This is a genomic window from Streptomyces sp. NPDC104307 (genome assembly GCF_055584045.1).
In genome coordinates, this window is sequence record NZ_JBVJMU010000024.1 from 55,380 (window position 1) to 103,332 (window position 47,953).

Genomic DNA, 47,953 nt, shown 5'->3' on the forward strand with positions numbered 1-47,953 from the left:
CGTTGGAGAACGCGGAGAGCCAGTCGTGGCGGTTGGCGAGCATCACGATCTGCCGGTAGTCACGTGCCTCGAAGAGCTTCTCCGCGCCTCTGTGCATGTAGCCGATGACGGGTTCGGCCTGCTGGACGCGTTCGCCGTCCAGGACGATCCGCAGTCGGAGCACGCCGTGCGTGGAGGGGTGCTGCGGGCCGATGTTGAGCACCATGTCGGTGCTTTCCGCCGCGCCGCCGATGCCGACTGTCGTCTCCGTCATGCCGACAGTATTGCCTGCGGCCCGGCTTCCCCGGGCTCCGCCCCGGACCCCGCTCCTCAACCGCCGCAGGGGCCGGCCGGGGCCCGGACCCGTTGCGTCAGCCAGCCGAAGTCGCCCAGCCCGCCCCGCGCCGTCAGCTCCGCCGCCTCGCCCGCCAGGGCCAGCGCCCGTACGTAGCCGGCCGGGTCGCTCGACGCGAGCGTCAGCGGCGGGCGTTCACCGCTGACCCCCAGCTCCCGCAGCGCCTCGCGCTGGGTGCGGATCTCCGCGCCCCGGCCGCCCGCCGCCGCGCACGCGTCCAGCGCCACGTGCGAGGTGAGGTCGCAGCCGCCGTCCGGCACCGGCCGCACCTCGCGCCCCGCCCGGAAGCCGGTCAGCGTGCCCAGGCGCGGCCGGGCCTCCCGTACGTGGCCGTAGTCCACCGCCACCGCGAGCCCGGCGCTCACGGTGGCCACCGCACGCGCCCAGGCCTCGTCGCGCGGGCGGCCGATCTCGGCCCGGCTGCCCGGTCCGGCCGGCGGCCACCAGTCCGCCAGCCACCGGGCGTCGGCCCCGCTCACCGGATCGCCCAGCCGCTCCGTACCGTCCGAGGGGCGGACCAGGACGTAGCGGCGGACGCCGTCCTCATCCGTCTCGGCCACCGGCGTCACCACGTTGTCCAGCCACTCGTTGGCGAACAGCAGCCCGCGCACGCCCTGCGGGGGCTCGGCGCACCACTCCACCCGAGGGTCCAGACCGTCGGGGCGCGCGGCCAGCTCCACGGCGTACGCCCGTACCGCGAGTCCCCCGCCGCCCTGCGCCGGGAGCGCGGCGAGCACCCCCGTCAACAGCTCTCCGCGCCCCGCCCCCAGATCCACCAGGTCCACCGCACCGGTCCCGAGCTCGTCCGCCGTCCTGACCAGCAGCCGGGCGACGGCCGAGGCGAACAGCCCGGAAGCGTGCACCGAGGTACGGAAATGACCCGCCGGCCCTTCGGGGCTCCGGTAGAACCCCCCGTCCCCGTACAAAGCGGCCTCGGCCGCCTCCTGCCAACCGCGCCAGTCATCCGTCACATGTTCAAGTCTCCACCTTGGGGAGTACGGTCTCCGGACCCGGATCGGCCCTTTGGCTGACCCACCCACCTGTCGGCTGTCCCTACGCTGGGTTACGTGCAGCGCCTCTACGATTTCATCCGCAGACACCCGACGGGCGTCGACGGCTTCTGGGCTGTCTTCCTCCTCGGGATCTCCGGCATGACCATTGTGGCGGGCGGTGCCGGGCGCGGAGGCGGTGAACGCTTCGCCGTGGTGCCGGTCGTCGTCGGTCTCAGCGTCGTCGTCGCACTGCGCCGCCGCGCGCCGGAGAAGATGCTGCTGCTGGCGATCGCGATGGGCGTCGCCCAGCTGATCTTCGGGGTCAGACCGACCACGGCGAACTTCGCCATGCTGGTGATCACGTTCACGGTGGCCACGGTCGGCGAGCGCTGGGCCTCCCGGCTCGCGCTGACGTGCAGTCTCTGCGCGGCGGGCCTCTCCCAGCTCCGCTGGCCGAACCAGGACCCGGGCAGCTGGGCGCAGAAGCTGTTCATCGTCATCGTGATGACGGTGCCCTTCGTGCTGGCCTGGGTGCTGGGCGACTCGATGCGGACCCGGCGGGCCTACTTCGACCAGCTGGAGGAGCGCGCCGCCCGGCTGGAGCGGGAGCGCGAGGCCCAGTCGAAGGTCGCGGTGGCCGCGGAGCGGGCCCGTATCGCCCGCGAGCTTCACGATGTCGTCGCGCACAACGTCTCGGTGATGGTGGTGCAGGCCGACGGCGCCGCCTATGTCATGGAAGCGGCCCCCGACCAGGCCAGGCAGGCGCTGGAGACCATCTCCAGCACCGGCAGGCAGGCACTCGCGGAGATGCGGCGGCTGCTCGGCGTGCTGCGTACCGGTGACGCGCGGGAGAGCGGGGAGTACGTCCCGCAGCCCGACGTCCAGCAGATCGAGGAGCTGGTCGACCAGGTCGTCCAGTCCGGACTGGCCGTCGACTTCAAGATCGAGGGCACCCCGCGCCCGCTGCCCAGCGGCGTCGAGCTGACCGCGTACCGCATCGTGCAGGAGGCGCTGACCAACACCCGCAAGCACGGCGGCCCGAACGCCGGGGCCAGCGTGCGGCTGGTCTACTTCGACGACGGGCTCGGCCTGCTGGTGGAGGACGACGGCCGGGGAGCCGCGCACGAGCTGTACGAGGACGGCGGCGCCGACGGCGCGGGCCACGGGATGATCGGTATGCGCGAGCGGGTCGGCATGGTCGGCGGCACGCTGGACGCCGGGCCGCGCCCCGGCGGCGGATTCCGGATCAGCGCGCTGCTGCCGCTCAAGCCGGCCAACTGACCCGCGCCCACACACACGGAACCCACGGACGAAACCCCGCCGACGACCCACGACCCACGCCCGACGACCGACCGCAGGACGAAACAGGAGACAGTGACCCCCATGGCGATCCGCGTGATGCTCGTCGACGACCAGATGCTGCTGCGCACCGGCTTCCGGATGGTGCTGGCCGCGCAGCCGGACATGGAGGTCGTCGCGGAGGCCGGTGACGGCGCGGAGGCGATCGAGAACCTGCGGACCACCCCGGTCGACGTCGTGCTGATGGACGTGCGGATGCCGAGGCTGGACGGCGTCGAGGCCACCCGCCGGATCTGCGCGGAGCCGGGCGCGCCCAAGGTGCTCATCCTGACGACGTTCGACCTCGACGAGTACGCGTTCTCCGGGCTGAAGGCCGGGGCCAGCGGCTTCATGCTCAAGGACGTGCCGCCGGGCGAACTGCTCGCCGCGATCCGCTCCGTGCACAGCGGCGATGCGGTCGTCGCCCCGTCCACCACCCGGCGGCTGCTCGACCGCTTCTCCCCGATGCTGCCGAGCGGTACGGAGGAGCCGCGCCACAAGGACATCGCCAAGCTCACCGAACGGGAGCGCGAGGTGATGCTGCTGGTGGCGCAGGGCCTGTCGAACGGCGAGATCGCCGCGCGGCTGGTGCTCTCCGAGGCCACCGTGAAGACGCACGTCGGCCGCATCCTGACCAAGCTCGGACTGCGCGACCGGGTGCAGGTCGTCGTCCTCGCCTACGAGACCGGGCTGGTGCGCGCCGGCGGCCGCTGACCGCCGCCACGGGGCGCCGCGTGGCGCTCAGCGCAGGATGCCCTCCAGGAAGTCGCTGCCGAGCCGCGCCACCACCGTCAGGTCCAGCTGGTGCAGGACGTAGCGGCCGCGCCGCCGGGTCGTGATCAGACCGGCCTTCTTGAGCACCGTGAGATGGCGGGAGACCTCGGGGGACGTGATGCCGTTCGTGTCCGCGAGTTCCCCGGTCGTGTACGGGGAGCGGGCGATGTTGCGGCACAGCCGCATCCGCATCGGGTGGGCCAGCGCCTCCATCCTCAGCTGGAGCAGCTCGACGGAGGCGGGGGCCGGCAGCTCGGGCCGGTGCACGGGGTAGTGGAGCACCGGCCGCCAGCCGGGGGCGTGCAGCACCATCAGGTGAGGCCAGCCGAAGCTGGTCGGGACGAACGTGAGTCCGGGCCCGACGGCGGGGTCGGTGGCGTCGGTCGAGCCCTCGGTCAGCTTGTCGACGCCGATCCGCTTCCCGTCCTCGTCGACCGAGAGCGCGGGGGAGACGGCCGCCATCGCTTCGCGCAGCCCTCTGTGCCGCAGCAGATCCGTCTTGTGCCGGGCGTCGGCCACCAGCTGGACCCGCACCCGCTGCCAGGTGTCCGCGAAGAACGCCTGGTCGCAGTCCTCGAACAGGCGCCGGATCCATTGCCGTACGGAGGCGGGGTCGGCCAGCAGCCGCCGGGTGAACTCCACCTGCTGCGGACCGCGGGTCGCGGCCATGTCCAGCGCACGGGAACGCATCCCGGCGTCCACGAGGGGCGAGGGCGCACCGGTCCCGTACAGGCTGGCGCAGGTGAACTCCAGAGCTGCGGCGACGAAGCGCTCGTCGTCCAGCCGGTCGAGGATGTCCAGGTCCTCCGCGAGGTCGGCGCCGGTCCTGCCGTGGCCGTCGCGGACCCCCGCGAACGGCATGAAGACGTCGGAGAACGTGTTCCGCCACAGGAAGTCGGCCTCGTGCAGCCGGTCGGCCAGATCGGGTTCCAGGGCCGTGGCGGTGGCGGTCGCCCAGCCGTGCAGCCCCGGGTGGTGCCCCGGTTCGTACAGGGCGTGCAGAGCCATCCCCAGCTCGGCGAGGGGGGAGGTCTCGAAGACGATGCGGTCGGGGTCCAGCCCCGTGATGTCGATGGTCACGCTCACCCCACCATGGTGCGGGGTGAGCGGGGCGGGCCGGGTCCCGATTGACGGCCGGCGTCAATCGGGACCCGCGCGCCTCACCGCTGCCGGGCGAGCCGCTCCTGCTCGGTCACCCGCTTCAGGAACTCGCCCAGGGCGGTCTTCACGTCCGCAGCCGTCCAGTCGAGCCCCGACTCGGCCACCGTGACCTCGGTGTATGAGATCCCGGGCGGCCCGGCGGCGGCCGGCACCCACATGCGGAAGAGCGCCGTGCCCGTCTCCTCTGCCAGCCGCACCGACGCCTCGGTCAGGACCTCGGGCGGGTACGGCAGCCACACCTGGAACTGGTGGGTGTGCGGCGGCTCCGGATGCACCCGGAACCATCCGGCGCCCGCCTCCGCGAACCCCTCGGCCAGCGCCCCGGCCACCATCCGCGCCTGCGCCACGTACGACGGCAGCCTCGGCAGCTCCCGTGCCAGGCCGCTCAGGGCGGAGAGGGCCGCCGGGAACTGCTGGAAGAGCTGGCCGCCGTACCGGTGCCGCCAGGTGCGGGCCTCCTCGATCAGCGAGGCGGATCCGGCGAGCGCGGCCCCCGAGATCCCGCCGAGGGTCTTGTAGAACGACACGTACACGCTGTCCGCGAGCGCCGCGATCTCCGGCAGCTCGCGGCCGAAGTGCGTCGCGCACTCCCACAGCCGCGCCCCGTCGAAGTGGACCACCGCATCGCGTTCGCGGGCGGCCGCCACCACCGCCTCCAGCTCCTCCCAGGTGGGCAGGACGAAGCCCGCGTCCCGCAGCGGGAGCTCCAGCATCAGGGTGCCGAACGGCTCCTCGAAGTCGCGGATCTCGTCCGCCGTGGGCAGCCGGGGCCCGGTCGTCGGGTGGACGGTACGCAGCCCGCTCACCACGCAGAGCGCGCCGCGCTCGTACATCTCGGGGTGGGCGAGCGGGTGGAGCGCCACCGTCGGGTTGCCGGTGCGGCCCGCCCAGGAACGCAGCGCGGCCTGCTGCGCCATCGTCCCGGTCGGGAAGAACGCGACCGCCTCCTTGCCGAGCACCTCGGCGATCCGCTGTTCCAGCTCGGCGACGACGCCGCCCCCGTAGATGTCCACGGGCTGCCCGAGGTCGGTGAGCGTGCCGGCGTCCGAGGTCAGCGCGGCCAGCTGTTCACCGAGCGAGCGGTCCATCGGGGCCCGCCACAGGGTCCGCTCCGCCCGCTGCCACGCGGCGATCCGGCGGCCGCGCGGGTAGTCGCCCGCGTCCGGGGCTCCGTCCGCGTCCGGTGTCTCGTCCGCCGCGTCGTCGCGCGCCTGCTCGTTCGTGTCTGCCATGGGACGATCATCACGCAGAACCGGGCTCCCCTCCACGGGGTATCCGAGCTCCGGTTCGAGACGCGGTTGGCGTCGCGGTCCGCGCGGGCACGAGTGGGGTGCGAGGTTTCCCACAGCCTGTGGACAGCCGGGAGCCGGACGAAACGCTGGCGTAGCATGCAGAGAAATCGTCCGGTACCCCCCGCGGACTGGAACGGAAGGCAACTGCCGCGTGAATGCAACAGCCCCCAAGGAGCCCCTCGACGCGAGGGACCGCCCCGCCCGTCTCACCGTCGGTGTCGTCGGCGCCGGCCGGGTCGGCCCCGCCCTGGCCGCGGCCCTGCGGCTCGCCGGACACCGCCCGGTCGCCGTCTCCGGCGTCTCCGACGCCTCGGTGGCCCGCGCCGCCGCCCTGCTCCCCGACGTCCCCCTGGTGACGCCCGCCGAAGTCCTGGCCCGCGCCGAGCTCGTCCTGCTGACCGTCCCCGACGACGCCCTGCCCGGCCTCGTCGAGGGCCTGGCCGAGACCGGCGCGGTCCGGCCGGGCCAGCTGATCGTGCACACCTCGGGGCGGTACGGCACCAAGGTGCTGGATCCCGCGCTGCGGGCCGGCGCCCTGCCGCTCGCCCTGCACCCGGCGATGACGTTCACCGGCACCTCCGTGGACGTCCAGCGGCTGGCCGGCTGCTCCTTCGGCGTCACCGCCCCCGAACAGCTGAGGCTCGCGGCCGAGGCGCTCGTCATCGAGATGGGCGGCGAACCCGAGTGGATCGCGGAGGAGTCCCGCCCGCTCTACCACGCCGCCCTCGCCCTCGGCGCGAACCACCTGGTGACGCTCGTCGCCCAGTCCATGGAGCTGCTGCGCACCGCCGGGGTCGCCGCTCCCGACCGGATGCTCGGCCCGCTGCTCGGCGCCGCGCTCGACAACGCCCTGCGCTCCGGTGACGCCGCCCTGACCGGGCCGGTCGCCAGAGGCGACGCCGGTACGGTCGCCGCGCACATCGGAGAGCTGCGCGCCCACGCCCCGCAGGCGGTGGCCGGATACGTCGCGATGGCCCGCGCCACCGCCGACCGCGCCCTCGCCCACGGCATGCTCAAGCCGGAACTGGCTGAGGACCTGCTCGGCGTCCTGGCCGGGGACGGCCGCACCGACGGCGGCCGCGCCGACGGCACCGGACCGGAGGAGCCCCGATGAACGAGCCCGCCGCCACCCTGCTCCGCACCGCTGCGGAACTCGCGGAGTACGCCCCCGGAGCGCCCGGCGCCCCCCGGCCCGAGCGCGCCGTCGTGATGACGATGGGCGCCCTGCACGAGGGCCACGCCTCGCTGATCCGGCACGCGCGCGCGGTCGTCGGACCGGCCGGGCAGGTCGTCGTCACCGTCTTCGTCAACCCGCTCCAGTTCGGGGAGGCGGCCGACCTCGACCGCTACCCCCGCACCCTCGACGCCGATCTCGCGCTCGCGGGCGCGGCCGGCGCCGACGTGGTCTTCGCGCCCTCCGGCGACGAGGTCTACCCGGGCGGGGAACCGCAGGTCCGGATCGCGGCCGGCCCGATGGGCGAGCGGCTCGAAGGGGCCTCGCGCCCCGGGCACTTCGACGGGATGCTCACCGTCGTCGCCAAGCTGCTCCACCTCACCCGCCCGGACCTCGCGCTCTACGGGCAGAAGGACGCCCAGCAGCTGGCGCTGATCCGCCGCATGGTGCGCGATCTGAACTTCCCCGTGGAGATCGTCGGGGTCGAGACGGCCCGGGACCCCGACGGCCTCGCGCTCTCCAGCCGCAACCGTTTCCTGGACGCCCACGAGCGGCACACCGCCCTCGCCCTGTCCCGGGCCCTGTTCGCCGCCCGCGACCGGCTCGCCGCCCAGCAGGCACTGCACGCCCGCGCGCTGGCCGGCGGGGCGAAAGAGGACCGGGCCGCCGGGCTCAACCGGCTCGGCGAGGCCCGGCTGGCCGCCGACGCGCAGGCGGTCGCCCGAGCCGTTCCGGACGGCGGACCCGCGGCGGTGCGCGCCGCCGCCCGCGCCGTACTGGACGACGCGGCGGCCGCACAGCCCCCGCTCGCGCTGGACTACGTGGCGCTCGTGGACCCGGCGGACTTCACCGAGATCCCCGACGAGCGCACATCGGGCGACGCGGTACTCGCCGTCGCCGCCCGGGTGGGCGCCACCCGACTCATCGACAACATCCCGCTGACCTTCGGAGCCACCCCGTGACCGGAATACGGCTGACCGCACCCGCCCCCGGCTGGTCCATCGACGCCGATGTCGTGGTCGTCGGCTCCGGCGTGGCCGGCCTTACCGCCGCACTGCGCTGCGCCGCCGCGGGCCTCGCCACCGTCGTCGTCACCAAGGCCCGCCTCGACGACGGCTCCACCCGCTGGGCCCAGGGCGGTGTCGCGGCCGCCCTGGGTGAGGGCGACACCCCGGAACAGCACCTGGACGACACCCTGGTCGCGGGCGCCGGACTGTGCGACGCGGCGGCCGTGCGCACCCTCGTGACCGAGGGCCCCGACGCCGTACGCAGGCTGATCGGCACCGGCGCCCACTTCGACACCGCGGCCGACGGCACCATCGCGCTGGGCCGCGAGGGCGGCCACCACCGCCGCCGCATCGCCCACGCGGGCGGCGACGCGACGGGCGCGGAGATCTCCCGCGCCCTGGTCGAAGCGGTCCGCGAAGCCGCACTGCACACCGTCGAGAACGCCCTCGTGCTCGACCTCCTCACCGACGCGGAGGGCCGGACGGCAGGCGTCACCCTGCACGTCATGGGCGAGGGCCAGCACGACGGGGTCGGCGCGGTCAACGCCCCCTCGGTCATCCTCGCCACCGGCGGCATGGGCCAGGTCTTCTCCGCCACCACCAACCCGCCGGTCGCGACCGGCGACGGCGTGGCACTCGCGCTGCGGGCCGGCGCGGAGGTCTCGGACCTCGAATTCGTCCAGTTCCACCCGACCGTGCTCTTCCTCGGCTCCGGCGCGGAGGGCCAGCAGCCGCTGGTCTCGGAGGCGGTACGCGGCGAGGGCGCCCACCTCGTCGACGCGCACGGCACGCGTTTCATGCTCGGGCAGCACGAGTTGGCGGAGCTCGCCCCGCGCGACATCGTCGCCAAGGCCATCACCCGCCAGACGCAGCTGCACGGCACCGAGCACATGTATCTCGACGCCCGCCACTTCGGCGCCGAGATGTGGGAGCAGCACTTCCCGACCATCCTGGCGGCCTGCCGCGCCCACGGCATCGACCCGGTCACCGAGCCGATCCCGGTCGCCCCCGCCGCGCACCACGCCTCCGGCGGCGTCCGCACCGACCTGCGGGGACGGACGACCGTGCCCGGCCTGTACGCCTGCGGCGAGGTCGCCTGCACCGGGGTGCACGGCGCGAACCGGCTGGCGTCCAACTCGCTGCTGGAAGGCCTCGTCTTCGCCGAGCGCATCGCGGCGGACATCGTCGCGGACCGCCCCAGCGCGGCGGCGGAGGCCGTCGGCGCCCGTTCCGCGCCCTCTCCGCTGCTGCCCCCCGAGGCCCGGAGCACGATCCAGCGCATCATGACCCGCGGCGCCGGCGTCGTGCGCTCCGCCGACAGCCTCGCCAGGGCCGCGGAGGAGCTGGAGGACCTGCACCGCAGCGCTTTCCTGAAGGCCGGGGGCGCGGAGACCAAGGACGCCGAGCCCGGCGTCGAGGCCTGGGAGGCCACCAACCTGCTCCTGGTCTCCCGGGTGCTGGTCGCCGCCGCCCGGCAGCGCGAGGAGACCCGCGGCTGCCACTGGCGCGAGGACCGGCCCGAGCGCGACGACGAGAACTGGCGCCGCCACCTCGTCGTCCGGCTCACCCCGGAACGGCAGCTGACCCTCCGCACGACGGATACCGAGGCGTTCGGCCCCGTAGGCCCGGCCGGGGCAGCAGACTGCGCAGCAGCAAGCACCACCCACCCCACTCCCGAGGAGCCGTAACCGTGAGCACGCCCGAAGAGAATCCGCGCCCCACACCCGTGGACGTACCGCTGATCCAGATCGGCGCGCCCGCACCTGCCGCGGGCGGCTGCGGCGACGGCTGCGGCTGCGGCGGGGACGAAGGCTACGGGGACGAGTGCGGGCTGGACCCCGCGCTCGCCCAGCTGCTCGCGGACGCCGGTCTCGACCCGGTCCAGGTCGAGGACGTCGCGCACGTCGCCATCGCGGAGGACCTGGACGGCGGGGTGGACGTCACGACCGTGGCCACCGTCCCCGAGGACGCCGTGGCGACCGGTGACTTCACCGCACGGGAGGCGGGTGTGGTGTCCGGCCTCCATGTGGCCGAGGCCGTCCTGTCCATCGTCTGCACGTCCGCGTTCGAGGTCGAGCGGCACGTCCTGGACGGCGACCGCGTCGTCCCCGGCCAGAAGCTGCTGACCGTCACCACCCGCACCCGTGACCTGCTCACCGGCGAACGCGGCGCGCTCAACCTGCTCTGCCGGCTCTCCGGCATCGCCACCGCCACCCGCGCCTGGGCCGACGTCCTGGAGGGCACCAAGGCCAAGGTCCGGGACACCCGCAAGACGACTCCGGGACTGCGCGCCCTGGAGAAGTACGCGGTGCGCTGCGGCGGCGGGGTCAACCACCGCATGTCGCTGTCCGACGCCGCGCTCGTCAAGGACAACCACGTGATCGCGGCGGGCGGGGTGGCCGAGGCCTTCAAGCGGGTCAGGGACGAGTTCCCGGACCTCGCGATCGAGGTCGAGGTCGACACGATGCAGCAGGTCATCGAGGTGCTGGAGGCGGGCGCCGATCTGATCCTGCTGGACAACTTCACCCCCACGCAGACGGCCGAGGCCGTCGCGCTCGTGGGCGGCCGCGCGGTCCTGGAGTCCTCCGGCAGGCTGGCGCTCGACTCCGCCCGCGCCTACGCAGAGGCCGGGGTGGACTACCTGGCCGTCGGCGCGCTCACCCACTCCTCGCCGATCCTCGACATCGGCCTGGACTTCCGCGAGACCGACGGGGCCGGCGCCTGATGCTGCTCACCATCGACGTCGGAAACACCCACACCGTGCTCGGCCTGTTCGACGGCGAGGAGATCGTCGAGCACTGGCGGATCTCCACCGACGCCCGCCGCACGGCGGACGAACTGGCGGTCCTGCTCCAGGGCCTGATGGGCATGCACCCGCTGCTGGGCATGGAGCTGGGCGACGGGATCGAGGGCATCGCCATCTGCTCCACCGTCCCGGCCGTCCTGCACGAGCTGCGCGAGGTGACCCGCCGCTACTACGGCGACGTCCCCGCCGTCCTCGTCGAGCCGGGCATCAAGACCGGCGTGCCGATCCTGATGGACAACCCGAAGGAGGTCGGCGCGGACCGCATCATCAACGCGGTCGCCGCAGTCGATCTGTACGGCGGTCCGGCGATCGTCGTCGACTTCGGCACGGCCACCACGTTCGACGCGGTCTCCGCCCGGGGCGAGTACACCGGCGGCGTCATCGCGCCCGGCATCGAGATCTCGGTCGAGGCGCTCGGCGTCAAGGGCGCGCAGCTGCGCAAGATCGAGCTGGCCCGGCCGCGCAGCGTGATCGGCAAGAACACCGTCGAGGCCATGCAGGCGGGCATCATCTACGGCTTCGCGGGCCAGGTCGACGGGGTCGTCGGGCGGATGAAGAAGGAACTGGCGGCCGACCCCGACGACGTCACCGTCATCGCGACGGGCGGCCTCGCGCCGATGGTGCTGGGCGAGTCCTCGGTCATCGACGAGCACGAGCCCTGGCTCACGCTCATCGGCCTGCGCCTGGTGTACGAGCGCAACGTGTCGCGCCAGTAGGTCCGTGACCGGCGGTGTTCCGGCGCGGCGGCCCGCCCGGCCGCCGCGCCGCCGCACGGCCAGTTAAACGGATTTTGTCCATTTAGCACGTATTGTCGCGTCATGCCCACGCCCTACGGATCACGCGGCGGTATGGCGTTCAGCGCGGACGAGCTGCGAGTGCTCCGACGTGCCCTCGCCATCGCCCTCCACCCCGCGCCCCTGCCCGAAGAGGATGTCCAGGACTGCCTGCGGCTAGCGGGCTCCGTGGACGAGACGGTGAGCGAGGCGGGACGGCTGCGCGCCTTCCTCCTCGCCGACCTCGCCCGCTACCGGAACGCCCTCCCCGGCTCCCTCAGCGGCTATCTGGAGCTCCTCCAGGACGCCCTGGCGGCCGGGTACGACCCCCGCCCCGAGGATCTGGCCGCGCTGCGCGCCCTGCGCGGCGGACCGGTCGCCGCGGCGCTCCTGGCGCGCTGCCAGGTGCTCGCGGAACGCTCTGTACGCGCCCGGCTGTCCGGGCGCGCCGTGTCCGCGACCGCCCCCGCGCCCCGCAGCCGGCTGCTCGCGCTGCCCGGCGGCCGCGCCGCGGAGCCGGACAAGCCGAAGGTCCCGGCCCGCCCGGCGGCGCCGTCCGGCCGCCCGGCCCCGAAGCCCTCGGAGGTCTTCCCGCCGCGCCGCCGCCCGGCGCCCCCGCCGCAGCAGCGCGCCGCGGGGTAGGGCCTTTCGTCCGGATCGCGAAAGACCCCGGGGGTCGCGCGGAAGCCGTCACCCCGCTCGCTACTCTGGACGTCATGGACTACGTATCCGCGCTCGTGCCCCCCGTGGTGATGGCAGCCTTCTTCATCGGCCTGGTCGTGACGATCGTCAAGAGCCAGGGCGGCCCCAACAAGGGCAAGGAGGACGCGGCCGTGGACGCGGCGATCAGCCGGGCGGAGGCGGCCCACCAGGCCCCGCGGACCGAAGCGGTCTGAATCCCGCGAGGTCCCGCGCATCGCGCACAGCACCGTACGAAGGGCGTACGGCTCCCAGAGAGCCGTACGCCCTTTTTGTTGTGTGAATAACCGCTGATTCCAGACATTTGGCACTAGGGTGACGCTGTGCCCCGTCAATTGGGAGAGCTGGAAGACGCCGTGATGACCCGGGTCTGGCAATGGAACCGTCCGGTTACCGTGCGGGAAGTCCTTGAGGACCTCTCGCAGGAACGGTCCATCGCCTACACCACCGTCATGACGGTAATGGACAATCTCCATCAGAAGGGCTGGGTGCGCCGGGAAGTGGACGGCCGCGCATATCGATATACGGCGGTCTCCACCCGCGCCGCGTACTCGGCCGCACTGATGAACGAAGCCTGGTCGACGAGTGACAACCCGGCCGCCGCGCTCGTCGCGTTCTTCGGCATGATGTCGGCCGAGCAGCGCGAGGCTCTCCGGGACGCCATGCGGATGGTTGTGCCCACTCTTCCCGAGGAAGAGGACACGGCACCGCGGCCCGATGAAGCCGCCGAAGCGGCCGATGGGGCGGAGCCGGAGCCCGAACGATAGCGTCTGGGTATGTCCTCAGAGCTTCCGCAAACCGATTTCCGGACCGAACCGTCGGTTATAAACGTACCCATCACCGTCCGGCGCGCGAGGACGAGCGATGTGGCCTCCGTCCGGCGTCTCCTCGACGGCTACGTGCGTGAAGGCATCCTGCTCGACAAAGCGACGGTCACCCTTTACGAGGACATCCAGGAGTTCTGGATCGCGGAACGCGACGAGGACGCCCGGGTCATCGGCTGCGGCGCACTGCATGTGATGTGGGAAGACCTTGCCGAAGTCCGTACTCTCGCGGTCGACCACAGCATCAAGGGAGCCGGAGTCGGGCACCAAGTGCTGGACAAGTTGTTGCAGACCGCCCGCTGGCTGGGTGTGCGACGGGTTTTCTGTCTCACCTTCGAAGTCGACTTCTTCGCGAAGCACGGCTTCGTGGAGATCGGAGAGACGCCGGTCGACGGAGATGTCTACAGCGAGCTGCTGCGTTCCTATGACGAGGGAGTCGCGGAGTTCCTGGGTCTCGAACGAGTGAAGCCGAACACCTTGGGTAACAGTCGGATGCTTCTGCACCTGTGACGGTCGGAAGAACCCCGAGCTCTATGTCCGAATCGCGCACGTTTCCCGTCTTCTTGCGCTCCTGAACCTCTCCCGAGGGTTTGTGTTTTCCGGGGAAAAGCGGTTTCCTTTCCGCGTACTCCATTTTCGATGAAAGGAAATCCGGTGGCACAGAAGGTTCAGGTCCTTCTTGTTGACGACCTCGATGGCGGCGAGGCGGACGAGACCGTCACGTTCGCGCTGGATGGCAAGACCTACGAGATCGACCTCACCACGAGCAACGCCGACAAGCTGCGCACGCTGCTTGAGCCTTACGCCAAGGGCGGCCGTCGTACCGGTGGCCGTGCCGCTTCCGGTCGTGGCAAGGGCCGCGCGGTTCCCGGTGGCAACAAGGACACCGCCGAGATCCGTAAGTGGGCGCGCGAGAACGGCCACAACGTGAATGACCGGGGCCGTGTTCCCGCGGACATCCGTGAGGCTTACGAGAAGGCCAACGGCTGAGCAGCCGGCTCATCACAGACCGGCCTCTTCCGGGCACGCGTCAGGCGGGCCCGGTGGCATTCCGTCGCCACGGCGTCCACGAGCCGGACGAGATCGGGAGCATCCCCACCCCTGCTCCCGAAGCCGGAGAGGGCCGGGAGCACCGGTTCCCCGTTCTGCCCGTGCGGTGACCAGGGGGGTCGCAGCCAGACGGCGGCCCCCGGCGGGCCGGTCCGGCCAGGCGGCGGGGGTGCGGTGATCCGGCCGCCGGTACCGAGGGCGGTCAGCGTGAGGGCGACCGGCCCCCACTCCAGCCAGTCCAGCAGTCCGGGCAGCTCATCCGCGCTTCCGGCTGCCACCAGCAGGCTCATCCGCTCACCCATGAGCGCCACGGGTCCCGCAGGGTCCACCCGACGCAGTGCCGCGTGACCGGCGGCAGCGGGGACGACGAGCGCGTCGAACCGCAGCCCGGTCAGCAGCCGCACCGGAGCGACGCCGGCAGTAGCCCAGCCGAGCCGCTGCTCGTACCACTGGGACCAGTCGCCCCTCGGTTCGGCTCCGGCACGGCCGTTCCGGCCGGCGGGCAGCGGAGTGCCGGCGGGCAGCGGAGTTCGGGGCGGCGGGACGCTGAGGGCCATGCCGGAAGAACTCCCGATCCCGGTCCCGGGTTACGCAGAGTCCTTGATCGAACGCGTAGTGTGTCCGGGTTGGGGGCGTACGGGCGCATTCAGGAGTACGAAGTTGTTCGCCCGTAGCGGAGGGAACCCGCGTACGCCGCATGGACTGTCTGTAATTGCGGGTAAGACATCCCTAGTGGGGAGGGGCGACACGCGGCCACCGGACGTCTCACGTTCGCCATCGGCGTACTGGCGATAGGGGTATCTGCCTGGCCTGCGGGAACATCGTCTCGCACCATCGGGTTGGAGGAGTTGTCGGCGTTCGGGGCATGAGATCCCCCGGGAAGCAGGGCCGGGTGTCGGCAGTCGAAATGAGCGGTCCCCGCTTGCGGGACTAAGCTGCGGAAGGACAGGGAGGGGACCGACCCCTTACTGCCTGACCGCTCTGAGGAGCGATTAACGATGTTCGAGAGGTTCACCGACCGCGCGCGGCGGGTTGTCGTCCTGGCTCAGGAAGAAGCCCGGATGCTCAACCACAACTACATCGGCACCGAGCACATCCTCCTGGGCCTGATCCACGAGGGTGAGGGTGTCGCCGCTAAGGCCCTGGAGAGCCTCGGGATTTCGCTCGAGGCGGTCCGCCAGCAGGTGGAGGAGATCATCGGTCAGGGCCAGCAGGCCCCGTCCGGCCACATCCCCTTCACGCCCCGAGCCAAGAAGGTCCTGGAGCTGTCGCTCCGCGAGGCCCTCCAGCTCGGCCACAACTACATCGGCACCGAGCACATCCTGCTCGGCCTGATCCGCGAGGGCGAGGGCGTCGCAGCCCAGGTCCTCGTGAAGCTGGGCGCCGACCTGAACCGGGTCCGCCAGCAGGTCATCCAGCTGCTCTCCGGCTACTCGGGCGGCAAGGAGGCTGCCACAGCGGGCGGCCCCGCGGAGGGCACGCCCTCCACCTCCCTGGTGCTGGACCAGTTCGGCCGGAACCTCACCCAGGCCGCTCGTGAATCCAAGCTCGACCCGGTCATCGGGCGCGAGAAGGAGATCGAGCGGGTCATGCAGGTGCTGTCCCGCCGCACGAAGAACAACCCGGTCCTCATCGGCGAGCCCGGCGTCGGCAAGACGGCGGTCGTCGAGGGCCTGGCCCAGGCCATCGTCAAGGGCGAGGTGCCCGAGACCCTCAAGGACAAGCACCTCTACACCCTCGACCTCGGTGCGCTGGTCGCCGGTTCCCGCTACCGCGGTGACTTCGAGGAGCGCCTGAAGAAGGTCCTCAAGGAGATCCGCACCCGCGGCGACATCATCCTGTTCATCGACGAGCTCCACACCCTGGTGGGTGCGGGCGCCGCCGAGGGCGCGATCGACGCGGCGAGCATCCTCAAGCCCATGCTGGCGCGAGGCGAGCTCCAGACCATCGGTGCCACCACGCTCGACGAGTACCGCAAGCACCTGGAGAAGGACGCCGCTCTTGAGCGCCGCTTCCAGCCCATCCAGGTCGCGGAGCCCTCGCTGCCGCACACCATCGAGATCCTCAAGGGTCTGCGCGACCGCTACGAGGCCCACCACCGCGTGTCCATCACGGACGAGGCGCTGGTCCAGGCCGCGACGCTGGCCGACCGGTACATCTCGGACCGCTTCCTGCCGGACAAGGCGATCGACCTGATCGACGAGGCCGGTTCCCGGATGCGCATCCGCCGGATGACCGCGCCGCCGGACCTCCGCGAGTTCGACGAGAAGATCGCGGGTGTCCGCCGGGACAAGGAGTCGGCCATCGACTCCCAGGACTTCGAGAAGGCAGCCTCTCTCCGGGACAAGGAGAAGCAGCTGCTCTCCGCGAAGACCAAGCGCGAGAAGGAGTGGAAGGCCGGCGACATGGACGTCGTGGCCGAGGTCGACGGCGAGCTCATCGCCGAGGTCCTCGCCACCGCCACCGGCATCCCGGTCTTCAAGCTGACGGAGGAGGAGTCCTCCCGTCTGCTGCGCATGGAGGACGAGCTCCACAAGCGCGTCATCGGCCAGAAGGACGCCATCAAGGCCCTCTCGCAGGCGATCCGCCGTACGCGGGCAGGCCTCAAGGACCCGAAGCGTCCCGGTGGCTCGTTCATCTTCGCCGGTCCGTCCGGTGTCGGTAAGACCGAGCTCTCCAAGACGCTCGCCGAATTCCTCTTCGGTGACGAGGACGCGCTGATCGCCCTCGACATGTCGGAGTTCAGCGAGAAGCACACGGTTTCCCGGCTCTTCGGTTCTCCCCCCGGCTACGTGGGATACGAGGAGGGCGGTCAGCTCACCGAGAAGGTGCGCCGCAAGCCGTTCTCCGTCGTCCTCTTCGACGAGGTCGAGAAGGCCCACCCCGATATCTTCAATTCCCTGCTCCAGATCCTGGAGGACGGTCGCCTGACCGACTCCCAGGGCCGGGTCGTGGACTTCAAGAACACGGTCATCATCATGACGACCAACCTCGGGACCCGGGACATCTCCAAGGGCTTCAACCTGGGCTTCGCCGCCCAGGGTGACGTGAAGACGAACTACGAGCGGATGAAGAACAAGGTCAACGAAGAGCTCAAGCAGCACTTCCGGCCCGAGTTCCTCAACCGTGTCGATGACACGGTCGTCTTCCACCAGCTCACCGAGGAAGACATCATCCAGATCGTCGACCTCATGCTCGCCAAGGTGGACGAGCGGCTGAAGGACCGCGACATGGGCATCGAGCTCAGCGCGGACGCGAAGTCGCTGCTGGCGAAGAAGGGCTACGACCCCGTGATGGGCGCCCGGCCGCTGCGCCGGACGATCCAGCGCTCGATCGAGGACATCCTCTCCGAGAAGATCCTCTTCGGTGAGCTGCGCCCCGGTCACATCGTGGTCGTCGGCACCGAGGGCGAGGGTGACGAGAAGACGTTCACCTTCCGTGGCGAGGAGAAGTCGGCTCTGCCCGACGTCCCCCCGATCGAGCAGGCGGCAGGCGGCGCCGGCCCGAACATGACGAAGGAAGCGTGACGGGCGCCTAGCGCGCGAGCGTACGAGAAGGGGCTGCCCCGGACCGGTTTCGACCGGTCCGGGGCAGCCCCTTCCGCATGTGGTCAGCGGCGCACGTCCAGCCCCGCGCCGCCGTACACCGTGCCGAATCCCGTGACATCGACCGTGAGGCCCGGCAGCGCTTCCAGCGGGGTCAGATCGATGGCCGTGCGAGGCTCACGCGGGACGAGCCGGAGCGTCTTCAGACCGGGGAAGACCCTGGGGAGCGGGCTCAGGTAGCCCAGCTGCCCGCGCGGGGCGAGTTCGAGACCGGTGACCGACGGAACGACGGCCGCAGCGATGAAGTCCGTGGCTGTCGCCCGCACCGTCAGGTCCGTCACCCGCGGGGATTCCCGGAGCGCGGCGCACAGGGGAGGAACCGTCGTGGGGGAAGCCACGGTGAGGCGGGTCAGACGGTCCCAGCCGTGCAGCGAGTCGATCCAGACCGGGCTGGCACTGTCGAGCGTCAGACCGGTCACCCGGGGGTGCGCCGGCACGTCTTGCAGCCGCCGGGAGGCGAGGTCCTCCAGATGCAGTCCGGACAGTTCGATGCCGGCGATGGTTCTCAGCTCGGCGGGCGGCAGGTGGCTCATGTCCAGCCGGAGCATCCTCAGGTGCGGGAGCCCGGTGAGCGGGCCGAGGTCCTGCACCCTCCAGCAGTCGAGCAGTTCCAGGCAGGTGAGTGTCCCGGCACATTCCTGAAGGAAGGACAGATCCGTCAGGTGAGGGTTGTTCGTGAGGGTGAGCGCTTGCCAGGGCCGGTCGCCCAGCCCGGCCCGGAGCTCGTCCGAGGAGAGCTCCACGCTGATCTCCAGTTCCATGACGGACGGGAGGTGGCGCAGGGCCGCCAGATGCTCGGCCGACCTCACGTTCGGTGACCGGTTCCCCAGATCGAGTACGGAGAGGACCTGCTCGGCGAAGAGGTCCACCGGATACCTGTCCCAGGCGTGCAGGAACGGCACGACGTTCCGGGGGCGGGCGAGCGCCCAGCGACGGGCGTACGGAACGGCTTCCGCACCGCCCACCTCGCTGATCAGGTCCTCGATGAAGAGAATCTGAGGATGGGAGAGGCCGGGGTCCGACGGGTCGGGGAGATGACGCAGCCCGGCCGGGCCCAGCCGCGCCAGGGCCCGCGCCTCGCCCAGGGAGTCGGGCGGGAACAGCGACGCCACCGCCTCGGAGACCCGGGCCCGCGTCGCGTCGTCGAGCCACGTCGCGTGCTGCGCGCACAGCGCGGCCAGGATGTGGAGCTCGGTCCGGGCGATGCCGTCCGCAGACCGCGCCTCGGCGTCCAGCAGCCCGTTGATCAGTACGGGATGCTCGCGGCGGCCGCAGTGTCCGGCGGACAGCAGGATGACGTCCTGCCACTGCTGGGATTCCGCCCGGCCGATCAGTTCGTGGAGGTGGCCGCCCTCGACGAACTCCTTCGCCGCGAGGAAGTCCTGGAAGGTCCGGTGGGCGAACTGGTAGACGCCGTCGGCCCGCTCCTGGAGGACGCCGCTGCGGTTCAGCAGATGGGTCAGGATCTCCGGGGCCGCGCCCTGGCGCCGGACCTGCTCCATGCCCCGCAGGCCCTGCTCCAGCTGGTGCAGGGCCTGCTCGCGGTCCAGCTCGGTCTGGCCGCCCCGCACCAGCCAGATCGCGATGCGCTGGAGGAGCTGGGCCTGCTCGTCCGCGTTCATCGTGATGCCCTCGGGGGCGTCGATCCGGCGCCTTCTGTCGCGGTTGCCGAGCAGCATGGTGAGCGCGGCGTCGTACAGACTCCAGCGGGTCTCCGGCAGGAGGCCCTGGCGCCGCCGGTGCAGGGCGCAGATCACGGCGCACAGGAGCGGGGTGCGGGCCAGGTTGCTCAGGGTGGAGTTGGTGGCGAACTGCCGGACCAGGTCGCGCTCCAGCTCGCCCAGCGCCGCGTGGTCCGGGTCGTCCAGCCGGGCCGCCCGGTGCCAGGCCGCGACGAACGCCGCGATGTCCTCGTTCCGCATCGGCAGCAGCCGCAGCTCCTCGAAGTCCTCCGAGGCCAGCCAGTCCGGGGCCACCGCGTGCGGGCGCACGGTGGCCACGCAGCGGGTCGCCGGGTAGCGGCGCAGCAGCCGGGACAGCCAGTCGTACGCGGCCTCGCGCTCGTCCGGCGGGACCTCGTCCAGGCCGTCCACGAGCAGCAGCCCGCGACCGGCCTCCAGGACCCGCCCGGTCCAGCCCTCCGGCGGGTCGTCGACGGCCGTCGAGGCGGCGGCGGCCAGCTGCCCGACGGACGGCAGGGCGCCGCCCCGTGCCCGCAGGGTGCGCAGCGGGACGACGAAGGGCACCAGCCCGTTGAGCGCCGTCAGCTTCGGGCCGAGGGTGCCGGCGGAGGCGTGCGCCGCCAGCCACCAGACCAGGGTGGTCTTCCCGGCCCCCGCGTCGCCCCGCAGCAGCACCCGGGGGCGCTCGGCGAGCAGGGCGTCGACGCGCAGGGGTGCGGGGCGGGGCGAGGCGGGGGCCGTGGAGCGGTCGCGCGGCTGGGCCTCCAGGCTGAGGTAGGCGGTGTCCAGGTCCCATTCGGAGTCGTGCCGGCCGAGCTCGTCCAGTCCGAAGATCTTGGTGCGCCGGTACGCGGCGCCGAGCGCGGCCGCGTACTCCTCCTCGTAGCGCAGGTCCTTGGGGAAGTGCCCGTGAACCTGTTCGTGGTGGAGCTCGGTGCCGGTCTGCCGGTACACGAGGCGGAAGGGCTCGGAGGCGAGGAGCGGACCGAGCGGTACGCATTCGACCCGGCGGCCGCCGCGCTTCGGCGGGATCCGCCGGGCGATGCCGAGCAGGACGCTGCCGGCGAAGAGGGGCCCGCCGGAGAGCCCGCGCAGCGCGGGCGGCTCACGGTCCGAACCGGCGGGCGGGCCGTCCAGCTCGCAGACGAGGACATCGCGCGGGCGGCCCGCTATCGGCAGCACGGTGGCGGTGTACTGGTCGGCCTCCAGGTGCTCGTCGGGGCCGTGGCGCTGCACGTCGGGGAAGCCGGTGAGCTCGCAGCCGGTGAGCGCCTGGCTGCTGTGCAGGACGCCGAGCCGCACCGGTTCTGCCGGGAACAGCGGGGCGGCCGTCTCGACGAGGGCGGCGTCGAGGCCGTGGTCGATCCAGACGACGGCCGAGTCCGTGGGGCCGGTGACGTCCGGGTGCGCGACGGTGCAGCGGCCGCCGCCCTTGACGACGTGGGCGCAGGTCAGCACCAGCCGGTCGGTGAGCAGGACCCCGCTGCCCTGGACGGAGCCGGCGCCCAGGACCACGACGGTGCGGTCCGTGGGCGGTATGGCCGTCACGGCCGGGGCCGCCCCTGGCCGAACGCTTCGGTACTGCCGTCGGCGCCGGGCCGCTGAGTACTGCCGTCGGCGCCGGGCCGGTCGGTACCGCCGCCGGTGCCGAACCGTTCGGTACTGCCGTCGGCCTCGTGGCCGATCTGCCAGGCCTCGCCGGTCGTGACATCGCGTGGTTTCAGGGTGAAGGCGACCTTGTGGGTGTGACCGGTGGCGCGGCCCGCGTCGGCACCGGCCTCCACCACCCAGGCCTTCACCCGGGCGGAGCCCTTGACCTCCTTGCGGAGTTCGAGGGTGAACTCCATCTGGATGTCGCCGACCTCGAAGGCGAGCGGGCGGCCGGTGCCCCGGGTGGCGGCCTCGATGAGCTGGTTGCGGACCGACTCGACGGCGTCGGCGAGCTCGATGCCGTCGTGGCGCCCCCTGCCCGGGGCGCCACCGCCGCTGTTTCCGCCCGTACCTGCGGTGTTGCCGGTCATGTGCCGTCCCCCCGGAGCCGATCGGTTCTCGCCGTGCCAGCGTAGTCAGGTTGCCTGCCGAAGGTCCCGAAACGGACAGCCTTTGGTCCCACCGGCGGTGACAAGGCGCACAGCCCTTTCGAGGCCTACTAGCCGGCTTAGGAGCACGCGCCATGATCGCCGCAGGGACCTTCGGCCCTGCGCCCGGCGGGACCTTGGGAGCTACGGGATGAAGTGCCCCGAAAACGGGTCCATGTCCGTTTGGAGTGGTTTGGAACTGGGCTTAAACGTCTCCGGACGGAGAGGGGCGAAGAGATTTCGACGGCTCGCGAGAGGTGCGTTCCGGGACCCGGGGAAGCGAATTCCCGGGGTGTCGGCTACGGCTTTTCTTCGTAGATGGGGGGTTTGAGCACCGGCGGGGTGGCGGGTTACCAAGGGATAGCCAGCCCGGCGGATGTGCCGGGTCCAGTCATCCCGGAGGTTTTCCGCTTATGTCGAAGCGCGTTACGTTCAAGCACTCCCACCGCCCGTCCGCCTCCCGTGTGCGCGGCGCCGTGGTGGCGGCCGGTCTGGGTACGTCGATGGTTCTCGGTGCGGGCGCTGCGTTCGCGGCCGGCACGACGGGCACCCCCCACACCGCGAGCCCGGCGAGCACCACCACGGCCGACTCGGTCGCCGAGCAGGCGGCCGCGCAGGGCAAGGCGGCCAAGCACACGGCCGAGAAGAAGGCCGACGCTGCGAAGAAGAAGGCCGCGGCGGCGAAGAAGAAGGCCGAGGCCAAGAAGAAGGCGGCCAAGAAGGCCGCCAAGAAGCTTCGCTGGGAGACCCCGGTCCACCACTACGAGCTGAGCGCGAGCTTCGGCAACGACGGCAGCCGCTGGGCGCACAAGCACTCCGGCCAGGACTTCGCCGTGCCGATCGGCACCAAGGTCGAGGCCGCGCACACCGGCACCATCGTGAAGGCCGGTCCGAACGGCGGCGGCGACGGCCCCGCGTACGGCAACGCCATCGTGATCAAGCACAGCAACGGCCGGTACTCGCAGTACGCGCACCTGTCGAAGATCGACGTGCACATCGGCCAGCACGTGAAGAAGGGGCAGAAGATCGCCCTGTCCGGCAACACCGGCAACTCCAGCGGCCCGCACCTGCACTTCGAGATCCGGAACACCGCGAACTACGGTTCCGCGATCAACCCGGTCAACTACCTGCACAAGGTGGGCATCAACGTCTGACCCGCACCGGCCCGGTCCGCTACCTCGCGGCACCCGGGTCGTGCGCCTGGGCGACCAGATCGACGGCGACCTCCAGGACGGCCTTGCGCTTGTCCTCGGGGTCGCCGTCGGCGTCCATGAGCGCGAACATGCCGGCGTGCATCGTGAAGAGCGCGCTGAAGCACCGCACCTGGTCGACCATCGGCGCCTCGGGGTCCTTGATCAGGTCGACGAGTGCCAGGACCCGGCCCTTGATCGTCCTGCCGATGCTCAGCTCGCGCACGGTCGCCTGGTTCTCCTGCATGAAGCGGAAGAGCGGGGCGGAGGTGGTCAGCGCTTCGCTGTAGCGGGCGAGGATCTCCTTCTTCGTCTCCAGGGTGCGCGGCTGCTCCCGGCCCCAGGCGATCAGTTCCTCGATGGGCCGGTTGAGGTCCTCGAAGATGCCGACGAGGATGTCCTCCTTGGTTTTGAAGTGGTAGTAGAGGGCGGCCTTGGTGACGTCCAGCTTCTCGGAGATCTCCCGCAGGGAGGTCTTCTCGTAGCCCTGCTCGGCGAAGAGTTCCAGAGCGACGTCCTGGATGCGCTGGCGGGTATTGCCCCGGCGCGGCTGCGTCGTGCTGCTCATGGTGCTCCCCATACTTAACTTACTTGACGCCCGGCTAGTTGCGGGGGTACTTTCCCCCAGTGTAGTCAACTAGCCGGGCGGCAAGTAAGGGCCCGGTGAGCAGGGGATCAGGGGAGTTGGGGAAGATGTCGGACCTGAAGACGGCGACGGACGGGAAGGCGGCCGGCGGCAAGCCGAAACGCGCGCCGAAGAGCGAGCCGCAGCAGCGCAGCGTCCGGGTGGTGATCGTCGCCCTGCTGATCGCCATGCTGCTGGCCATGCTCGACAACCTCATCGTCGGCACCGCGATGCCGACGATCGTCGGAGACCTCGGAGGACTGGAACACCTGTCCTGGGTGGTGACCGCGTACACCCTTGCCACCGCTGCCTCCACGCCCATCTGGGGCAAGCTCGGCGACATGTACGGACGCAAGGGCATGTTCCTCACGTCCATCGTGATCTTCCTGATCGGCTCGGTCCTCAGCGGCATGTCCCAGGACATGGGCCAGCTGATCGGCTTCCGCGCGATCCAGGGGCTCGGCGCCGGCGGTCTGATGGTCGGCGTCATGGCGATCATCGGTGACCTGGTGCCGCCCCGCGAGCGCGGCAAGTACCAGGGCCTGATGGCCGGTGTCATGGCGATCGCGATGATCGGAGGGCCGCTGGTCGGCGGCACCATCACCGACCACCTCGGCTGGCGCTGGGCCTTCTACATCAACATCCCGCTGGGCATCGTCGCCCTGGCCATGGTCACCGCCGTACTGCACCTCCCCAAGCGGGAGAAGAGGAAGGCGAAGGTCGACTACCTCGGTGCCGGGCTGCTGACGGTCGGCATCACCGCGATCGTGCTGGTGACCACCTGGGGCGGCTCGGAGTACGACTGGAACTCCGCCGTGATCATGGAACTCATCGCGATCGGTGTCGCCTCGCTGGCCGGCTTCGTCTTCGTCGAGACGAAGGCCGCGGAGCCGATCATCCCGCTGCACATCTTCCGCAACCTGAACTTCACGCTGATGTCCGTGGTCGGCTTCATGGCCGGCTTCGTGATGTTCGGCGCGGTGCTGTTCCTGCCGCTGTTCCAGCAGTCGGTCCAGGGCGCGTCCGCGACCAACTCCGGACTCCTGCTGCTGCCGATGCTGCTCTCGATGATGGTCGTCTCGCTGATCGCCGGGCGCGTCACCACCAGCAGCGGCCGGTACAAGATCTTCCCGATCATGGGCTCGATCCTGATGGTGGCCGGACTCTTCCTGCTCTCCACGATGGACACCGGCACCACCCGTCTCACCTCGGGCATCTACATGGCGGTGCTCGGCGCCGGCATGGGCTTCCTGATGCAGATCACGATGCTCGTCGCGCAGAACAGCGTCGAGCTCAAGGACATGGGCGTCGCCTCGTCCGCCACCACCCTGTTCCGTACGCTCGGCAGCTCCTTCGGCGTCGCGATCATGGGCGCCCTGTTCACCGGCCGGGTGCAGGACGAGATGGCCGCCCGCGGCGGCGGGGGAGCCACCGCGCACTCCGCCCAGCTGGACGCGGCGAGCCTGGCGAAGCTGCCGGTGCCGGTGCGCGAGGCGTACGAGTTCGCGGTGTCGTCCGGTACGCACATCGCCTTCCTGGTGGGCGCCTGCGTCGGACTGGTCGCCCTGGTGGCGGCGCTCTTCGTCAAGGAGGTCCCGCTGCGCGGCGCGGCCCCGGACCCGGCCGAGAGCATGGTGTAGCCGTAGTGGTGCGGCCGTAAGGGTGCGGCCGCACGGAGAGGCCCCCGGGGCGCGCGCGATTGCCGCGTGCGCCCCGGGGGCCTTCCCGTTACCGGGGCCGGCCGGGCTCCGGAGCGTCCCGATCAGCTCTCCGAGGCCCCGTTGCCGGGGTCCTTGCCGCTGCCCGCGGCCGTCCTGCCGTTCGAGCGGGGCCCGCGCTGCTCGGCGAACTGGAGCATCGGGTAGCTCCCGGTGTCCGTCGGCGCGTGCTCGGGCAGCCACAGCACGGCGATCGCCCCGCCCACACCCGGGGCCGCGCCCTCCGGGGCGGCGTTGCGGAAGGTCAGCCGGGCGCCGAGCACCCGCGCCTGACCGGCCGCGATCGTCAGCCCGAGACCGTGCCCGTGGCCCGCCCGGTCGGTCGACCCGGTACGGAACCGGCTCGGCCCCTCCCGCAGCAGCGCCGCCGGGAACCCCGCCCCGTGATCGCGGATCCGGACCACCCGGCCCTCGACCGTGACCTCCACCGGGGTGGAGCCGTGCTTGGCGGCGTTGCCCAGCAGATTGCCCAGGATCCGCTCAAGGCGGCGCGGATCGGTGCTGACCCACGACTCGTGGACCACCTGGACCCGCACATCCGGGTCCAGCAGCGCGATCCGGCGGCTCACGAAGTCCCCCAGCGCGATCTCCTGGAGCTCGGCCCGCTCGGAGGCGCTGTCCAGCCGGGCCACCTCCAGCACGTCCTCGACCAGGGTGCGCATCGCCTGCGCCCGGTCCCGCACCAGCTCCGTCGGGCGGCCGGGCGGCAGCAGCTCGGCCGCCGTCAGGAGCCCCGTCACCGGGGTGCGCAGCTCGTGCGCGATGTCCGCGGTGACCCGGCGCTCCGCCTCGATCCGCTCGTTCAGCGCGTCCGTCAGCGCGTCCACCGCACCGGCCAGCTCATCGGTCTCGTCCCGCACGACACCGCCGACGGCATCCCGGACCCGGACCTCCGTATTGCCCTGCGCGACCTTCCCGGCCGCCGTCGCCGCCTTGCGCAGCCGGCGCGACAGCTGGCCGCCGATCAGCACCCCCAGCGCGCAGCCGCCGAAGACCACGGAGACCGAGCCGATGATCAGGGCCCGGTCCAGATCGCCCATGATCGTGGTGGAGCGGTCCGCGAACCGGGTGTGCAGCGAGAGCACGTCACCGTTGGGCAGCGGCACGGCCGCCCACACGTCCGGCACCCCGCCGCCGTCCTCCACATGGGTGGCACGCCGGTTCTTCCGGGTCTCCTCGCGCAGGCTCCGCGGCATCGTCGGATCGTTGATCTTCGCGCCGAACCGGGGGTCGGCCTTCTTCGTCTTCTTCGCCTCGTAGAGCAGCTGCGCGTAGGTCAGCCGCTCCAGCTGGACCTCACGGGCGTTCTCCAGCATCGAGACCCGGGCCGCGTTGTGCACGACCAGGCTCAGCGCGACCGCGATCAGCGCGCCGACCGCGGCGATCGCGATGCTGATCTTCCAGCGGACACTCGTCCGCAGGGACGGCCGCCTCATGCCCTGAGCTTGTAGCCGAAGCCGCGGACCGTCTCGATCCGGTCCTGGCCGATCTTCGTGCGCAGCCGCTGCACATGGACGTCCACGACCCGGGTGTCGCCGCCCCAGCCGTAGTCCCAGACCCGCTCCAGCAGCTTGTCGCGGGAGAGCACCGTGCCGGGCGCGGACGAGAACTCCAGCAGCAGCCGCATCTCGGTCGGCGTCAGACCCACCTGCTCGCCGCTCCTGCGTACTTCCATGCCCTCGGTGTCGACCTCCAGGTCACCGAAGACCAGCACCCCGCCCTCCGGCCCGTCCTCCGTACCGGCGGTGCTGCCCAGTCCGCTGCCCGAGGCGTGGCCGAAGCGGCGCAGCACGGCGCGGATCCGGGCGACCAGCACCGCGCCGTCGAAGGGCTTGGTGACGTAGTCGTCGGCCCCGGCCTCCAGACCGAGCACCACGTCGATCGAGTCGGCACGGGCGGAGAGCATGATCACGGGAACCGTCGACTCGTCCCGGATCCGGCGGCACAGGCTCACCCCGTCCAGTCCGGGCACCATCACGTCGAGCAGCGCGATGTCGGGCCGGTCCGCCCGGAACGCCTCCAGGCCCCGGAGTCCGTCGGGCATCGCGGTGACCACGAAGCCGTCCCGCTCCAGCGCCAGCTGGGTGGCCTCGCGGATGACGTCGTCGTCCTCGACGAACAGGACATGGGTCTCGGCCATCGGAAAGCTCTCAGTTCTTCGTCGGTTCCGTGGGCTCCGGGAAGTCCCCATCCCCGGCGCCGACGGCTCGGTTGAAGTCGTTGTGCACCCGGTCCGTCTCGCTGAACCGGGTGTTCGCCCAGTGGTACGTGATCACTTCCTCGCCCGAGGGATATGCGACCGCGTCCTTCTTCCCGTAGACCTGGGTCGTCACCACCAGATCACCGCGGTCGATGGTCCCGTAGACCGCCGGCTGCTCGGTCGTGAACACGTTCTCGTACGTGCCGTCGGCGCGGGGCCGGTACACATAGGTGCCGACGCCCACCGAATCGCCGCAGGTCATCACGTTCACGACCACGTCGGCGCCGGGGCCGCCGGTCAGCTTCCCGTACGAGGTGTCCACCGGGTACTCGTCACCGGTGCAGGGCTTCAGATCCGTCCGGACCCGTTCGCTCACCTTCGTGTCCGCCTTGAGCAGGGCGACGGCGTCGACCCGCGGGGTCGGCCTCGCCCTGGACGGAGCCGTGACGGTCGGCGTGATCCGCACGACCGGCTGGGTGCCCGCCGGGCCCTCGTCGCGGGTGCCGGTACCACCGGTGGAACAGCTGACGGCGAACAGCCCGAAGACGGCGAGCCCGGCCAGAGCCGTACTGCTCGCCGCCCATCCGGTCAGCCGCCGTCCGCGCCCGCCGCCGGCTCTGCCGCCGCTTCCGCTTTTGTCGCCGCTTCCCCCGTCGGTGACCGCGTCGTCGCTCGCGCCGCCGCCGTCACCGCTGCCTGTCAGGCCGCGCACCGCTCCCGCCCCCGCTCGTCATGACGCCCGATCCCCTGCGCCGCGCTCCGGGTCCGTACCGGAGCGGTGGCCGACGCGGCACGGGCGGCCGGCCGCTGCTCCCGGTCCTCGCGGATCCGGGCCTCCCTGGCCGCCTCTTCCCTGCTCTCCAGCTCCTGGCGCAGCCGCGCCAGGGCACGGTGCAGGGTGCTCTTCACCGTACCGGCCGACATGCCGAGCGCCGCGGCCGTCTCCTCCGTGCTCATCTGCTCCCAGTGTCGCAGGACGACGACGCTGCGCTGCTTGGGAGCCAGCACGCCCAGGACGTCCATCAGCAGGGCGCGGTCGGCGCGCTGCTCGGTGCCGTCCTCGATGCTGGCGTCGGGGAGCTGCTCGGTGGGGACCTCGTCCAGCCGGCGGGCGCGCCACCACTCGGTGCGGGTGTTGATCATGACGCGGCGCAGATAGGCGTCGGCGAGGGACTTGTCGGCGATGCCGTCCCAGCGGCGGTAGGTACGCGCCAGGGCGGTCTGCAGCAGGTCCTGCGCGTCCACGGGGTCGGGGACCAGCCGGCGTGCGCTGCGCAGCAGCGCATCCTGCCGGGTACGCACGTACTCCTCGAATCCGAGCACCTCGCCCTGCGCCATAACAACCGCCTCCATCCCCGTGGATCCCCGTAGTACCGCTGCCAGCCGCTCAGTCGTCGGGCTGACGTCGGTGACGCTACGGAGCGGTTGTCACGAGGCTGTGCGGAGCAGCCATACGCCGACGCACGGCTGCCCATCGGTTGTGTAACAGCACGGGAGGAGTGGGGCGAAGAGACCCCGGTCCGGGCGAGGACGAGCCCCGCCCGGCCGTCAGGTCAGCGGCAGCCGGTACTGGGCGCCGGCCAGCGGTTCCACCAGTCCGTCGGCGACCAGCCCGTCCAGGGCGCGGGCCCGCTGCACCGGTTCGTCCCACACGGCGTCCAGCGCCGACTGCGGTACCGGTGTCACCGCCTCGCGCAGCACGGCGAGGAGCCGGCCGCGCACCTGCCGGTCGGTACCGGCGTACGTCTGGCCGCGGCGCGGCGGCCCCTGGTGCGCGGGCTTCCCGGCCAGCCGCCAGGCGCACTGCTCCGCGATCGGGCAGCGCGTGCAGTCCTCGTTCTTCGCGGTGCAGACGAGGGCGCCGAGCTCCATCGTCGCGGCGGCCCACCGCGCCGCCCGCTCGTCCTCCTCGGGCAGCAGCGCGCGGGCGAGCTTGCGCTCGGCGGCGGTGGTCGCGTTCGGCGGGTACTGGATGCCGGTCGCCGCCCGTGCGAAGACCCGGCGGACGTTCGTGTCGAGGACGGCGTGCCGCTGCCGGTAGGCGAACGAGGCCACGGCCGCCGCCGTGTACTCACCGATCCCGGGCAGCGCGAGCAGCTGGGCGTGCTCGCTCGGTACGTCGCCGCCGTGCCGTTCCGTTATTGCCTGGGCGGCCCCGTGCAGCCGCAGCGCTCGCCGGGGGTAGCCGAGCCGGCCCCAGGCGCGGACCGCCTCGCCGGGAGGGTCGGCGGCGAGGTCGGCGGGGCGCGGCCAGCGGGCCAGCCACTGTTCGTAGACCGGGAGGACCCGGTTGACGGGGGTCTGCTGCAGCATGAACTCGCTCACCATCACACCCCAGGCGCCCGCTTCGGGGCGGCGCCAGGGCAGATCGCGGGCGTGCTGGTCGAACCACCCGATGACGGGGGTGTGGAGGGATGCGGGGGGCGTCTGTGTCGCTGTGGTGGCAGTCATCGCACCTCCGATCCTGGCACGGAAGGGCAGACGACGGACGGGTGCACGGGGGTGTCGCCCCTCATAAGAGCCCTTGGAGTGATAGGGCCACCCGTCTGTCCCCGCGCCGCCTGACCTCCGGTCCGGCAACTGGCCGCACCCCCCGGACCCGGTTGCGGCAAGTGGCCGCACGGCGGGCATCCCGGGTTGCGGATACGTCCTCCCGGGATGATGATCCGCAAAACTTGGGATCGGGGCGGCGGGTGGGGCGGGAGTTGGGGCGGATCTCTCGTACAGTTTGCGCTGTGGGATCTTTGCGTAATCCGATCGGGCCGCTTCCCTCCACCATTTACTGGCGACGGAGGGCAGTCGCGGCGACGCTGATCGCGCTGCTCGCGTTGCTGGTCGTATGGGCCGTCACCTCCCGTGGCGGCAACGGGGACCACGACGACTCCAGGGCCCCCGGCTCCGGTCCCACCGACGCGATCACGCCAGGGCCCTCCGGATCCGGCCCCGCGATCAGCGAACAGCCGGGCGGGCGCGATGAGTCGGGCGGCTCCGGCGGGGACGACGGCGGCGGCAACGGAGGTTCAGGCTCCGGTTCCGGCGGCTCGGGCGGCTCCGACGGCTCCGGCAACGGCGGCTCGGGCAGCGCCGGTTCCGGTTCCGACGGCAGCTCCGGCAGCGGTTCGGATTCCGGCTCCGGCGGCACGACCGCCGGACAGCGGCTACCGGCCGGCTCCGCCGTCCCCGACTGCACCGCCGGCGCACTGCAGTTGACGCTCAAGAGCGACGTGAGTTACGCGCCCGGCGAGAAGCCGAAGTTCCGGCTGATCGCCAAGAACACCTCCGCCACCGACTGCAAGGCCGACCTCGGGCCGAAGAGCACGGTGCTCACCATCACCGAGGCGGGCGGCGACGACAACGAGGTGTGGTCCTCCAAGGACTGCCCGCGCAACGCGACCGCCGTGCTGCTGAAGGTCCCGGCGGGCGCGACCGTCGTCCACACCGTGGAGTGGAACCGCGCCAAGAGCGCCCCGAAGTGCGTGACGCCGCCGCCGGGGAACGCCGGGCCCGGTACGTACCTGGTCGAGGCCAAGGCGCCGGGCGAGCCCGTGCAGCGCGCCTCGTTCGTCCTCGCGAAGGACTGACCCGCCGAAGGACTCACGGATGAGGGGCGGGGGGGGCGTACGCCCCCCCGCCCCTCATCCGTGATGCGTACCGCTACACGTACCGTTCGAGGATCGACGACTCGGCCAGCCGCGACAGGCCCTCGCGCACACTGCGCGCCCGCGCCTCCCCGACCCCGTCCACCGTCTGGAGATCGTCCACGCTCGCCGCGAGCAGCTTCTGCAGACCGCCGAAGTGCTCCACCAGCCGGTCGATGATCGCCCCGGGCAGCCTCGGCACCTTCGCCAGCAGCCGGAAACCGCGCGGCGAGACCGCGGAGTCCAGCGTCTCCGGAGAGCCGCTGTAACCCAGGGCCCGCGCCACGACGGGCAGTTCGAGCAGCTCGGTGTGGGACAGCGCGTCCAGCTCGGTGAGCGCCTCCGCCACCGTGCGCGACCGCTTGGCGGTCGGCTCCGGCACGTAGTCGCGCACGACCAGCTCGCGCTCCGGCTCCACGCCCGCGATCAACTCGTCGAGCTGGAGCGAGAGGAGCCGGCCGTCGGTGCCCAGCTCCACCACGTACTCGGCGATCTCGGTCGCGATCCGGCGCACCATCTCAAGGCGCTGCGCGACGGCCGTCACGTCCCGGACGGTCACCAGGTCCTCGATCTCCAGGGCGGAGAGCGTGCCGGCCACCTCGTCGAGCCGGAGCTTGTAACGCTCCAGGGTGGCGAGGGCCTGGTTGGCGCGCGAGAGGATCGCGGCGGACTCCTCCAGGACCCGGCGCTGCCCGTGCACGTACAGCGCGATGAGGTGCATCGACTGCGAGACCGAGACCACCGGGAAACTGCACTGCCGGGAGACCCGGTCCGCCGTGCGGTGGCGGGTACCGGTCTCCTCCGTGGGGATGGAGGCGTCCGGGACCAGCTGCACGCCGGCGCGCAGGATCTTGGTCATGTCCTTGTCGAGGATCAACGCCCCGTCGAGCTTGGCCAGCTCTCGCAGCCGGGTCGCGGTGAATTCCACGTCCAGCACGAAGCCGCCGGTGCACATCGACTCGACCGTCCTGTCCATGCCGAGCACGATCAGGCCGCCGGTGTTGCCACGGAGAATGCGCTCCAGGCCGTCCCGCAGGGCCATTCCGGGCGCGACGGCACTCAACGAGGCGCGCATCAGCGCCTCGTTACCGGTGCCTTGGCCGGACTTTCCGGGCGATGCTGCCCGGTCGCTGGCTGCCACTGCACTCCTCCGGTCACAGGTTTGCGGTGCCCTCGGGGCCCCTCCTCCGGATCGGGCACGATCCGAACGAAACACCCCACGTCCCTCGTACCGTTCGTACGGACGGGCGAGACCAGGGCAAAGTCTACCGGCGTGCGCCGTCCTCCTGCGGGGCCTGTGTACGAGACCGGCGCGGGAGGACTCTCAGCGCGTCGCCCATGTTGGCGACTTCCGTGACCTTCATACCGGCCGGGACCTTCCCCGGATCGGTCGGCACCAGCGCGTGTGTGAAGCCCAGCCGGTGCGCCTCGGCCAGTCTGCGCTGGACCCCCGTGACCCGTCTGACCTCGCCCGCGAGCCCCACCTCACCGATCGCCACAAGATTCTTGGGCAGCGGTGTGTCACTCGCCGCACTGGCCAGGGCCAGTGCGATCGCGAGGTCCGCGGCGGGCTCGGTGAGCTTCACGCCGCCGACCGTCGCGCTGTAGATGTCCCGCTTGCCGAGCGCGCTGATCCGGCCGCGCTGCTCCAGTACGGCCAGCATCATCGACACCCTGGACGTCTCAAGACCCGAGGTGGTGCGCCGGGGCGAAGGGATCTGCGAGTCCACCGTGAGCGCCTGCACCTCCGCGACCAGGGGGCGCTTGCCTTCGAGCGTGACGGTCAGGCAGGTGCCGGGCACGGGTTCGTCGCGCCGGGTGAGGAAGAGGCCGGACGGATCCGCGAGGCCGGTGATGCCCTCGTCGTGGAGCTCGAAGCAGCCGACCTCGTCGGTCGCCCCGTACCGGTTCTTCACGCCGCGTACGAGCCGGAGCCGGGCATGGCGGTCGCCCTCGAAGGACAGCACCACGTCGACCAGGTGCTCCAGCAGCCGGGGCCCGGCGATGGCCCCGTCCTTGGTGACGTGGCCGACCAGGAGGGTGGCCATGCCGCGCTCCTTGGAGGCCCGGATGAGCGCCCCCGCGACCTCGCGGACCTGTGCCATCCCGCCGGGCGCGCCCTCGATCTCGGGCGAGGCCACGGTCTGCACGGAGTCCAGGACGAGCAGGGACGGCTTGACCGCGTCCAGGTGGCCGAGGACCGCCGAGAGGTCGGTCTCCGCGGCCAGGTACAGATGGTCGTTGATCGCCCGGATCCGGTCGGCCCGCAGCCGGACCTGGCTGGCGGACTCCTCGGCGGTGACGTAGAGCGTGCGGTGCTCGTCGCTCGCGGCCTTGGCCGCCACGTCCAGCAGCAGGGTGGACTTGCCCACACCCGGCTCGCCCGCCAGCAGCACCACGGCACCGGGCACCAGACCGCCGCCCAGCACCCGGTCCAGCTCACCGACGCCGGTCGAGCGGGCGGTGGCCTGCCTGCTGTCCACCTGGCCGATCGGGAGCGCCGCGGTGGAGACGCGGCCGGCCGCGGTGGTCCGTACCGCGGGGGCGCCGCCGAACTCCTCGACCGTGCCCCACGCCTGGCACTCGGGGCAGCGGCCGAGCCACTTGGCGGTCGTCCAGCCGCATTCCGTGCAGCGGTAGGACGGCCGGTCCTTCGCGGATTTCGTACGGGTGGCCATGGCGCCACCGTATAGGTGGCCTCGGACAGTGCCGTCCGGCGCGGTGCGGGAAGGGGTGCACGCGCGGGCGTACGCCCCCTCTCCGCACCGTCCGGGGGCGCCGGGAACCGGGAATCCCGCCCGATCCTGTCCGCTTTTACGCGATACCCTCACCCGAAAGGGTTAAATCTACCCAAGGGGCGCCAGGGTCGGACCCCGTTCTGCCTACGGTCGCAAGGTGACGAGCAGCAGGCTGGAGACACCCGCGAGCACCCCCGGCGCGCACCGGACGCAGCATCGTGCGCCCCACTCCTCACCGAAGAAGCCGCCTGCCCGTTACGAGCCGCATCTCGACGGTCTCTTCACCTACTGCCTCTCCGTGCTCTGCGACCACGACGCCGCCACCGACGCGCTCGGCGGTGTCCTCGCGCTGGCGGAACGGCAGGGCGGACGGTGTCCCTCGGACGAGGAGGAACGTAAAACCTGGCTGTACGCGCTGGCCAGGTGGACGTGCCTGCGCAGGCTCACCGAGCAGAAGCAGGGCCGCCAGGCGCATCGGCAGCACGGCAAGGCCGGGCCCGTGAAGGGGAACCGCCGCGCCCCGGCCGTCCAGGGGGCGCGTGCAGGACGGCGTACGCTCCCCGTGGCCGCCCACACCCCCAAGGCGCCGGCCGCACCGTCCCGGCCCGCGCTGCCACAGCCCGTCCCGACCCCGGCCCACGGCCCCGGCCCGGCCTCCGCCCTGGCCCACGCCCCCGGCCCGGCCCCCGCCCTGGCCTCCGCCCCCGAGAGCCCCGCGGCCGCGGAGGCGCACCGCCGGGAGCTGGCGCAGCTGGCCTGGCCCGAGGCCGCCGGCACCACCCCCGAACAGCGGGAGGCGCTGGAGCTCGCGGTACGGCACCGGCTCACCCCGGTCGCGGTCGCCGCGGTCCTCGGCCTGGAGACCGCCGCCGCCAGGGAACTCCTGGCCGCGGCCGCCTGCGAGGTCGAGCGGACCAGGGCCGCCCTCGCGGTCGTCGAGTCGGGCGGCTGCCCCGCGGCGGGCCGGCTCACCGGCGACCGGCGCGTGCTGCTCTCCGCCACCCTGCGCCGCGAGCTCGTACGTCATGTGGACGACTGCCCCCGCTGCCGTCGCACCGCGGAGCGGGCCGATGCCGAGGGCCCGTGGCCGGGCGCGGCCGTCACCCCGGCCGCCGCGCTCGCGGTCGTCGAGGCGCCGCGACCGTCCGCCTATGTGGCGATGATCCACGCCCAGAAGCACCAGAAGAATCGGTCCGCCACTCCGCGGTTCGACCGGGCGGGCTTCCCGATGGACCCCAAGGACCACGCCGCCCGCCGGGACCGGCTGCGGTCCAGGGTCATGACGACGACGGTGGTCGCCACGGTCGTCGCCGCCCCGGTGATCGCCCTGTGGTCCGCCTACCGGGGCGCACCGCTCACCGGCGAGGGGCACGACGGGGCCTCGGTCACCGCGACCGAGACGGACGGCAGCGGCAGCGGCGATCCGTACGGGCGCTACGAGAACGCCGGCAACGCCACCCCCGAGTCCGGCTCCCGCTTCACCGACGACGAAGGCCGCCCGGACGTCTCGGCCGAGGTCATCAGCGCCGACCCGCGCCCCGGCCATGACGGGGGACGCCACCGCGCGGGCGGGCTCACCGTCGAGGCACGCCCCTACGGCTCCACCACGATGATCACGCTGACCGCGTCGAAGGCCGGCCCGGTCGCCTGGTCGGCCCGCACCGGCGCGTCCTGGCTGCGCCTCAGCAGCTCCTCCGGGAAGCTCGCGGCGGGCGGCAGCGTCACGATCCGCGTCCTCGTCGACCACGGGCGCGAACCGGCCTCGCGGTGGACGGCACGGGTCGCGCTCGCCCCGTCGGGCTCTGTCGTCGCGATCCACGGCGACGGCGGGAGGCGCCCGTCGGGCGTCAGGCCGCACCCCTCGAACCCCCCGCAGCCGAGCCGCTCCGCCCACCCGCGCCCCCCGGTGCCGTCGGACCCGTCACCGTCCTCACCGGATCCCACGGAGCCGACACCGGACCCGACGGATCCGACGCCGGACCCGACGGACCCCACCACGACACCGACGGACCCGGGCGAGCCCAGCCCGTCCCCGGACCCGCCGGACCCGACCGGCCCGGGAGAGAGCCCGAGCGTCCCGCCCCCGGCGAACTGACCGACCACCCGCCAACGCGGCCCCCGGAGGCCGCTAACCGGAAGCCGCGAACCGGAAGCCGCGAACCGCAGGAACTACGCCGGATCGGCCGGGTGCGGTGCCATCGGCAGCAGCGAGGAGAGCCGCTCCTCGCACAGCCCGGCCAGCCGGTCGTACGCCTCCTTGCCCATCAGCTCGGTCAGCTCGGGGCGGTAGGACACGTACACCGGCTCCCCGGCCCCGTGCGCGGAGGTCGCGGACGTGCACCACCAGTGCAGGTCATGGCCGCCGGGACCCCAGCCCCTGCGGTCGTACTCACCGATCGTCACCTGGAGCACCCGGGTGTCGTCGGGCCGGTCGATCCAGTCGTACGTACGCCGGACCGGCAGCTGCCAGCACACGTCCGGCTTCGTCTCCAGGGGCTCCTTGCCCTCCCGCAGCGCCAGGATGTGCAGCGAGCAGCCGGCTCCGGCCGCGAAGCCGGGCCGGTTCTGGAAGATGCACGAACCCTCCCAGCGCCGGGTCTGGCGCTCCCCGTCGTCATCGGTCTGCACCCAGCCCGACTCCGTGCCCACGTCGTGGAACTGCCACAGCTCCGGGGTCAGCCGGGCCACGTTCTCCGCGACCCGCTTCTCGTCGTCCTCGTCCGAGAAGTGGGCGCCCAGCGTGCAGCACCCGTCGTCCGCGCGACCGGCCTGGATGCCCTGGCAGCCGCTGCCGAAGATGCAGGTCCACCTGGACGTCAGCCAGGTCAGGTCGCAGCGGAAGACCTGCTCGTCGTCGGCGGGGTCCGGGAACTCCACCCAGGCCCGCGCGAAGTCGATCCCCGTCTCGTCCGGCCCGCCGGGCCGCTCTGCTTCCGCCTGCCGCATCTCCTGCTTCGTCTTCTGCTTCTTCGTTACTTTGTCCGGCTTCGCCTTTTTCGTCTTTGGCACGCGCCCAGAGTAAGGCGGCGGGCGGCAGTAGCGTTCCGCATATGAGACTCGGAGTCCTCGACGTGGGGTCGAACACGGTTCATCTGCTGGTGGTCGACGCGCACCCCGGCGCCCGCCCGCTGCCCGCGCACTCGCACAAGGCGGAGCTGCGCCTGGCCGAGCTCCTGGACGCGGACGGCGCGATCGGCCCGCTCGGCGTGGACCGGCTGGTGGCGACGGTCACCGACGCGGCCCAGGCGGCGGAGGACAAGGGCTGCGAGGACGTGCTCGCCTTCGCCACCTCTGCGGTACGGGAGGCGAGCAACGCCGACACGGTGCTGGCCCGGGTGCGGGACGAGACCGGCATCGACCTCACCGTCCTGAGCGGCGCGGAGGAGGCCCGGCTCACCTTCCTCGCCGCCCGCCGCTGGTTCGGCTGGTCGGCGGGCAAGCTGCTGGTCCTGGACATCGGCGGGGGCTCGCTGGAGATCGCGTACGGCATCGACGAGGAGCCGGACGCCGCCGTGTCACTGCCGCTCGGCGCCGGCCGGCTCACGGCCGGCTGGCTGCGGGGCGATCCGCCGGACCCGGTGGAGGTGCGGGCGCTGCGCCGGCACGTCCGGGCGAGCATCGCCCGCAGCGTCGGGGAGTTCACCCGCTTCGGCCGCCCCGACCACGTCGTGGCCACCTCCAAGACCTTCAAGCAGCTCGCCAGGATCGCCGGCGCCGCCCGCTCCACCGAGGGGCTCTACGTGCAGCGCACCCTCAGCCGCAAGGCGCTGGAGGAGTGGGTGCCGAAGCTCGCCGCGATGACGGCCGAGGAGCGCGGCAGCCTCCCCGGGGTCTCCGACGGCCGGTCCGCCCAGCTGCTGGCGGGCGCCCTGGTCGCGGAGGGGGCCATGGACCTGCTGGGCGTCGAGGAGCTGGAGATCTGCCCCTGGGCGCTGCGCGAGGGAGTCATCCTGCGCCGCCTGGACCACCTCCCGACGCGGGACGCGGCGGCCCTGGCCTGACGGCTGCGGCGGACGGGTGCGGAACGGCCATGGCCCTTCTCACTTTCAGCCGGGCTCCCTCGGCGCCGCGCACCGGGGCCCGTACGCTGTCTGCGTGGCAGAACCAGTGGTGCGCGTCCCGGATGCGAAGGTCGCCCTGTCGACGGCCTCCGTCTATCCGGAGTCGACGGCGACGGCCTTCGAGATCGCCGCGCGCCTGGGATACGACGGCGTCGAGGTCATGGTCTGGACCGACCCCGTCAGCCAGGACATCGAGGCGCTGCGCCGGCTCTCCGACTACCACCAGGTGCCGATCCTGGCCGTGCACGCCCCCTGCCTGCTGATCACCCAGCGCGTCTGGTCCACCGACCCCTGGGTCAAGCTCCAGCGGGCCCGCGCCGCCGCGGAGAAGCTCGGCGCCTCGGCCGTGGTGGTCCACCCGCCGTTCCGCTGGCAGCGGCAGTACGCGCGTGACTTCGTCACCGGGATCTGGCGGATGGCGGACGAGACGGACGTGCGGTTCGCCGTCGAGAACATGTACCCCTGGCGCTACCGGGACCGCGAGATGCTCGCGTACGCCCCCGACTGGGACGTCACCAACGACGACTACCGGCACTTCACCGTGGACCTCTCGCACACCGCGACCGCCCGCACGGACGGCATGGCCATGGTCGACCGGATGGGCGACCGGCTGGCCCACGTCCACCTCGCGGACGGCAAGGGCTCCGGCAAGGACGAGCACCTGGTGCCCGGCCGGGGTGACCAGCCCTGCGCCGAGCTCCTGGAGCGGCTGGCCCGTACCGGCTTCGGCGGCCATGTCGTCGTCGAGGTCAACACCCGCCGGGCGATGTCCACCGCGGAACGCGAGGCGGACCTGGCGGAGGCACTGGCCTTCACCCGGCTGCACCTCGCCTCCTCCTCCGCCCCGTCGCCGCGCCCGTGACCGAGGGCGACGGGAGCCAGGCCCCGCCCCCCAGACGCCGCGGCCGCCCCTCCCGCACCGAGGCGAAGACCGGCCCCGACGCCCGCACCCGCATCCTGGAGGCGGCCCGCACCGAGTTCTCCGAGCGCGGCTACGACAAGACGTCCGTCCGGGGCATCGCGAAGGCGGCCGGCGTGGACGCGGCCCTGGTCCACCACTACTTCGGTACGAAGGACGAGGTGTTCGCCGCCGCGATCGAGCTCTCCTTCGAACCCGCCCTGGTGATTCCGGACATCCTCGGCAGCAGCACGGAGGGCCTGGGGGAGCGGCTGGCCGGCTACTTCATCGGAGTGTGGGAGAACCCGGCGTCCAGGGCCCCGCTGCTGGCGATCATGCGTTCCGCGATGACCCACGAGGCGGCGGCGAAGGTCCTGCGCGTCTTCGTACTGCGGCACCTGCTGGACCGCATCGCCGACCAGCTGGACGTCCCCGACGCCACCTTCCGCGCGGAGCTGGCCGCGTCGCACATGGTGGGCATCGCGGTACTGCGCTACGTGATCCGGGCGGAACCCCTGGCCTCCGCCGATCCGCAGAAGATCATCGCGATGGTGGGCCCCACGCTGCAGCGCTACCTGACCGAGAGCTGACCGTTCCGGGGGCTCCGCCCCCGTACCCCGGGATCCCGGTCCCGGATTCCGGACACCCCGTCCAGATCCTGGCCCCGCAGGCGTACGCTCGGAAATCAGTCTTTTCTGTCGAAGGAGCGAGAGACGATGCCCCAGCTGAGGTCCCGCACTGTCACCCACGGCCGCAACATGGCGGGCGCGCGCGCCCTTATGCGCGCCTCGGGCGTAGCGAGCGAGGACATCGGCAAGCCGATCATCGCGGTCGCCAACTCCTTCACGGAGTTCGTCCCGGGCCACACCCACCTCGCCCCCGTCGGCCGGATCGTCTCCGAGGCGATCCTGGCCGCGGGCGCCGTCCCCCGCGAGTTCAACACCATCGCGGTCGACGACGGCATCGCGATGGGTCACGCCGGGATGCTCTACAGCCTCCCGTCCCGCGACCTGATCGCCGACTCGGTCGAGTACATGGTCGAGGCGCACTGCGCGGACGCGCTGATCTGCATCTCGAACTGCGACAAGATCACCCCCGGCATGCTGATGGCCGCGATGCGCCTCAACATCCCCACGGTCTTCGTCTCCGGCGGCCCGATGGAGGCCGGCAAGGCGACCCTCGTCGACGGCACGGTCCGCAAGCTCGACCTGGTCAACGCGATCAGCGACGCGGTCGACGAGTCCATCTCCGACGAGGACATGCTCCGCATCGAGGAGAACGCCTGCCCCACCTGCGGCAGCTGTTCCGGCATGTTCACCGCCAACTCGATGAACTGCCTGACCGAGGTCCTCGGCCTCTCCCTCCCCGGCAACGGCTCCGTCCTCGCCACGCACACCGCCCGCAAGGCGCTGTACGAGGAGGCCGGCCGCACGGTCGTCGAGATCACCAGGCGCTACTACGAGCAGGACGACGAGACGGTCCTGCCGCGCGCCATCGGCACCCGCGCCGCGTTCGACAACGCGATGGCGCTCGACATCGCCATGGGCGGCTCGACCAACACGATCCTGCACCTGCTCGCCGCGGCGGAGGAGGCGCACCTGCCCTACGGGCTGGACGACATCAACGAGGTCTCGCGCCGGGTCCCGTGCCTCGCCAAGGTCGCGCCCAACGTGGCGCCCGGCGGCACGTACTACATGGAGGACATCCACCGGGCCGGCGGCATCCCAGCCATCCTCGGTGAGCTGCACCGCGGCGGACTGCTCAACGAGGACGTGCACTCCGTGCACTCCGACACCCTCGCCGAGTGGTTGAAGAACTGGGACATCCGGGGCGGCTCACCGTCGCCGGAGGCCGTCGAGCTGTGGCACGCGGCCCCCGGCTGCGTCCGGTCCGCGACCGCCTTCTCGCAGTCCGAGCGCTGGGACACCCTCGACCTGGACGCGGCGGGCGGCTGCATCCGCGACATGGCGCACGCGTACTCCAAGGACGGCGGCCTCGCGGTCCTCAAGGGGAACCTCGCGGTGGACGGCTGCGTCGTGAAGACGGCCGGCGTCGACGAGTCGATCTGGACCTTCGAGGGCCCGGCGGTCGTCTGCGAGTCGCAGGAGGACGCCGTCGACAAGATCCTCCGCAAGGAGATCGAGCACGGCGACGTCGTCGTCATCCGTTACGAGGGCCCGCGCGGCGGCCCCGGCATGCAGGAGATGCTCTACCCGACCTCCTTCCTCAAGGGCCGGGGCCTGGGCAAGACCTGCGCGCTGGTCACCGACGGCCGCTTCTCCGGCGGCACGTCGGGCCTCTCCATCGGCCACGCCTCTCCGGAGGCGGCGTCCGGCGGCACCATCGCGCTCGTCGAGGACGGCGACCGGATCCGGATCGACATCCCGAACCGCTCGATCGAGCTCCTGGTCCCCGAGGACGAGCTGGCCACCCGCCGGGAGGCGCTGAACGGCGTCTACGCGCCGAAGAACCGCGACCGCAAGGTCTCGGTGGCGCTGCGCGCCTACGCGGCCATGGCGACCAGCGCGGACCGGGGCGCCGTCCGCGACGTCTCCAAGCTCGGCTGACACCCGCACGCACCACCCCGCTCCACCGTCCGGCCCCTCTCGCGAGGGGCCGGACGCGTTTCGGCCCGGACGCGGGTGCGATCCCGTCGCGGGTGCGGCCCCGTCGTGGCCCGAGAACGACTCCGTGTGACCGGTCGATCGCAGTAAGCTCGCCCCCTTGCCATGTATGACCATGATTGGGGGAGTATGCGCACTTCCGTACGCAGCTCAGTAGTCATCGCGTCAGCCGTCACCGCCCTCGCGGCACTGGGTGCTGTCCCGGCCGGTGCGGCGTCGGCCGCACCCACGCCGATCGCACCCGCGCCGGCCGCCGCCACTCCGGCAGGCGTCTGCGGATCGGGGTACACCCAGATCGACTCGCACGTGTTCAAGGACTCGTCGGCCGAACTGGCCCGCGTCTACCTGCTCTACAACGCGAGCACCAAGTTCAACTGCGTGGTCACCTTCCACGCCGCCGCCACCGAGGGCAAGGCGCTGACCACCGGCGCCTGGCTCGACGTCGACGGGGACGGCAAGGAGCAGGTCAAGGACCAGGGAAGGTACTCCTCGTACGCGGGCCCGGTCCGGCTCGCCGCCGGCAGCCACTGCGTGAAGTGGGGCGGCATGATCGAGACGGCCGCCGGTACGTACGCGTACACCAGTCCGTGGAGCCACTGCGGCTGACGTGCGACGGCCGCCGCGCCCGTTCCTTGACCGGAGCGGGCGCGACGCCACCGCCCCGGCCCTGGGACAATCGATCCTGTGAGCGAGAACAGCGAGACCCCCGACGACATCGCGCCCGGCACGACCGAGTCCGCGACGGCGCCCGCCGGTGCCTCCGGGACCGCCCCCGGTCCGCAGCCCGAGCCCATCCGCTTCTTCGGCACGACCTGGGTCGCCCACGACGGCCACTACGGTCTGCGCCGCATCGGGGTCGCCGTCGGTTCGCTCGCCGCGGCCGCCGCGTCCTGCTTCGTGCTGCGGTTCGCCTACCAGGGTCTGGAGATCGCCGACGTCGGCAGCTTCGTCGGCATGCTGGTGGTCCTGATGTTCGCCATTTGCAGTGCGATCGCCTTCCGCAAGACGTGGGAGGGCTTCAGCGGCCGCCCGGCCGACCCCGCGCGCGAGGACAACCTGCGCGGCCTCAAGACCATCGGCTTCATCGGCGGGCTGCTCGCCTACTTCATCCGTACGTTCTCCGAGGCCCCGGGCGAGAAGCTCCGGCGTACGGAGTACGAGGCGGCGCAGGTCCGGTACGCGAAGCGCCGGTCGGCCCGCACCGGGAACCCGGCGGCGCGCAAGACGGCCAAGGCGAAGAAGGCCCGCCGCAAGTAACGTGCCGCGAGTGCCGCGCCGCGAGTAGCGCGCCGCCGCGGGGTCTGTCCAGCGGATCGTGGCCGGGGCCACGATGGGGTACATGACCACTACGGAAACCCCGAACCCCGGCTCCCGCCCGGCACCCCCGCGCGCCCTGTCGTTCGACCGCGCCGCCGCCCAGTACGGTGCCGCCCGCCCCGGCTACCCGGACGCCCTCCTGGACTCCGTCGAGGAGCTCGCCGGCCGGCCGCTGCGAGGAGCCCGCGCCCTCGACGTCGGAGCCGGCACCGGCATCTCGACCCGCCGCCTACGCGACCGGGGCGCCGCCGTCGTCGCCGTCGAACCGGGCCCCGGGATGGCGGCGGAACTACGCAGGACCCTGCCGGACGTCCCGCTGGTACGGGGCGACGGCAACAGCCTCCCCTTCGCCGCGGGCTCGGCGGACCTGATCACGTACGCCCAGTCCTGGCACTGGACGGACTCCGCCCGCGCCGCCCCCGAGGCCATGCGCGTCCTGCGGCCGGGCGGCGCGCTGGCCCTGTGGTGGAACGTGGCCGACCCCGACGTCGGCTGGATCGCGGAGCAGGGCGAGCGACTGCTGAGCTTCTTCGCCGCCGAGCTGCCCGAGCTCGCCGCCCCCGCAACGACGGGCGGCCCCGCAGCGGCCAACACCGGTGCCCACGGCTCGCCCGCATCCGCCCGCGACCTGCCGGCCGAGCTGACGTTCGTACACCGCCGGGTGCCCTGGACCCGGCGCGTCCCCCTGGACACCCACCTCGCCAACCTCGGCAGCCACTCCGCGTTCCTGGTCCTCGGCGACGAGCCCGCCCGGCGCTTCCTCTCCGAGGAGCGCGAACACCTCGCACGGCACTTCCCGGACGGCGTGGTGGAGGAGACGTACGTCGTCGAGCTGAGCGTGACCATCCGCTGAACCGGCGGGCGCGGAGACCGCAGGCCCTTGACGAGAGGACGCCACCGCGACAAAATTCATCACATGATGAATTCTTCGGGTGTCGCCATCGAGGCCCGCGGCCTCACGGTCGTACGGGGCAACCGCACCGTCCTCAAAGGCCTCGGCTTCACCGTCGAAACCGGCAGGATCACCGGACTCCTCGGCCCCTCCGGCTGCGGCAAATCCACCCTGATGCGAGCCGTCGTCGGCACCCAGGCCAAGGTCACCGGCACCCTCGACGTCCTGGGCAGCCCGGCCGGCCACGCCGGTCTGCGGCCACGGATCGGGTACGTCACCCAGGCGCCGTCCGTCTACACCGACCTCACCGTCCGGCAGAACCTCGATTACTTCGCGGCGATCCTGCAGCCGGGCCGCCGGCACCGCGACGCCCGCCGCGAAGCCGTCACCCGGGCCATCACGGAGGTCGACCTGACCAGCCACGCCACCGCCCTCGCCGGCACCCTCTCCGGCGGCCAGCGCACCCGCGTCTCCCTCGCCGTCGCCCTGCTCGGCACCCCCGAACTCCTCGTCCTCGACGAACCCACCGTCGGCCTGGACCCGGTGCTCCGGCGCGATCTGTGGAGCCTCTTCCACCGCCTCGCCGCCGACCGGGGCGCCACCCTCCTCGTCTCCTCCCACGTCATGGACGAGGCCGAGCGCTGCCACCGCCTCCTCCTGATGCGCGAGGGCGAGATCCTCGCCGACGACACCCCGGAGGCGCTGCGCACAGCCGCCCGCACCGAGACCGTCGAAGAGGCCTTCCTCCACCTGGTCGACGCGGCCGCCACCCGTCAGGAGAACGCCCGATGAGCACGACCACCACCTCACCCCTCAGCGCGGCCCGCACCCTGGCCACCGCCGCCCGCGTCCTGCGCCAGCTGGCCCACGACCCCCGCACCATCGGACTGCTCCTGCTGATCCCGGTCGTCATGATCACGCTGCTGCGGTACGTCTTCGACGGCAGCCCGCGCACCTTCGACTCCATCGGCGCCTCGCTGCTCGGCATCTTCCCGCTGATCACAATGTTCCTGGTGACCTCGATCGCCACCCTGCGCGAGCGCACCTCCGGCACCCTGGAGCGCCTCCTCGCGATGCCGCTCGGCAAGGGCGACCTGATCGCCGGCTACGCCCTCGCCTTCGGCGCCGTCGCCGTGGTCCAGTCGCTCCTGGCCACCGGCCTCTCGGTGTGGGTGCTCGGCCTCGACGTCACCGGGTCCCCGTGGCTGCTGCTCCTGGTCGCCGTGCTCGACGCCCTGCTCGGCACGGCGCTGGGCCTGTTCGTCTCGGCCTTCGCGGCCTCCGAGTTCCAGGCCGTCCAGTTCATGCCGGCCGTGATCTTCCCGCAGCTCCTGCTCTGCGGACTGTTCATCGCCAGGGACCGGATGGCACCCGTCCTCGAAGCGATCTCGAACGTGCTGCCCATGTCGTACGCCGTGGACGGCATGAACGAGGTCCTCCACCACCCGGACGTCACCGGCGACTTCGTCCGCGACATCGCGATCGTGGCGGGCTGCGCCCTCCTCGTCCTCGCCCTCGGCGCGGCCACCCTCCGCCGCCGCACCACCTGACGGGCCGGTGCGAGGATGGCGGGCACGAGTACCGAGAACAGCCGGCACGGTCGGCACCGCCCGGAGGGTGAAACCGCATGACCCAGACAGTCGCAGTCCTCGGCACCGGCAAGATCGGCGAGGCCCTGCTCAGCGGCATGATCCGGGCCGGGTGGCGCCCGGCAGACCTGCTCGTCACCACCCGCCGCTCCGAGCGCGCGGAGGAGCTCCGCAACCGTTACGGGGTCGACTCCGTCAGCAACGCGGAGGCCGCCGCACGCGCCGACATCCTGATCCTCGCGGCCAAGCCCCAGGACATGGGCCGCCTCCTCGACGAGCTCGCCGCCCATGTCACCGCGGAGCGCCTGGTCATCAGCGCCGCGGCCGGCATCACGACCGCCTTCATCGAGGACCGCCTCACCGAGGGCACCCCAGTCGTCCGGGTCATGCCGAACACCCCCGTCCTGGTCGACGAGGGCATGTCCGTCATCTCCGCGGGCAGCCACGCCACCGGCGCCCACCTCGCCACCGCCGAGGCGATCTTCGGCGGGGTCGGCAAGACGCTGCGCGTCCCGGAGTCCCAGCAGGACGCGGCCACCGCGCTCTCCGGCTCCGGCCCGGCGTACTTCTACTTCCTCGTCGAGGCGATGACGGACGCCGGAATCCTGCTCGGCCTGCCCCGCGCCCAGGCCGCCGACCTGATCGTCCAGGCCGCCATCGGCGCCGCCGTGATGCTCCGGGACAGCGGCGAGCACCCGGTCAAGCTCCGCGAGGCCGTCACCAGCCCGGCCGGCACCACGATCAGCGCCATCCGCGAGCTGGAGAACCACGGCGTACGCGCCGCCCTCATCGCCGCCCTCGAAGCCGCCCGCGACCGCAGCCGCGAACTCGCCTCCGGCAACGGCTGACCCAAGGCCCTACCCTGCGGCGGCGATCAGCTCCGCACTGCGCACCACCTTCGCGAACCCACCGCCGTGCAGCGTCACGGCGGTGGCCCGCGCCAGTTCCTCGGCGCTCATCGTCCAGCCGAACGGGCCGGTCCCGTCGAAGGTGTACGTCGCGTCGAACGCGAAGAACACCTCGTACCCGAGGTTCCCCGCCATCCGGGCCGTCGTCTCCGCGCACATGTTGGTCTGGATACCGGCCACCACGATCTGCCGCACCCCGCCCTCGCGCAGCCAGTCCGCCAGATCCGGTGTCCCGTAGAACGCCGAGTTCACGCTCTTCGTCAGAAACAGCTCGGGCCCGTCTCCCTTGCCCCGCCGTTCCTCCACGTACGACTTGAAGGCGTTGCCCGGATATCCCACCCGCAACGGCGAATCCGGCTTGGGCGAGTCATGCCGTACGAAGACGACCGGCCGCCCGCTCGCCTGCCAGGCATCGATCAGCCCGGCGATGTTCTCGTCCGCAGCCGGATTGTTCCGCGGCCCCCAGTACGCCTCCTCCTCGAAGCCCTCCTGCACGTCCACCACTACCAGCGCTGCGTTCTCCGCGATCTCCATGGCCCCTATGCTTCCGCGCGCCCTCCCGACGGCCCAGAGGTCACAAAGCCATCGACCGATGCTTTACTGCCAGCATGACCGCCGCCTCCACCCCTGCCGCCGTCACCCGGATCGCCCTCGTCTCCTTCCCGGGCATCCGCGCGTTCGACGCCTCGGTCATCACGGAGGTCTGGGGCGTGGACCGGACGGACCGAGGGGTGCCGCCGTTCGACCTGCGCCGCACCGCGGCCGCCACCACACCCATTCCGCTGCGCGGCGGACTCTCCCTCACCCCCGACCGCACGCTGAGCTGGCTGGCCCGAGCCGACCTGATCGTCGTCCCGGGGCTGGACGACCATGTGACGCCGGCGCCCGAACCGGTCCTCGAAGCCCTGCGCCGCGCCCATACCCGCGGCACACCGATCGCCGCGCTCTGCGGAGGCGCCTTCACCCTCGCCCAAGCCGGCCTGCTCGACGGCCGACGAGCGGTCACCCACTGGAACCTCACAGAGCTCCTGCGCACCCGCCACCCCGGCGTCACCGTCGTACCCGACGCTCTCTTCGTCCACGACGACAACCTCTGGACCTCGGCGGGCACCGCGGCCGGCATCGACCTCTGCCTCCACCTCGTCCGTACGGTCCACGGCGCAGAGACCGCGGCGACGATCGCCCGTTCGATGGTCACCGCCCCGTTCCGCACCGGAACCCAGGCACAGTTCATCGAGCACCCGACCCCGCACACGGACCGCGACGCGGACACCCTCGCGGCCGTACGCGCATTCGCTCTGACCCATCTGGCCGAACCGCACACGGTGGCGGAGCTCGCCGACCGCGCCGGTATGTCCCCGCGCTCCTTCGCCCGTCACTTCCAGGCGACCACCGGCACGACACCGCTGCGCTTGCTGATCACCCAGCGCATCGCGGCAGCTCAGAAGCTGCTGGAGCGCACCGATCTGCCCCTCCCCGAGGTGGCCCGCCGCACGGGCTTCGGCAGCGAGATCACCATGCGCCAGCACTTCGCGACCCACCTGGCCACCAGCCCCCGCGACTACCGGCTCGCCTTCCACCGCACCCCGCCGGGGACCGGGGTTGACACGCCCGCATCGCATCCGTAGTGTGCTCCGAGTTGTCCGACGTGAGCGCCGACCCCGGTCGGTCCCCGGACAGCCATTCCGCAGTAACCACAACGAGCGAGCGACAGCTGTCGCCTGTCTCCGCGTGCGCATTCGCGAAATGAGGAATCCACGTTCGAAGGAACGTGACCCCGATTAGCGTCGAGGCCCCGGATTCCGCTAATGTCTCACTCGTCGGAACGGCCCAACAGCCGGGAAGACAAGCCCCACTGACTGGGAATCAGGCCCGAAAGGATCTGATAGAGTCGGACTCGCCGGAAAGGGAAACGCGAAAGCGAAGAACTGGAAAGCGAAAATGCGAGGCCCGCTTCGACCGGGAA

At 72.0% G+C, this 47,953-nt stretch carries 45 protein-coding genes (1 of these 45 running past the window's edge); 28 read left to right on the forward strand and 17 right to left on the reverse strand.

What is annotated here, in order from left to right; genetic code table 11:
- Nucleotides 1-253 carry the start of an NADH-quinone oxidoreductase subunit D gene (locus tag ACZ601_RS36355; protein WP_469545927.1) on the reverse strand. The gene continues 890 nt to the left of window position 1, outside the view, so 253 of the gene's 1,143 nt are visible here — the first part of the coding sequence; its start codon is at nt 251-253; its stop codon lies beyond the left edge, outside the window.
- A gap of 56 nt (nt 254-309) precedes the next feature.
- Complete coding sequence (locus ACZ601_RS36360) at nt 310-1,305, reverse strand: SAM-dependent methyltransferase (RefSeq protein WP_469545929.1); 996 nt, start codon at nt 1,303-1,305, stop codon at nt 310-312.
- Between the two features lie 96 nt (nt 1,306-1,401).
- Here ACZ601_RS36360 and ACZ601_RS36365 point away from each other — a divergent pair, with 96 nt between their 5' ends.
- Nucleotides 1,402-2,607, forward strand: coding sequence for a sensor histidine kinase (locus ACZ601_RS36365; protein WP_469545933.1), 1,206 nt, complete (start codon nt 1,402-1,404; stop codon nt 2,605-2,607).
- Between the two features lie 102 nt (nt 2,608-2,709).
- Complete coding sequence (locus ACZ601_RS36370) at nt 2,710-3,378, forward strand: response regulator (RefSeq protein WP_440573626.1); 669 nt, start codon at nt 2,710-2,712, stop codon at nt 3,376-3,378.
- Between the two features lie 27 nt (nt 3,379-3,405).
- Here the strand turns inward: ACZ601_RS36370 and ACZ601_RS36375 are convergent, their stop codons facing one another.
- Both ACZ601_RS36375 and ACZ601_RS36380 read right to left on the reverse strand, forming a co-directional pair.
- On the reverse strand, nt 3,406-4,518 hold the full coding sequence (locus tag ACZ601_RS36375) for a DUF5937 family protein (RefSeq protein WP_469546024.1): 1,113 nt from the start codon (nt 4,516-4,518) through the stop codon (nt 3,406-3,408).
- Between the two features lie 80 nt (nt 4,519-4,598).
- On the reverse strand, nt 4,599-5,831 hold the full coding sequence (locus tag ACZ601_RS36380; RefSeq protein ID WP_469545936.1) for a threonine aldolase family protein: 1,233 nt from the start codon (nt 5,829-5,831) through the stop codon (nt 4,599-4,601).
- Between the two features lie 211 nt (nt 5,832-6,042).
- Between ACZ601_RS36380 and ACZ601_RS36385 the strand changes: the two genes are divergently transcribed.
- The 10 genes from ACZ601_RS36385 (at nt 6,043) to ACZ601_RS36430 (ending at nt 14,164) form a co-directional block, all read left to right on the forward strand.
- Nucleotides 6,043-7,005, forward strand: coding sequence for a Rossmann-like and DUF2520 domain-containing protein (locus ACZ601_RS36385; RefSeq protein ID WP_469545938.1), 963 nt, complete (start codon nt 6,043-6,045; stop codon nt 7,003-7,005).
- The gene (gene panC / locus ACZ601_RS36390) at nt 7,002-8,027 is read left to right on the forward strand and encodes a pantoate--beta-alanine ligase (protein WP_469545941.1); all 1,026 of its coding nucleotides are present in this window, start codon (nt 7,002-7,004) and stop codon (nt 8,025-8,027) included. The genes ACZ601_RS36385 and panC overlap by 4 nt, the downstream gene beginning before the upstream one ends.
- The gene (locus ACZ601_RS36395) at nt 8,024-9,760 is read left to right on the forward strand and encodes an L-aspartate oxidase (RefSeq protein ID WP_440573631.1); all 1,737 of its coding nucleotides are present in this window, start codon (nt 8,024-8,026) and stop codon (nt 9,758-9,760) included. Before panC ends, ACZ601_RS36395 begins: the two co-directional genes overlap by 4 nt.
- Nucleotides 9,761-9,762: 2 nt before the next feature.
- Entirely contained in the window at nt 9,763-10,797 is a 1,035-nt protein-coding gene (gene nadC, locus ACZ601_RS36400; RefSeq protein WP_469545945.1) for a carboxylating nicotinate-nucleotide diphosphorylase, read from the forward strand.
- On the forward strand, nt 10,797-11,594 hold the full coding sequence (locus ACZ601_RS36405) for a type III pantothenate kinase (protein WP_311304884.1): 798 nt from the start codon (nt 10,797-10,799) through the stop codon (nt 11,592-11,594). Before nadC ends, ACZ601_RS36405 begins: the two co-directional genes overlap by 1 nt.
- Before the next feature lie 132 nt (nt 11,595-11,726).
- Nucleotides 11,727-12,293 (forward strand): hypothetical protein, encoded by a 567-nt coding sequence (locus ACZ601_RS36410; protein WP_440573638.1) that lies wholly within the window; start codon nt 11,727-11,729, stop codon nt 12,291-12,293.
- A gap of 74 nt (nt 12,294-12,367) precedes the next feature.
- A complete protein-coding gene (locus ACZ601_RS36415) occupies nt 12,368-12,547 on the forward strand; it encodes a hypothetical protein (protein WP_440573633.1) in 180 nt (59 codons plus the stop codon).
- Between the two features lie 126 nt (nt 12,548-12,673).
- Nucleotides 12,674-13,117, forward strand: coding sequence for a BlaI/MecI/CopY family transcriptional regulator (locus ACZ601_RS36420; RefSeq protein WP_469545948.1), 444 nt, complete (start codon nt 12,674-12,676; stop codon nt 13,115-13,117).
- Between the two features lie 9 nt (nt 13,118-13,126).
- Nucleotides 13,127-13,684 carry an amino-acid N-acetyltransferase gene (locus ACZ601_RS36425; RefSeq protein ID WP_440573635.1) on the forward strand — a complete coding sequence of 186 codons (558 nt, stop codon included), beginning with the start codon at nt 13,127-13,129 and terminating at the stop codon, nt 13,682-13,684.
- Between the two features lie 144 nt (nt 13,685-13,828).
- Nucleotides 13,829-14,164: a histone-like nucleoid-structuring protein Lsr2 gene (locus tag ACZ601_RS36430; protein WP_024494064.1), complete on the forward strand. Its 336-nt coding sequence runs from the start codon at nt 13,829-13,831 to the stop codon at nt 14,162-14,164.
- Here the strand turns inward: ACZ601_RS36430 and ACZ601_RS36435 are convergent.
- Nucleotides 14,143-14,781, reverse strand: a complete 639-nt coding sequence (locus ACZ601_RS36435) for an SCO3374 family protein (protein WP_469545953.1) — start codon at nt 14,779-14,781, stop codon at nt 14,143-14,145. The two genes, ACZ601_RS36430 and ACZ601_RS36435, sit on opposite strands and share 22 nt — an antisense overlap.
- A 441-nt stretch (nt 14,782-15,222) precedes the next feature.
- Here ACZ601_RS36435 and ACZ601_RS36440 point away from each other — a divergent pair, with 441 nt between their 5' ends.
- Nucleotides 15,223-17,751, forward strand: coding sequence for an ATP-dependent Clp protease ATP-binding subunit (locus ACZ601_RS36440; protein WP_073733687.1), 2,529 nt, complete (start codon nt 15,223-15,225; stop codon nt 17,749-17,751).
- Nucleotides 17,752-17,834: 83 nt separating this feature from the next.
- Here the strand turns inward: ACZ601_RS36440 and ACZ601_RS36445 are convergent, their stop codons facing one another.
- Together ACZ601_RS36445 and ACZ601_RS36450 are read right to left on the reverse strand one after the other, a co-directional pair.
- Nucleotides 17,835-21,059, reverse strand: coding sequence for an NACHT domain-containing protein (locus ACZ601_RS36445; RefSeq protein WP_469545956.1), 3,225 nt, complete (start codon nt 21,057-21,059; stop codon nt 17,835-17,837).
- Nucleotides 21,056-21,532, reverse strand: coding sequence for a trypco2 family protein (locus ACZ601_RS36450; RefSeq protein WP_469545960.1), 477 nt, complete (start codon nt 21,530-21,532; stop codon nt 21,056-21,058). The genes ACZ601_RS36445 and ACZ601_RS36450 overlap by 4 nt, the downstream gene beginning before the upstream one ends.
- A gap of 470 nt (nt 21,533-22,002) precedes the next feature.
- On the opposite strand from ACZ601_RS36450, the gene ACZ601_RS36455 reads away from it, so the two are divergent.
- Nucleotides 22,003-22,743: a M23 family metallopeptidase gene (locus ACZ601_RS36455; RefSeq protein ID WP_469545962.1), complete on the forward strand. Its 741-nt coding sequence runs from the start codon at nt 22,003-22,005 to the stop codon at nt 22,741-22,743.
- A gap of 19 nt (nt 22,744-22,762) precedes the next feature.
- Here ACZ601_RS36455 and ACZ601_RS36460 read toward each other — a convergent pair whose 3' ends face one another.
- Entirely contained in the window at nt 22,763-23,347 is a 585-nt protein-coding gene (locus ACZ601_RS36460) for a TetR/AcrR family transcriptional regulator (protein ID WP_469545966.1), read from the reverse strand.
- Nucleotides 23,348-23,472: 125 nt separating this feature from the next.
- Between ACZ601_RS36460 and ACZ601_RS36465 the strand changes: the two genes are divergently transcribed.
- A complete protein-coding gene (locus ACZ601_RS36465) occupies nt 23,473-25,044 on the forward strand; it encodes an MDR family MFS transporter (protein WP_440576975.1) in 1,572 nt (523 codons plus the stop codon).
- A gap of 122 nt (nt 25,045-25,166) precedes the next feature.
- On the opposite strand, the gene cseC is transcribed toward ACZ601_RS36465, so the two are convergent.
- The 5 genes from cseC to ACZ601_RS36490 all read right to left on the reverse strand — a co-directional run bounded on the left by cseC (nt 25,167) and on the right by ACZ601_RS36490 (nt 29,773).
- Nucleotides 25,167-26,558 (reverse strand): two-component system sensor histidine kinase CseC, encoded by a 1,392-nt coding sequence (gene cseC, locus ACZ601_RS36470; RefSeq protein ID WP_440576974.1) that lies wholly within the window; start codon nt 26,556-26,558, stop codon nt 25,167-25,169.
- Nucleotides 26,555-27,262: a two-component system response regulator CseB gene (gene cseB / locus ACZ601_RS36475; RefSeq protein ID WP_469545972.1), complete on the reverse strand. Its 708-nt coding sequence runs from the start codon at nt 27,260-27,262 to the stop codon at nt 26,555-26,557. Before cseB ends, cseC begins: the two co-directional genes overlap by 4 nt.
- A gap of 10 nt (nt 27,263-27,272) precedes the next feature.
- On the reverse strand, nt 27,273-28,034 hold the full coding sequence (locus ACZ601_RS36480; protein ID WP_469545975.1) for a hypothetical protein: 762 nt from the start codon (nt 28,032-28,034) through the stop codon (nt 27,273-27,275).
- Complete coding sequence (locus tag ACZ601_RS36485; RefSeq protein ID WP_440576980.1) at nt 28,022-28,660, reverse strand: SigE family RNA polymerase sigma factor; 639 nt, start codon at nt 28,658-28,660, stop codon at nt 28,022-28,024. Before ACZ601_RS36485 ends, ACZ601_RS36480 begins: the two co-directional genes overlap by 13 nt.
- Before the next feature lie 210 nt (nt 28,661-28,870).
- Nucleotides 28,871-29,773, reverse strand: coding sequence for an HhH-GPD family protein (locus tag ACZ601_RS36490; RefSeq protein ID WP_440576971.1), 903 nt, complete (start codon nt 29,771-29,773; stop codon nt 28,871-28,873).
- Nucleotides 29,774-30,057: 284 nt separating this feature from the next.
- On the opposite strand from ACZ601_RS36490, the gene ACZ601_RS36495 reads away from it, so the two are divergent.
- A complete protein-coding gene (locus tag ACZ601_RS36495) occupies nt 30,058-30,903 on the forward strand; it encodes a hypothetical protein (protein ID WP_469545978.1) in 846 nt (281 codons plus the stop codon).
- Between the two features lie 73 nt (nt 30,904-30,976).
- Here ACZ601_RS36495 and disA read toward each other — a convergent pair whose 3' ends face one another.
- Both disA and radA read right to left on the reverse strand, forming a co-directional pair.
- On the reverse strand, nt 30,977-32,101 hold the full coding sequence (disA, locus tag ACZ601_RS36500) for a DNA integrity scanning diadenylate cyclase DisA (RefSeq protein WP_440576969.1): 1,125 nt from the start codon (nt 32,099-32,101) through the stop codon (nt 30,977-30,979).
- Between the two features lie 124 nt (nt 32,102-32,225).
- Nucleotides 32,226-33,638 carry a DNA repair protein RadA gene (gene radA, locus ACZ601_RS36505; protein WP_469545981.1) on the reverse strand — a complete coding sequence of 471 codons (1,413 nt, stop codon included), beginning with the start codon at nt 33,636-33,638 and terminating at the stop codon, nt 32,226-32,228.
- A gap of 217 nt (nt 33,639-33,855) precedes the next feature.
- On the opposite strand from radA, the gene ACZ601_RS36510 reads away from it, so the two are divergent.
- On the forward strand, nt 33,856-35,793 hold the full coding sequence (locus tag ACZ601_RS36510; RefSeq protein ID WP_469545984.1) for a hypothetical protein: 1,938 nt from the start codon (nt 33,856-33,858) through the stop codon (nt 35,791-35,793).
- A 74-nt stretch (nt 35,794-35,867) separates the two neighbouring features.
- Here ACZ601_RS36510 and ACZ601_RS36515 read toward each other — a convergent pair whose 3' ends face one another.
- Nucleotides 35,868-36,707 (reverse strand): DUF3109 family protein, encoded by an 840-nt coding sequence (locus tag ACZ601_RS36515; protein WP_469545987.1) that lies wholly within the window; start codon nt 36,705-36,707, stop codon nt 35,868-35,870.
- Nucleotides 36,708-36,748: 41 nt separating this feature from the next.
- Here ACZ601_RS36515 and ACZ601_RS36520 point away from each other — a divergent pair, with 41 nt between their 5' ends.
- The 10 genes from ACZ601_RS36520 (at nt 36,749) to proC (ending at nt 45,927) form a co-directional block, all read left to right on the forward strand.
- Nucleotides 36,749-37,699: a Ppx/GppA family phosphatase gene (locus tag ACZ601_RS36520; RefSeq protein WP_440579289.1), complete on the forward strand. Its 951-nt coding sequence runs from the start codon at nt 36,749-36,751 to the stop codon at nt 37,697-37,699.
- Nucleotides 37,700-37,805: 106 nt separating this feature from the next.
- A complete protein-coding gene (locus ACZ601_RS36525; RefSeq protein ID WP_440579290.1) occupies nt 37,806-38,621 on the forward strand; it encodes a sugar phosphate isomerase/epimerase family protein in 816 nt (271 codons plus the stop codon).
- Entirely contained in the window at nt 38,618-39,247 is a 630-nt protein-coding gene (locus tag ACZ601_RS36530) for a TetR/AcrR family transcriptional regulator (RefSeq protein ID WP_469545990.1), read from the forward strand. The genes ACZ601_RS36525 and ACZ601_RS36530 overlap by 4 nt, the downstream gene beginning before the upstream one ends.
- 126 nt (nt 39,248-39,373) lie before the next feature.
- On the forward strand, nt 39,374-41,224 hold the full coding sequence (gene ilvD, locus ACZ601_RS36535) for a dihydroxy-acid dehydratase (RefSeq protein WP_469545993.1): 1,851 nt from the start codon (nt 39,374-39,376) through the stop codon (nt 41,222-41,224).
- Between the two features lie 186 nt (nt 41,225-41,410).
- Complete coding sequence (locus ACZ601_RS36540) at nt 41,411-41,887, forward strand: acetyltransferase (protein ID WP_440579092.1); 477 nt, start codon at nt 41,411-41,413, stop codon at nt 41,885-41,887.
- 78 nt (nt 41,888-41,965) lie between these two features.
- A complete protein-coding gene (locus ACZ601_RS36545) occupies nt 41,966-42,538 on the forward strand; it encodes a hypothetical protein (protein ID WP_469545996.1) in 573 nt (190 codons plus the stop codon).
- Between the two features lie 82 nt (nt 42,539-42,620).
- Nucleotides 42,621-43,451: a class I SAM-dependent methyltransferase gene (locus ACZ601_RS36550; RefSeq protein ID WP_469545999.1), complete on the forward strand. Its 831-nt coding sequence runs from the start codon at nt 42,621-42,623 to the stop codon at nt 43,449-43,451.
- Nucleotides 43,452-43,514: 63 nt separating this feature from the next.
- Nucleotides 43,515-44,282 (forward strand): ABC transporter ATP-binding protein, encoded by a 768-nt coding sequence (locus ACZ601_RS36555; RefSeq protein WP_469546001.1) that lies wholly within the window; start codon nt 43,515-43,517, stop codon nt 44,280-44,282.
- A complete protein-coding gene (locus ACZ601_RS36560) occupies nt 44,279-45,040 on the forward strand; it encodes an ABC transporter permease (protein WP_469546004.1) in 762 nt (253 codons plus the stop codon). The genes ACZ601_RS36555 and ACZ601_RS36560 overlap by 4 nt, the downstream gene beginning before the upstream one ends.
- Before the next feature lie 77 nt (nt 45,041-45,117).
- Nucleotides 45,118-45,927, forward strand: coding sequence for a pyrroline-5-carboxylate reductase (gene proC, locus ACZ601_RS36565; RefSeq protein ID WP_440578859.1), 810 nt, complete (start codon nt 45,118-45,120; stop codon nt 45,925-45,927).
- A gap of 9 nt (nt 45,928-45,936) precedes the next feature.
- Here proC and ACZ601_RS36570 read toward each other — a convergent pair whose 3' ends face one another.
- Nucleotides 45,937-46,521, reverse strand: a complete 585-nt coding sequence (locus tag ACZ601_RS36570) for a cysteine hydrolase family protein (protein ID WP_469546008.1) — start codon at nt 46,519-46,521, stop codon at nt 45,937-45,939.
- A gap of 74 nt (nt 46,522-46,595) precedes the next feature.
- Between ACZ601_RS36570 and ACZ601_RS36575 the strand changes: the two genes are divergently transcribed.
- On the forward strand, nt 46,596-47,615 hold the full coding sequence (locus ACZ601_RS36575) for a GlxA family transcriptional regulator (RefSeq protein WP_469546010.1): 1,020 nt from the start codon (nt 46,596-46,598) through the stop codon (nt 47,613-47,615).
- Nucleotides 47,616-47,953 lie beyond the last annotated feature (338 nt).

What these genes read in the sequence shown, in the direction of transcription:
- ACZ601_RS36415 (WP_440573633.1), top strand. Translation starts at nt 12,368, where the DNA reads ATGGACTACGTATCCGCGCTCGTGCCCCCCGTGGTGATGGCAGCCTTC.
- ACZ601_RS36405 (WP_311304884.1), top strand. Translation starts at nt 10,797, where the DNA reads ATGCTGCTCACCATCGACGTCGGAAACACCCACACCGTGCTCGGCCTG.
- ACZ601_RS36490 (WP_440576971.1), bottom strand. Translation starts at nt 29,773, where the DNA reads ATGACTGCCACCACAGCGACACAGACGCCCCCCGCATCCCTCCACACC.
- cseC (WP_440576974.1), bottom strand. Translation starts at nt 26,558, where the DNA reads ATGAGGCGGCCGTCCCTGCGGACGAGTGTCCGCTGGAAGATCAGCATC.
- ACZ601_RS36370 (WP_440573626.1), top strand. Translation starts at nt 2,710, where the DNA reads ATGGCGATCCGCGTGATGCTCGTCGACGACCAGATGCTGCTGCGCACC.
- ilvD (WP_469545993.1), top strand. Translation starts at nt 39,374, where the DNA reads ATGCCCCAGCTGAGGTCCCGCACTGTCACCCACGGCCGCAACATGGCG.
- ACZ601_RS36575 (WP_469546010.1), top strand. Translation starts at nt 46,596, where the DNA reads ATGACCGCCGCCTCCACCCCTGCCGCCGTCACCCGGATCGCCCTCGTC.
- ACZ601_RS36450 (WP_469545960.1), bottom strand. Translation starts at nt 21,532, where the DNA reads ATGACCGGCAACACCGCAGGTACGGGCGGAAACAGCGGCGGTGGCGCC.
- ACZ601_RS36520 (WP_440579289.1), top strand. Translation starts at nt 36,749, where the DNA reads ATGAGACTCGGAGTCCTCGACGTGGGGTCGAACACGGTTCATCTGCTG.
- ACZ601_RS36560 (WP_469546004.1), top strand. Translation starts at nt 44,279, where the DNA reads ATGAGCACGACCACCACCTCACCCCTCAGCGCGGCCCGCACCCTGGCC.
- ACZ601_RS36460 (WP_469545966.1), bottom strand. Translation starts at nt 23,347, where the DNA reads ATGAGCAGCACGACGCAGCCGCGCCGGGGCAATACCCGCCAGCGCATC.
- ACZ601_RS36465 (WP_440576975.1), top strand. Translation starts at nt 23,473, where the DNA reads ATGTCGGACCTGAAGACGGCGACGGACGGGAAGGCGGCCGGCGGCAAG.
- cseB (WP_469545972.1), bottom strand. Translation starts at nt 27,262, where the DNA reads ATGGCCGAGACCCATGTCCTGTTCGTCGAGGACGACGACGTCATCCGC.
- panC (WP_469545941.1), top strand. Translation starts at nt 7,002, where the DNA reads ATGAACGAGCCCGCCGCCACCCTGCTCCGCACCGCTGCGGAACTCGCG.
- ACZ601_RS36570 (WP_469546008.1), bottom strand. Translation starts at nt 46,521, where the DNA reads ATGGAGATCGCGGAGAACGCAGCGCTGGTAGTGGTGGACGTGCAGGAG.
- ACZ601_RS36410 (WP_440573638.1), top strand. Translation starts at nt 11,727, where the DNA reads ATGGCGTTCAGCGCGGACGAGCTGCGAGTGCTCCGACGTGCCCTCGCC.
- ACZ601_RS36555 (WP_469546001.1), top strand. Translation starts at nt 43,515, where the DNA reads ATGATGAATTCTTCGGGTGTCGCCATCGAGGCCCGCGGCCTCACGGTC.
- ACZ601_RS36455 (WP_469545962.1), top strand. Translation starts at nt 22,003, where the DNA reads ATGTCGAAGCGCGTTACGTTCAAGCACTCCCACCGCCCGTCCGCCTCC.
- ACZ601_RS36440 (WP_073733687.1), top strand. Translation starts at nt 15,223, where the DNA reads ATGTTCGAGAGGTTCACCGACCGCGCGCGGCGGGTTGTCGTCCTGGCT.
- ACZ601_RS36550 (WP_469545999.1), top strand. Translation starts at nt 42,621, where the DNA reads ATGACCACTACGGAAACCCCGAACCCCGGCTCCCGCCCGGCACCCCCG.
- ACZ601_RS36435 (WP_469545953.1), bottom strand. Translation starts at nt 14,781, where the DNA reads ATGGCCCTCAGCGTCCCGCCGCCCCGAACTCCGCTGCCCGCCGGCACT.
- ACZ601_RS36540 (WP_440579092.1), top strand. Translation starts at nt 41,411, where the DNA reads ATGCGCACTTCCGTACGCAGCTCAGTAGTCATCGCGTCAGCCGTCACC.
- ACZ601_RS36485 (WP_440576980.1), bottom strand. Translation starts at nt 28,660, where the DNA reads ATGGCGCAGGGCGAGGTGCTCGGATTCGAGGAGTACGTGCGTACCCGG.
- radA (WP_469545981.1), bottom strand. Translation starts at nt 33,638, where the DNA reads ATGGCCACCCGTACGAAATCCGCGAAGGACCGGCCGTCCTACCGCTGC.
- proC (WP_440578859.1), top strand. Translation starts at nt 45,118, where the DNA reads ATGACCCAGACAGTCGCAGTCCTCGGCACCGGCAAGATCGGCGAGGCC.
- ACZ601_RS36425 (WP_440573635.1), top strand. Translation starts at nt 13,127, where the DNA reads ATGTCCTCAGAGCTTCCGCAAACCGATTTCCGGACCGAACCGTCGGTT.
- ACZ601_RS36380 (WP_469545936.1), bottom strand. Translation starts at nt 5,831, where the DNA reads ATGGCAGACACGAACGAGCAGGCGCGCGACGACGCGGCGGACGAGACA.